This is a genomic window from Bradyrhizobium sp. 6(2017), assembly GCF_011058295.2.
Lineage (GTDB): Bacteria > Pseudomonadota > Alphaproteobacteria > Rhizobiales > Xanthobacteraceae > Bradyrhizobium > Bradyrhizobium septentrionale.
In genome coordinates, this window is record NZ_CP049289.2 from 7839092 (window position 1) to 7896555 (window position 57464).

The window sequence follows — 57464 nt, forward strand, 5'->3', positions numbered from 1 at the left end:
CAGTTCCTGTCGCTGCGCGAGAAGGAATTCGTCGAGGCGGCGCGCGCGCTCGGCGCGAGCCCGGTGCGGCAGGTGGTGCGCCACATCCTGCCCAATGCGCTCGGACCCGTGATCATCGCCGGCACGATCGACGTCGCCGCCGCGATCATCGCGGAATCGACGCTGTCATTCCTCGGCCTCGGCTTCCCGCCTGACACCCCGACCTGGGGCCGCATTCTCTATGACGCCAAGGACTTTCTCGACATCGGCCCGCATTGGGCGCTGTTTCCGGGCGGCGCGATCTTCATCGCGGTGGTCGCCATCAACTTCATCGGCGACGGGCTGCGCGACGCGCTCGACGCGCGCAAGGTGATCTGATGGCGCTGCTCGAGATCAAGGGCCTGAAAACCCATTTCACCACCGACGACGGCATCCTGCAGGCGGTCGACGGCGTCGACATCAGCATCAACCGCGGCGAGACGCTGTGCGTGGTCGGCGAGTCCGGCTGCGGCAAGACCGTCACCGCGATGTCGATCCTCAAGCTGATCGCGATGCCGCCGGGCAAGATCGTCGCAGGCGAGATCATCTTCGAGGGCCGCGACCTCGTGCCGCTGACCAGCCACGAGCTCGACGACATCAGGGCCAAGGAGATCGGCTTCATCTTCCAGGAGCCGATGACTTCGCTGAACCCGGTGCTGACCATCGGCGAGCAGATCTCCGAGAGCCTGCGCCGCCACGAGGCGGTGACCAGGAAGCAGGCGCTGGAACGCACCATCGAGATGCTGAAGCTGGTGCAGATCCCCAACGCCGAAGGCCGCGTGCATCACTATCCGCATCAGTTCTCCGGCGGCATGCGCCAGCGCGTGATGATCGCGATGGCGCTGGCCTGCCGGCCCAAGCTCGTGATCGCGGATGAGCCGACCACCGCGCTCGACGTCACCATCCAGGCGCAGATCCTCGACCTGCTGCAGGACATGAAGGAACGCCTCGGCATGGCGGTGATGCTGATCACGCACGCAATGGGCGTGGTGGCGGAGACCGCGCAGCGTGTCGTCGTGATGTATGCCGGCAAGGTGGTGGAGGAAGCGGGGGTCGACGAATTGTTCGCCGATCCGCGCCATCCCTACACCCAGGGCCTGATCCGCTCGATCCCGCGCATCGATCTCGACGCCGAGCACAAGACCCGGCTGGAGGCGATCGGCGGCTCGGTGCCGATCCTGATCAATCCGCCGCCCGGCTGCCGTTTTGCGCCCCGCTGCAAACACGCCATGAGCATCTGCACCGAGCAGGAGCCGCGCCTGCGCGAGATCGCGCCCGGCCATCGCATGGCCTGCCACCTCGGAGACGCGTCATGAGCGAACCGCTGCTACGCGTCAGCAATCTGAAGAAGCATTTTCCGGTGCTCGGCGGCCTGTTGTCGCGCGAGGTCGGCCAGGTCTATGCGGTCGACGGCGTGTCGTTTTCGATCAACCGCGGCGAGACGCTGGGGCTGGTCGGCGAATCCGGCTGCGGCAAGTCGACCACCGGCCGCTGCGTGCTGCGCCTGATCGAGCCGACCTCGGGCGAGGTCGTGTTCGACGGAAAGAGCGTGATGGGGCTCGGCGGCGGCGATCTGCGCGCCATGCGGCGCAACATGCAGCTGGTGTTCCAGGACCCGTTCGCCTCGCTCAATCCGCGCATGACGGTCGGCACGATCCTCGCCGAGCCCTTGATCATCCATAACCTCGTGAGCTCGGCCAGCGAGCGCGAGGACCGCGTCGCTAGGCTGCTGGTCAAGGTCGGGCTGAAAGCCGACCACATGCGGCGCTATCCGCATGAATTCTCCGGCGGCCAGCGCCAGCGCATCGCGATCGCCCGCGCGCTGACCCTGGAGCCGAAGCTGATCGTGTGCGACGAGCCGGTCTCGGCGCTCGACGTCTCGATCCAGGCGCAGGTGATCAACCTGCTCGAGGATCTGCAGGCCGAGTTGAACCTCACCTATCTGTTCGTCGCGCACGATCTCTCGGTCGTGGAGCACATCTCGGACCGTGTCGCGGTGATGTATCTCGGCCGCATCGTCGAGCTCGCCAAGGCCAGCGATCTCTACCGCAACCCGCAACACCCCTACACCAAGGCGCTGCTCTCGGCGGTGCCGGTGCCGGATCCCAAGGCAAAAAAGTTGCGCATCCGGCTCAAGGGCGATGTGCCGAGCCCGATGAATCCGCCGAAAGGCTGCCACTTCCACACCCGCTGCCCGATCGCCGAAGAGCGCTGCCGGCAGACCGCGCCGCAGCTGCTGGAGGGCAGCAACGGCCACTCCGTGGCGTGCCATCTGGCGTAGCGGGGATTGCTCTGCAGCGCACACTGCTCCCCGACCGTCATCCTGAGGAGCGCGCTCTTGCGTGCGTCTCGAAGGATCGACGGCCATCAGCCGGGCCGTGCATCCTTCGAGACGCCGCTCCGCAGCTCCTCAGGATGACGGGATAAAAAGCAAGCTTGACGATTAACGTCTCCGCTTCTTCGCGGCGTTCGTCTTGGCCTTTGGTTTGGCCTTTGGTTTGGCCTTCGTTTTTGCCTTCGGCCGTGAAGCGGACGCATCCGTCCCCTCCTCCGCCGCACTCGCATCCGCCCGCAGCGTGTCGAGCAGCCAGTCGCGGAAGGCGCGCATGCCCGGCGTCACCTCCCGCGACTTCAGCCAGGTCAGCCAGTAGGAGCCCGCCGGGACCTCTGCCGCGAACGGCCGCAGCAGCCGGCCGGACGCCAGCTCGTTGCCAAACATCGCGATCGGTACCAGCCCGACGCCGACGCCGCGCGCCGCGGCCTCGGCCATCGCAACCGAACTGTCGAAGATCGGCCCCTGGATTTTTGGGCACGGCGCGCCGGCCACCGCAAACCACAGCGGCCATTCCTCGGCGCGGTAGGAGCGCAGCAAAAACTCCTGCGCGAGGTCGGACGGCTTGCGCAGCCGGCTCGCCGCATCGGGGCAGCACACCGGCGACAGCGGCGCGGACAACAGATGGATCGCCTCGGTGCCGTGCCACGAGCCGTCGCCGAAACGCAGCGCAAGATCGAGCCCGTCGCCCGCGATGTCGACGCGGTTGTTGTTGGTGAGCAGGCGCAGGTCGATATAGGGATGCGCGCGCTTGAAGCGGTCGACCCGCTGCAGCAGCCATCCGGTCGCAAAGGTGGTGACGCAGCCGACGGTGACGACCTCGCGCGTGCCCTTGGCCTCGATACGGTCGATCGCAGCTCCAATCCGGTCGAGCGCATCGCTCAACACCGGCAGCAGCGCCAGCCCTTCGTCGGTGAGCACGAGCCCACGCGGCAGGCGGCGGAACAGGCTGGCGCCGAGCAGCTCCTCGAGCTGCTTGACCTGGTGACTGATCGCGGTCTGCGTCACGCGCAGCTCCATCCCCGCCCGGGTGAAGCTCAACAGCCGCGCGGACGCCTCGAAGGCGCGCAATGCGTTCAACGGGAGATGCCGGCGCACGGCGTCATGACCAAGTTTTTCTCATGCCTGGCTGTATAAATGATTGTTTGTCGATCGTCGCGCCGTTCGGCAGTTTCGCGCCGCCAACGGAGAACGAGAATCGACATGCTGACGAGACGGACATTTGGATTGCGCGCGGTGGGCCTTGCGATGTCCTGCACCCTGCCGCGGCCAAGCGCCGCGGCAGAACAGAGCGCCGCGGCAGGACGGAGTGCAGCGGCGGGACCAAGCGGGCCAGGGCTGCGGCTGCAGCAGGAATTTGCACGCGTCGAGCTGGCGACCAGCGGCCGGCTCGGCGTCGCCGCGCTCGACATGGAGACAGGATTGCGCGCGAGCCAGCGCGGCGACGAGCGGTTCCCGATGTGCAGCACCTTCAAGGCGCTGGCCTCGGCCGCGGTGCTGCACCGGGTCGACCGCGGCGAGTCCAGCCTCGATCAGCGCGTGCAAATCGAGGCCAAGGATATCTTGGCCAATTCGCCGGTCACCAAGGAGCATGTCGCGTCGGGCATGACGCTTGCCGAGATCTGCGAGGCTGCCATCACGCGGAGCGACAACACCGCGGGCAACATGATCCTCCGCGAGATCGGCGGGCCCGCCGGCTTGACCAGCTTCTTCCGCACCATCGGCGACAATGTGAGCCGGCTCGACCGCTGGGAGCTGGCGCTGAACGAGGGAGTATCAGGCGATCCGCGCGACACCACGAGCCCCGTGGCGATGCTGAAGAATCTGCAGCGCGTTGTGATCGGCGATGTCCTGCAGGCCACCTCGCGCCAGAGGCTCATCGCCTGGATGGTCGCCAACAAGACCGGCGACGCCCGGCTGCGCGCCGGCGTGCCGCGCGACTGGCGGGTTGGCGACAAGAGCGGCACTGGCGAGCGCGGTACCTATAACGATATCGGCGTGTTCTGGCCGCCCGGCCGCAAGCCGATCGTGGTGACGGTCTACCTGACCGGGGCAAGTGCTCCCATGGACAAGTGCAACGAGGTGATCGCCAACGTCGCGCGCGCCGTTGCGAATGCGAGTACCGGACAGACCGGCTAGAGCGGCAGGACAATGCCGCGCGGCACAACGGCGCTGCGCGGCTCTCGATCGCTGCGCGGCTTGGCAGCAACGAAGGATCATGCGACGCTCAATCCGAATGGCGATGCTGTCAGCAGGCCATACGGAGGACACGTATTGTATCGCCGCATCGCCCTCGCCGCGCTGCTTGTTGCCGGCAGCATCCAGAGCAGCCTCGCGGCGGCCGATCCGGCGCGGTGCCGCGAGCTGATCCGCAAATACGACACCGACAAGGCCCAGCTCAGCGCGGTCGAGATCTCGCTGACCTTGTTTGCGGCCGCCAGTGCCGACTGCATCAATCTCGCCACTGAGCTGCTCGATCACGGCGCCTCGGTCGATGCGCGGGACCGGCTGGGCGCACGGCCGCTGAGCCACGCTGCCCGCTCCGGCCATCTCGACATGGTCGACCTGCTACTGGCGCGCGGCGCGCCGGTCGATGCACGCAACCTCGCGGGATCGACCGCGCTGTATTTTGCCGCCGAGCGCGGCCATGCCGCGATCGTGCAGCGCCTGATCGACCGCGGCGCCGACGTCAATCTCACCGGCCGCAGCGGCGCATCACCGGTCGCGGCCGCCGCCTATGCCGGCAGGGACATGGTGGTGCGTATGCTGCTCGCACACGGCGCCGACGGCCGCAAGGCTGACGACACCGGCAAGCCGCCGGTGGTGTATGCGGCGGCCGGCGGCCAGCTCGGCATCGTCAAGCAGCTGCTCGCGCTCGGTATCGACGTCAACGCGCGCTACGCCAACGATCTCACGCTCTTGATGTGGGCCGCCGGACCCGACGAGACCGTGCCGGAGGCGCAGGCGCTCGAAATTGTTTCGTATCTGCTCGATGCGGGTGCCAGGGTCGACGATCGCGATGCGCGCGGACGCACCGCGCTGATGATCGCCGCCGAAGGCAATCATCCCGCGATTGCCAAGGCGCTGCTCGCCCATGGCGCCGATGCTGCGTTGGCCGACAAGGCCGGCAAGCACGCCGCCGACCTCACCATCCTGTCGGCGCTGCGCGAGGAGCTGACGCCGCGCTAGCAATCGCGAAGGCGACGCGCCCCCTCGCCCGCGCCCACTCACAGCCCCGCCAGATACTCCACCAGCGCGGCGAGGTCGTCGGGTGACGTTGCCAGCATCAGGTCGGACATGCCGGGATTGTTGCCGCGCGCGCGGGTGCGGAAATCGGCGATGGTTTTCGCAAGGTAGTCCCGTCCCATGCCGGCAAGCCGCGGCACCGTGCCGTCGCCCTGGAAGCGGTCGAGATGGCAGGCCGGGCAGCCGACCGAGCGGCTGGCGCTGACCGCCTTCTCCGCGACGTCCTTGGGCGCACTGGGCTGGCCGAGATCGGGCCATGGCTTCTGCGAGAAGTATTCCGCGATCGCCAGCATGTCGTCGCGCTCGAACTGCGTCGCGATCGGCTGCATGATCTCGCTCTTGCGGTCGCCGCGCTTGAAATCGCGGAGCTGGATATAGAGATAGCCGGCCTGCTGGCCCCAGATCGTCGGAATGGTCTTGTCTATGGGTTTGCCGTTCTCGCCATGGCAGCCGGCGCACACCTGCACCTTCTCCGCGATCGTCTCCGCGCGCACCTCGGCCGCCATCAGCAACAGCGCGGCGCTACAAATCATCAATCTGCCGAACATCTGCTCATCCGAAGAAACAGAAGCGGGACCGAACTGGTCCCGCCTCGCCGTCAATGTTTGCGAACGTGATTATGCATCACGCCCGGCTCAGTTGAGCGTGAAGGCGATGATGTTGTTGCCCCGCTTGTAATCGATCTGGGTGTTACCGCCCGCACCGACCACGATATATTGCTTGCCGCCGATCATGTAGCTCGACGGTGGCGCATTGACGCCGGCGCCGGCACGGAAGCTCCACAGCTCCTTGCCGTTGGAGGAATTGTAGGCCGCGAACTTGCCGTTGCCTTCGCCGGTGAACACCAGGCCGCCGGCGGTGGCGAGGATGCCGCCGATCATCGGCTCGGGCGTCTTGACCTGCCACTTGATCTTGCCGGTGTTGTAGTTCACCGCCGTGATGTTGCCCGACTGCTTCTCGCTCGGGATCACCTTGAAGGCGCCGCCCAGCCACAGCTTGCCGTTCGGATAGGCCGAGCTCTCGACGTGGTAGGTCATCGGCTGGTGCAGGTTGATGGCGTAGGCCAGCTCCTGCCCCGGGTCGGTCGCGATCGGCGACCATTCAACGCCGCCATTGGCGCCGGGCAGCATGCGCGCGCCTTCCTTGGTCGGCAGCACCCACATGTTCTCTTGCGGCACCATCGCCTCGGAGAAGCGGATCAGGCTGCAGTCCTTGCGATCGTGCACATAGATGTGCCCGGTCTTGCCGGCATGGATGACGCCGGGAATGGTCTTGCCGTCCTTGTCCTTGACGTTGACCAGCACCGTCGGGCTGACCGCGTCGAGATCCCAGACGTCATGGGCGATGTACTGGAAGTGGCAGACATACTTGCCGGTGTCGAGATCGAGCGAGACCAGCGAGTTGGTGTAGAGGTTGTCGCCGGGCCGGTTCGAGCCGTCGAGGTCGGGTGACGGATTTCCGACGACGAAGTAGATCCGATTGGTCGCGAGATCGACCGATGGGTTCTGCCACACGCCGCCGCCGAGCTTGGCATAGGGATCGCCGATCTTGGCGAGCATGTCCTTCTCGGCCTGGATATTGCGATGCATGTCGCGGCCGGTGGCGTCCTTGGTCGCCCAGACACCGACGGAGTTTTCGGGAATGGTGTTGAAATTCCAGAGCTGCTTGCCGGTCTTGGCGTCATAGGCGCGCACGAAACCACGGATGCCGTACTCGCCGCCATTGGTGCCGATCAGCACCTTGTCCTTCACCACGGTCGGCGCCATCGTCTCGCTGTAGCCGAGCTCGGGATCGGCGATGTTGGTGGTCCAGACCACCTCGCCGGTCTTGGCATTCAGCGCCATCAGCTTGGAATCGAGCGTCGCCAGATAGACCCGGTCGCCGAGCACCTGGACGCCGCGATTGTTGGGGCCGCAGCAATAGACGGTGATCGGGCCCATCTTGTGGGCATAGTGCCAGAGCTGCTGGCCGGTCTTGGCGTCGAGCGCATAGACATGGCTGAACGACGTCGTGACATACATCACGCCGTCGACGACGATCGGCGATGTCTCAAGCGACTCCTTGACGTCGGTCTGGAAAATCCAGGCGACGTGCAGGTTCTTCACATTGTCGCGGCTGATCTGCTTGCCCGGATAGAAGCGCGTCTGGGCGTAATTGCCGTTGGTGAGCAGGAAGTCTTTTGCGTTCTTGTCGGCAGCATTGAGCTGCTCCTGGGTCACCGGGGGGACATTGGCGTTCCCCAGGACCGACTGCTTCTCCTGCTTGACTTCCTGTCCGATGGCGGCGGTGGACAACACGCCAACGCCGACCGCTGCGGCGAATGCCGCCAGCCCTTTCACAGTCATGATTTCCCCCGTTATTTCTTGGTTGCACTATCAGGGATGGAGTTTGCTACTTCCCCTTCGAGGCCTGGCCGCCGTCACGAGCGCGCACCGCTGATGGCCTGGTTGCGCTGCAATAGATGATGAAAAAACAACGACAGGTATCGATGGACGGGTTTCATGTTAGCGCTGTCGTTCATAAAGACAATCGATGCGCTCAATGCGAAGCAGCAACAGCATAGGTTCGCGCTGCCGAACCGCAGCGATCGCGCGTCGGCATCAATCCAAGTGATATCGGTAACTTCCGGCGCCTTCAGGGTTGGCTGGACGAATTCGCCTTCGCAGCCGCAGCACGCAAAATGAGACTGCGCGTCAAGCGACGGCACCGCGCAAGTCCTGGCGCCCGGCCGAGGTCGTTGACCTCAGCCGGTGAGATTACTCCCAGGACCAGGTCGAGAAATCGTTCTCGAATTGCGGCACTTCCTTCCACACGCCCTTCAGCTTCTTGCTGGCGATCGAGATGAATTGCGGCTGGAACAGGAAGCCGGCCACCGCGTCGGTCGCCAGCATGCGCTGCGCGTCGCCGAGCAGTTTGGCGCGGTCGGCCTCCGCCGGCGTCGCCATGATCTGCTGGTAGAGCGCGTTGAACGCCTCGGACTTGTAGCCGAGATAGTAGTCGGGCTCGGTCAGCTTCACGAGATCGAACGGCTCGACATGCGCGACGATGGTGAGGTCGTAATTGTGCGGACCGGTGAAGACCTGCGACAGCCACTGCGCCCATTCCACGTTCTCGATCTTGGCGACAATGCCGACCTTGGCGAGCTGCGCCGCCAGGATCTCGCCGCCCTGCCGCGCGTAAGACGGCGGCGGCAGTTTCAGGCTGAGCTCGAGCGGCGTCTTGACGCCGGCCTCGGCCAGCAGCTTCTTGGCCATCTCCGGATCGTAGGGATTGATGCCGGTGGTATCGACATAGCCGAGCGATCCCGGCACATAGAAGCTGCCGATCGGCGTTCCGAAACCATCGACCGCGCCGTCGATCATCGCCTTGCGGTCGATCGCGGCCAGGATGGCGCGGCGGACACGGACGTCGTCGAACGGCTTCTTGCGCTCGTTGATGCCGACGATGGTTTTTGCCCTGCTACCGCCGATCAGGACGTTGAAGCGCGGATCGGCCTTGAACTGCGCCAGGCTGCGCGCCGCCGCAACCCGCGGAAACGCGTCGACATCGCCCGACAGCAGCGCCGCGACCTGGGCAGCGGGATCGCCGATGAAGCGGATCGTCACCTTGGCGAGCTTGATGGCGGCGGCGTTGCGATACTCCGGCCATTTCACCAGCGTGATCGACGAGCCCTTGGTCCAGCTGCCGAGTGTGTAGGGCCCGGTGCCGACCGGTTGCGTCGCATCGGTCGGCGCGCTCTTCGGCTCGACGATCGAGCCCGACGCCTGGCCGAGCAGGAACGGCAGGTTCGGCTCGGAGTATTTCAGCGCGACCACGATCGTCTCCGCATCAGGTGCCGTCACCGACGTGAAGGCCTGGTACAGGCTCCTGTCCTTATTGGTCGAGGTCGGCGCCGCGGCGCGCTCGTAGGTGAACTTCACCGCCGCGGAATCGAACGGCTCGCCATTGTGGAATTTGACGCCCTTGCGCAGCTTGAAGGTGTAGGTCTTAAGATCGGGCGACGCCTGCCAGCTCTCCGCGAGCAGTGGCGACACCGAGCCGTCCTCGTTGATCTTGGTCAGCGTCTCATAGATGTTGTAGAGCGTAACTTCAGCGATTGCCGCGGCGGCCGCGTTGGTCGGATCGAGCCCCGGCGGCTCCAGCGTCATGCCCATCACGACGCTGTCCTTCTTGCCTTGCGCGAGGCTCGGCAGCGGCGCGGCGGTGAGCGCGGCGGCCGCCGCGATGACGCACAATTTCCTCAACATTGGTCTGCTCCCCGAACGTGCTCTTCCATCAGCCTAGGCTAACCCGCACAAAGGACTAACCGGCCTCCGCGACCACAGGCGGCAGTGAAATCACGGCTTCGGCGTGATGGCAGGCAGCCAGGTGGGCCTCTCCCACCGTGCGTAGCGCAGGCGCGGTCTCGCGACAATGCTGGTCCGCCATGGGACAGCGCGGCGCGTAGGAGCACCCGGTCGCAGCCGATGCCTGTGAGCCGATCGCCTGCGCGCCGCGGCGGCGCCTGATACCACCGGCCCGGGCGCGCGGAACCGCATCGAGCAGCGCACGCGTATAGGGATGGGCGCTGTGGGCGAACAAATCGGCGGACCGCCCCTGCTCGACGATCCTCCCCTGATACATCACCGCGATCTCGTCGCAGAGCAGATCGACCACCGCGAGGTCGTGGCTGATCAGGATGTAGCTGAGACCGAATTCGTCCTGCAGGTCTTGCATCAGATTGAGCACCTGCGCCTGCACGGAGACGTCGAGCGCGGAGACCGGCTCATCGGCCACGATCAGCTTCGGCTGGGTGATCAGCGCGCGCGCGATCGCGATGCGCTGGCGCTGGCCGCCGGAGAACTCGTGCGGGAACTTGTCCATGTCGGCATCGCGCAGCCCGACCTGCCGCAGCACCGCGGCGACGCGCTCGCGCAAGCCAGCGCGATCGATGCGCCCGAGCGCGGTCAACGGCTCGGCAACGATCCGCGCAACGGTCTGTCGCGGATCGAGCGAGCCATAGGGATCCTGGAACACCATCTGGAAATCGCGGCGGGCGCGGCGCAGCTCATCCGGCGGCATCTGGTTGAGATCACGGCCCATCAGCAACACCGAGCCCGATGTTGGCCGCTCCAGCGCCATCACCAGCCGCGCAAAGGTCGATTTGCCCGAACCGGACTCGCCAACGACGCCGAGGCTCCTGCCCGGCATGACCTGCGCCGTGACGCCGTTGAGCGCGCGCACCTGCGCCGCCGGCTTGAACAGGCTTTCACGCGGCAGGGTGTAACGTTGCGCGAGATCCGTCACCTCGAGCAGCGGCGTCGCAAGCGCGGGTGATGCCTGTTCCAGCACCGTCATGCGCCAACGCCCCCGGCGGCCATCGAGACATCGGTCCTGATGCAGCGCACGCCATGCGCCGCGCCAACATCCACCACAGCCGGCAGCGCCGCGCGGCAGCGCTCCTCGGCGATCGTGCAACGATCGGCGAAGGCGCATCCGGCCGGCAAGTCCGCCAATTCAGGCACGGTGCCGGCAATGGTCTTCAGCCGCGTCCCCTTGCGCGCACCGAGCCGCGGGCGGGCGCGGAACAGGCCCTGGGTGTAGGGATGGCCCATCCGCGTGAATACGGCGCTGGTTTCGCCGCTTTCGACGACGGTGCCGCCATACATCACCATCATGCGCTCGACATTCTCGGCGATCACGCCGAGATCGTGCGAGATCAGGATCATCGACATGCCGCGCTCCGCGACGAGATCGGCGATCAAATCGAGGATCTGGCCCTGGATGGTGACGTCGAGCGCGGTGGTCGGCTCATCTGCGATCAGCACATCGGGCTGGCAGGCCAGCGCCATCGCGATTGTGATGCGCTGGCGCTGGCCGCCGGAGAACTGGTGCGGATAGGCATCGACGCGCTTTGCCGCATCGGGCAGCCCGACGCGGTCGAGCAAGGCGATCGCTTCGCCGCGCGCTGCAGCCGCCGAGATTCCGGTGTGACGCCGCAATGGCTCGGCGACCTGATGCCCGATCGTGTGCATCGGATTGAGCGCGGTCATCGGCTCCTGGAAGATCATGCTGATGCGGTTGCCGCGCAGCTTGCAATAGGCCGCATCCGGCAAACCAATGAGCTCCGAACCGTCGAGCCGGATGCTGCCGCTGATCACGGCGCTGTCGGGCAACAGGCCCATCAGCGCCAGCGCCGTCACCGACTTGCCGCAACCGGATTCGCCGACCAGCCCCAGTGTCTCGCCGCGGCGAAGCGCAAAGCAGACGCCGCGCACCGCCTGCGCCGGACCGCGGCTGGTGTTGAGCCGGACGCCAAGGTCCTTCACCTCGATCAGCGGCGCGTCATTCATGCTCAACGCTCCCGCGCCAGACGGGGATCGAGCAGATCGCGCAAGCCGTCGCCGAGCAGATTGAGGCCGAGCACCGCGATCGCGATCGCCATGCCCGGATAGACCGCCAGCATCGGCGACTGGAACAGCAGCGTCTGCGCATCGTTGAGCATGCGGCCCCAGGACGGCTGCGGCGGCTGGGTGCCGAGCCCGAGATAGGACAGCGCCGCCTCGGCTAGGATCGCGAGCGCGAACTGGATCGTCGCCTGCACGATCAGGATCGACAGGATGTTCGGCAGCACGTGCTCGATCGTGATGCGGAACGAGCCCTTGCCCGCGGCGCGCGCGGCCAGCACGAATTCGCGGGCCCAGATCGCATTGGCCGAACCGCGGGTGACGCGGACGAAGGTCGGAATCTGGAAGATGCCGATCGCGGTGATCGACGTCACCATGCCCGGACCTGCGACGGAGGCCAACATGATCGCCGACAGCACCGCAGGGAAAGCGAAGGTGAAGTCGCTCATCCGCATGATGAGCTCCTCGGTCCAGCCCTTGCGCGCCGCGGCGATTAGGCCGAGGCAGACGCCAAAGCTCAGGCCGATGCCGACCGCAATGACGCCGACCATGATGGTGGAGCGCGCTCCGACCAGCAGCAGCGAGACGATGTCGCGGCCGAACACATCAGTGCCGAGCCAGTGCGCCGCTGACGGCGGCCGCAGTTTCGAGGCGACGTCGATGTCATAGGCGGACCACGGCGTCCAGACCAGCGACAGCAGCGCCGCGCCGAGCACGAGCAGGCTCAACACCGTGCCGAGCACAAAGCTGCGATGATGCAATGCGCGGCGCCAGAATCCGGTCGCCGGCCTCGCGCCCGCGGAAACGGCCGGCGTACCGGCGGAAGCGGTCAGCGGCGCGCTCACAGGTTGGCAACCTTGATGCGCGGGTCGATGAAGGCATAGAGCATATCGACCACGAAATTGACGATGACGACCATCGCCGCCAGCAGCATCACGCAGTTGCGCACCACGATCAGGTCGCGGTTGGCGATCGACTGGAAGATCAGCCGTCCCAGGCCGGGCAGATAGAACACGTTCTCGATCACGATGGTGCCGGCCAAGAGATTGGCGAATTGCAGCCCCATCACCGTCATCACCGGGATCATGGCGTTGCGCAGCACGTGGCGCCACAGCACCTCGCGCTTGCCGAGCCCCTTGGCGCGCGCGGTGCGGACGAAATCCTCGCGCAGCACCTCCAGCACCGCCGAGCGTGTGACGCGGGCGAGGATCGCGGCTTGCACCACGGCGAGCGAGATCGCGGGCAGCAGCAGCGACTTGACGCCCGGCCAGATGCCGTCGTCCCAGCCGGCAAATCCGCCGGCTGAGAGCAATTGCAGCTTCACCGAGAACAGCAGGATCAAGAGGATCGCGAACCAGAAATTCGGCAGCGCGATGCCGATTTGGGTCAGCGACATCACGCCGACATCGCCGAGCTTGTTGTGGTTGGCCGCGGTGTAGATGCCGGCGGCGAGCGCCAGCACCACCGTGATCGACATCGACATAATCGCAAGCGGGATGGTCAGCACCAGCCGTTCCGCGATCAGGGAAGCCACCGGCGTGCCATAGACATAGCTGTTGCCGAGATCGCCGACCGCCATGCCCTTGAGCCAGAGCAGATAGCGAACCGTGATCGGCTGGTTGAGCCCGAGCTTGACGGTGAGCGCGCGCACCGCGTCGGGCGAGGCGTCGGCGCCCATCAGCATCTGGGCGGCATTGCCGGGCAGCGCGTCGAGCACCAGGAAAATGATCAGCGACGCCGCGAGCAGCGTCGCCACTAGGGTCAGGATCCGCCGCAGGAAGAAAACGCTCATGCGCGCCCGGGGTGCAAGGAACAGGCCGCAGGTTTCAACATGTTCGCGAGCGAATGCAAGCCCCTCGCCGCGCCGTTCATGAGGCGATGGCCGGCCAGCGGCCGAGCAGGTCGCTCGCCTGTTCGAACAGCGCCGCGACGCGCAGCAGTTCCGCATCGGCCCGGAAGCGGCCGACCAGATGCAGGCCGATCGGCAGGCCATCGCGGCCGAAGCCGGAGGGGATGCTGACCGCGGGGTGCCCGGTCATGTTGAACAGCATGGTCCAGGGAAACCAGTGCGGCCGCACGCTGTCGAAGCTCTGGCCGTCGATGTCGATGGTGCCGAACAGGTCCTGATCGATCGGCAGCGCCGTTCGGGTCAGCGTCGGCATCGCCAGATAATCGCCGCGCACGAGCAGCGACTGCACGCGGCGGAACAGCGCGGTGCGGTCGAACATCGCCTGCTGGTACTCGACGCCGCTGACCTCAGCGGCGAGCGCGAGCTGTTTCAGGAAGGTCGGGCTGAGGTCATTGGGGTGATCGGCGGCGAGCTTTTCGAAACGGGTACGCCAGACGGTGTGATTGATGGCGCGCCAGATCGGCTCGATGTCGAAGCCGTCGCCGGAAAATTCCTCGAGTTCCGCACCGAGGCTGGCCAGGCGGTCGAGGCTCGCCTTGAAGTCGGCGGCGACATCTGATGTCACCGGGCGGCCCGGCGGCGACAGGCAGAACAGCACCCGCTTGCCCCGGAGATCGCCGCGCGGCGTCGCGAGGTCGAGATAGTCGGGCACCGGCACGCCGATCGACCACGGATCGGACGGGTCTTCGCCCGCCATCGCCTGCATCATCAGCGCGGTGTCGGCCACGGTACGGGTGGTCGGCGTGACATAGGTCTGGTTGCCGAAGGCGTCCTGCACCTGACTGTGCGGGATCACGCCGTTGCTCTGCTTGATCCCGACCACGCCGTTGCAGGCCGCCGGAATCCGGGTCGAGCCGCCGCCGTCGGTCGCAACCGCCAGCGGCGCGATGCCGCTTGCGACCGCCACCGCCGCGCCGCCGCTGGAGCCGCCGCTCGAGCGCTCGGCGCTCCACGCATTGCGGGTGCGGCCGAACAGCGGCGAGTCGGTCAGGCACTTGCTGCCGAATTCGGGCGTCGTGGTCTTGCCGATCAATATTCCGCCCTGCGCACGGAGCCGGGCCACCGCCACGGCGTCATGATCGGGCACATTGTCCCGGTACGGCACCGCACCGAAGGTCGTGCGCACGCCCTTGGTGCTGACGATGTCTTTCACGGTGAAGGGAATGCCGTGCAGCAGGCCGAGCGGCTCGCCCGCCATGAGCTCGCGTTCCGCGACCTTCGCCTGCGCCATCGCCTCGTCGGCGCACAGCGTGATGAAGCAGTTCAGGTCGCCCTGCAGCCGCTCGGCGCGGGCAAGCACGGCCGCCGTGAGCTCGACTGGAGAGACCTCCTTGCGGGCGATGCGCCCACGAAGCTCAACGGCAGGCTGCAGACAGAGATCATCGCTCATCGGAACCAGGCGCTCGCATCAGACGTGGTCGACGGCCGCATCGTGCCGCGCAGCACGCGGCAAGTCCATCACCTCCGGCGCATGGCGGCATGCCACGCGGCCAATCGCGCATGGCCTACCAATAGTCCGCAGGCAATTCCCGGCTCCGCGGCGGATCGGCGCCCGCGCGCGTGCAGGTGAAGGCGGCGCATTTGCAGGCGAACGACAGCGCGCGCGTGAGCTCCGCCGCGTTGATCTCGCGCAGCTGCTGTCGCGCGATCCGGTTCAGCCGATGCAGCGCGGCCAGCAGCGCCGCCTGAAAACTGTCGCCGGCGCCGATCGTATCCACGACCTTCACCACAGGCGACTCGACCTCGATCGACCCAGCCTGGCGATGCCAGGCGCTGGCGCCATTGTTGCCGCGCGTGATGACGACGAGCGATGCGCCGGCCGACAGCAGCGCCTCCGCCCTCTCGGCATAGGCCTCGTCGCCGAACAGATAGGCGAAGTCGACATCGGACATTTTTACGATGTCGGCCTTGTCGCAGAACGCCAGCATGCGCGTGCGATAGGCGTCCTTGTCCTTGACCAGGTTCGGCCGGCAGTTCGGATCGAGCGAGATCGTCACGTTCGGCCTGATATCCTCGATGAAGGCCAGCGTCTCGGCCGCGCCCTTGTCATGCACCAGCGTCGTCGAGCCGGTGTGAAGGCAGGTGACGCCATCAAGCGCGATCGCGTCGCGCCGGTAAGTCCAGTTCCGCGACGCGGTATCCGCGTCATAGAAAGCGTATTGCGTCTCGGTGCCGGTCACGCGCGCAAAGGCCAGCGTTGCCTGGTGATCGCTGCGCGTCGCGCGGCCGAGATCGACGCCCGAGGCCGCGGCGTGATCGGCGATCATCCGGCCGAACGTATCGGTCGAGATGCCGCCGACGAAGCCGGTGGGAACGTCGAGCCGGGCGCTGCCGATCGCGATATTGAGACAGGAGCCGCCGACCGCGGGCGTCAGGGCCTCGCGTCCATCCGCCGTCCGTGACGGCAGGAAATCGATCAGCGCATCTCCGCAACTCAGCAGCATGGTGCAAACACCTTAACTGGGCGCCTCGCCGGGCGCCCGCTTCATCGCCTCGCGGCTGTCGCGATCAAGCTCCCGCAGCATCTTGTGCACGCCGCGCTTCTTGCGGTGGAACTCGGCCAACTCGGGCCTGGTCGGCTCACTCAATCGCCCGAGCGCCGACATGCCGGCCATCGCGGCGTTGATCGAATTATGCGCGCCGCTGGCGACCGCGCCCAGCATCGCAGCGCCCAGCAGCACGGGTTCCTGAGTCTGCGGCAACGCCACCGTGTAGCCGGTGGTGTCGGCCATGATCTGGCGCACCAGCGGGCTGCGGCTGGCGCCGCCGCCGATCACGATGGTCTTGCCACTGACGCCGTGGGCCTGCAGCGCGTCGATGACGTCGGCAAGGCCATAGGCAAGCCCGCACAGGCCGGCGATGAACAGCCGCTCCAGCGCCGACACGTCGGTGTCGAGATCGAGCCCCGCGATCACGGCGCGCGAACCCGGATCGGCATAGGGCGACCGGTTGCCGAGGAATTCCGGCAGGACGTGAACATTGCGCGCGAGCAGCGCCGCCGTGCCGGCGTCGCCCGCACGCGCCAGGATGCGCTTCTCGAGGTACTCGATGACATCGACGCCGTCGTGCTTCGCAGCGGCCAAAACCTCGGCATGCGCCGGATGCGATTTAAGCAGGTGATCGATCGCGGCCCCCGCCGCAGATTGACCGCCCTCGTTCAGCCAGAAGCCCGGCACCATCCCTGAGAAATACGGCCCCCAGACACCCGGCACGAAGCAGGGATCGACCGTCGTCGCCATGATGCAGGCCGACGTTCCCATGATGTAGGCGAGCCGCTTGCCGACATCGACCTCGGCGCCGGAGCCATCGCGGCCACCGATCGCGCCGACGCCGCCGGCATGCGCGTCGATCAGCGAGGCGCCGACCGCGGTTCCCGGCAGCAGGCCGAGTTCGCGCGCGGCATCCTCCGACAACCCGCGGCCGAGCGGCGAACCGGGCGGGACGATCTCGGCGCCGATCCGAGCAAAGCGGTCGGCTGCGAGCGCCTCGAGCCCGACCCGCTTGAGGAACGATTCGCTCCAGCCGCCTTCACCGGCGACATAGGTCCATTTGCAGGTGACGGTGCAGGTCGAGCGCGCCTGCGAGCCGGTGGCACGGAACGAGAGGTAGTCGGCGAGATCGAAGAAGTGGCCGGCGGCTTCGAAGGTCGCTGGCAGATGCCGCTTCAGCCAGAGGATCTTTGGGATCTCCATCTCCGGCGAGATGGCGCCGCCGACATAGCGCAGTACGCGGTCACCGGTCGCATTGACGAATTCGGTCTCGTCCATCGCGCGGTGGTCCATCCACACCACGACGTTGCGCGCGGGATCGCCGGACGGACTGACGGTGAGTGGTCGTCCGGCCTTGTCGAGCACGACCAGCGAGCAGGTGGCATCGAAGCCGATACCCTTGACCTGCTCGGCGGAAACCGCAGCCTCGCGCATCGCGTTGCGGACGGAGGCGACGCAGGCCGCCCAGATATCGTCGGACGACTGCTCGACGATATCGCTGGGTTCATGCCAGACCCGGATCGGATGCCGGGCCGACCCCAATAGCTTCCCGGCCTCGTCGAATACCCCCGCCCGGGCGCTGGTGCTCCCGACGTCCACCCCGATATAGGCTTGCCGCATGACCGCTCTATCTTTTGTTGAGCCTGATCGTTCGGCGCAACCCTACCAGCAAGTGTAGCCGCCATCGACAAGAACGATGCTTCCGGTCATCAGGCTCGCGGCGTCGGAGGCGAGGAACAAAACGACGGAAGCGATCTCGTCGACCTGCCCCATCCGCGCCATCGGGGTTCCGCCGATCCAGGCGTCGTACATTCTGGGGCTGTTCTTCACGAACGCGTTCAGCGGGGTCTCGATATAGGTCGGCGCCACCGCGTTGACGCGAACCCCGCGCGCGCCCCACTCGGCCGCCAGCGATTTGGTGAGATGGTGCACCGCGGCCTTGGAGGCATTGTAGAAGCATTGTTCCTGCGGCTTGTTGACGATGAAGCCGGACATCGAGCCGACATTGACAATGGTTCCGGACTTCGCCTTCAGCATGTGGTTGCCGAAGGCGCGGCAGCACCAGAAGGTTCCGTTCAGATTGACGTCGATGACGTTGAGCCAATGCTCGTCAGTCACGGTCTCGGCCGGCGTCTCGCTGCGCGCGATGCCGGCATTGTTGACGAGAATATCGACCTTGCCGTATTTGCGGACCAGCTCGTCGGCGACCGCGGAGACGCGGCCGGAATCCGTCACGTCCATCAGCGCGATATCGGCGTCAAAGCCCTTGGCCTTCAGCGCCGCCTGCGCATCATTGGCGACCTTGGCGTCGCGGTCGCCGATGATGACCTTGGCGCCGGCCTCCGCCAGCGCTTCGGCGCAAGCAAGCCCGATGCCTTGACCGGCGCCGGTGATGATGGCGGTCTTGCCGCCGAGTTTGAATTTCTCGAGATACATTTTCTTCTTCCTTTGCCTGAGGCCCGCGATCATCGCGGGCATGGTGCCCCGGCCAGAGCGAGATCGACGGTGGAGGTTCGTCCATGTGTTACGCGTGGATCGATTTTCCGCTGTCGTCGAACCGATGGATGCGCGCCGGATCCGGGATCAGCGACACGCGATCGCCGGGATGCAGGTCAAGCTCGCCGACATAGCGCGTGGTCAGCATGCCCTGCGGTCCGGCGTCGACGTAGAGGAAGGTGTCGCTGCCGAGATGCTCGGCGACCGAGACCGTGCCGGGCCAGCCGCCTTGCCCGTCGCGCTCGACCTTCAGATGCTCGGGCCGCACGCCGATCGTCGCAGCGCCCTGCTGTTTCGCGGGCTCGCCGGTGACGAAATTCATCTTCGGCGAGCCGATGAAGCCGGCGACGAACAGGTTGGCCGGCTTCTCGTAGAGTTCGAGCGGCGAGCCATATTGCTCAATCTTGCCGCCGTTCAGCACCACGATCTTGTCGGCCATGGTCATGGCCTCGACCTGGTCGTGGGTGACATAGATCGCCGTGGTGCCGAGCTGCTTTTGCAATCGCGTCACCTCGAGCCGCATCTGCACGCGCAGCGCAGCATCAAGGTTCGACAGCGGCTCGTCGAACAGGAACGCCTTCGGCTCGCGCACGATGGCGCGCCCGATCGCAACGCGCTGGCGCTGGCCGCCTGACAGTTCGCGCGGCTTGCGGTCGAGATAGGGCGTAAGGTTGAGGGTCGCCGCGGCGGCCTCGACCTTGCGGTTGATCTCGTCCCTGGCAATGCCGGCCATCTTCAGGCCGAACGCGATGTTGCCGCGCACGCTCATATGCGGATAGAGCGCGTAGGACTGGAACACCATCGACAGCCCGCGCTTGGCCGGCGGCACGTCGACCACGTTACGTCCGTCGATCAGGATGGCGCCGCCGGTGACGTCTTCCAGCCCCGCGATCAGCCGCAGCAGCGTGGTCTTGCCGCAGCCGGACGGACCGACAAAGACGACGAACGAGCCGTCGGCGATCTCGAGGTCCGCGCCCTTGATGATGTGGACCGGCCCGAACGATTTTTGCACACCCTGCAGCGTAATCTGACCCATGGCAAAAGCCTTTCTGCTACTTGACCGCGCCGAAGGTCAGGCCGCGGACGAGCTGCCGCTGACTGAACCAGCCGAGCACGAGAATGGGCGCGATCGCGAGCGTCGACGCCGCCGACAGTTTCGCCCAGAACAATCCTTCCGGGCTCGAATAGGATGCGATGAACACGGTGAGCGGCGCGGCCTCGAGCGTCGACAGATTGAGGGTCCAGAACGCCTCGTTCCACGCCAGGATCAGATTGAGCAGCAAGGTCGAGGCCAGCCCCGGCACCGCCATCGGCGTCAGCACGTAGATCAGCTCGCGCCCGATCGTGGCGCCGTCCATCCGCGCCGCCTCGAGGATATCCTTCGGGATCTCCTTGAAATAGGTGAACAGCATCCAGATCACGATCGGCAGATTGCCGAGGCACAGGATGAAGATCAGGCCAGAGCGGGTGTCGAGCAGGCCGAAGGTCCGGAAGATCAGATAAATCGGCACCAGCACGCCGACCGGCGGCATCATCTTGGTGGAGAGCATCCAGAGCAGCACGTCCTTGGTCCGCTTGGTCGGCGAGAACGCCATCGACCACGCTGCCGGGATCGCGATCAGCATCGCGATCAAGGTCGAGCCGCCGGCGATGATGATCGAGTTGAGCGCGTGATGGATATAGTCGCTGCGCTCCTGCACGGTCGCATAGTTCTCCGTGGTCCAGTGGAAGAACAGGAACGACGGCGGAATCGCGAAGGCCTCCAGCTCGGTCTTGAAGCTCGCCAGCACCATCCAGAGGATCGGGAAGAAGATCAGGAAGCCGACCAGCCAGGCCGCCGCCGTCGAGATCACCTTGTTCCGTGTCGTGACCTTCCGTGCCATGACGTTACGCCTCCAGATTCCGGCCGACGATACGAACGAGGAAGAACGCGACGATATTGGCGAGCACCACCGCGACCAGGCCGCCCGCCGAGGCGCTGCCGACGTCGTACTGGATCAGCGCCTGCGAATAGATCAGGAAGGCGATGTTGGTGGTCTGCAGGCCGGGGCCGCCGCCGGTGGTGACGAAAATCTCCGCGAACACCGTGAGCAGGAAGATGGTCTCGATCAGGATCACCACCGTGATCGGACGCGCCAGATGCGGCAGCGTGATGTAGATGAAGGTCGAGATCGCGCTCGCGCCGTCCATCTCGGCGGCCTCCTTCTGCTCCTCGTCGAGCGATTGCAGCGCGGTGAGCAGAATCAGGGTCGCAAACGGCAGCCATTGCCAGGAGATGATCAGGATCACCGAGAACAGCGGCGCATCATTGAACCAGTCGATCGCAGGCAAGCCGAACAAATGTGCGATCCAGGCGAACAGGCCCGACACCGGATGCATGAGGAGATTCTTCCAGACCAGCGCGCTGACCGTCGGCATCACGAAGAACGGCGCGATCACCATCAGCCGGACGATGGAGAGCCCGACCACCTGCTGGTCGAGCAGCAGCGCCAGCGGCACGCCAAGGATGATCGTGATTGCGAGCACCGAGCCGACCAGCACCAGGGTGTTCTGCAGCGAGGCGAGGAAGGCTGGATCGGTCAGGAAGTAGCGAAAATTCTCCAACCCGACGAATTGTTCGGAGCCGGGATCGAGCAGATTGTAGTGCAGGGTCGCGAAGTAGATCGTGAGTGCCAACGGCACGATCATCCAGATGAACAGCAGCGCCACCGCGGGCGTGAGCAGTGTCCGTGCGAGCAGTTGGGTCTGCTGGGTCGCCATCCCCGCCTCCTTCTGTCGAAAGGAGCGACCATCCCGTTGCGGGACAGGATGGTCGCGAGTGGCCCAGCCCGGGAGGTTTGAGCTGGTCGGGCGGCCAAGGCGCGTGCTGCGCCCTGGCTTTGTCTGGGCGTGTTTTACTTGAGGTAGCCCGCGCGCTTCATTTCGCGCTCGGTCGCGGACTGCGCAGCCGAGAGCGCCGCATCCACTGTGGTCGAGCCGGAGAGCGCCGCCGAGAATTGCTGCCCCACCTGGGTGCCGATGCCCTGGAATTCAGGGATTGCCGCATACTGCACGCCGACATACGGCACCGGCTTCACGGTCGGCTTGTTCGGATCGGCCGAGTCGATCGAGGCCAGCGTCAGCTTGGCGAAGGGGGCGACCTTCAGATAGTCGGGGTTCTTGTACAGCGAGGCGCGCGTGCCAGGCGGCACGTTGGCCCAGCCGTCCTTCGCGGCGACGAGCTTGGTGTAGTCCTTGCCGGTTGCCCAGGCGATGAACTTCTCGGCCGCCTCGACCTTCTTCGAGCCGGCGGGGACCGCGAGGCTCCACGCCCACAGCCAGTTGGCGTTCTTGCCGAGCCCGGTGTTCGGGGCCAGCGCAAAGCCGACCTTGTCGGCGACCCTGGACTCCTTCGGATTGCTCACGAAGGACGCCGCCACCGTGGCATCGATCCACATCGCGCATTTGCCGGCGTTGAACAGCGCGAGGTTCTCGTTGAAGCCGTTGGAGCTGGCGCCGGGAGGGCCGGCCTGCTTCATCAGGTCGACATAGGTCGTCAGCGTCTTCTTCCATTCCGGCGAGTTGAACTGCGGCTCCCACTTCTCGTCGAACCAGCGCGCGCCGAAGGAGTTGGCCATCGCGGTGAGGAACGCCATGTTCTCGCCCCAGCCGGCCTTGCCGCGCAGGCAGATGCCGTAGACGCCGCCCGACTTGTCGGTCAGCTTCTTGGCGGCGTCGACCACGAAGTCCCAGGTCGGGCTCTCCGGCATCTTCAGGCCGGCCTTGTCGAACAGGTCGGTGCGATACATCACCATCGAGCTCTCGCCGTAGAACGGCGCGGCGTAGAGCTTGCCGTCGACCGAGACCGCGTCCTTGATCTTCGGCAGGAGATCGCCGACGTCATAGTCGGCGCCGAGCTTGTCGAGCGGCACCAGCCAGTTCTTCTTGGCCCAGATCGGCACCTCATAGGTGCCGATGGTCAGCACGTCGAACTGGCCGCCCTTGGTGGCGATGTCGGTGGTCACGCGCTGGCGCAGCACGTTCTCCTCGAGCGTCACCCATTTGACAGTGATGTCGGGGTTCTTCGCGGTGAATTCGCTGGAGAGCCCCTGCATGCGGATCATGTCGCCGTTGTTGACGGTCGCCACCGTCAGCGTGGTCTGGGCGATCGAGGGGGCAGAGATCAAAAGAGCAGCCGCGCCCGCAACGGCGCAAAGGACGTTTTTCAAGGTGACCTCCCTTATGTCACGTTGAGCATATGCCCACGTGTTGGGCGTATGTTCATCCTGTCGCCAAATTTTGTCAAGCGTGCGGGTGCGCCGTCCCACGCGATTACGGGTTCCACTACAGCCTGGAATGGAGGTTTTTGCGGAAGCGAAGAGAGCGGCCGACTGGAATTGGATTGAGCTGGAGCAGCGCCCAATGTGCACCTCTCCCGCTTGCGGGGGAGGTCGGATTGCATCTCCGATGCAATCCGGGTGGGGGCTCTCTCCACAATACGACCCGAGGATAGACCCCCACCCCAACCCTCCCCCGCAAGCGGCAGGGCTGTCCGGGGAATGATTCACTATGTCGCGGTGCATGCTCGGCAAGACCGAGGCAAATCGGCCTTTTCTGGTTGTCGAGACACAGAAGGCCGAGCATGCGATTCCGCGATAGCATTTTTGGAAGGCTGCTTGAACCGATCAATCGACGGCAGTTTCAGACGGCTGTGGATCGTCTGGACGGGGATGCCTACGACAAATCGTTCAGGAGTTGGGATCACCTGGTGGCGCTGATCTATGCGCAGCTGAGCAGTCACGACAGCCTGCGCGCCGTGGTGGCCGGCTTCAACGCCAATCCTCAGCACCACTATCATCTGGGCACCGGCAGGTTGTCCCGCTCGACGCTATCGGATGCCAATGCCCGCCGCCCGTCCGGCGTTTTTGCGCAAACCTTTGCCAGACTATCAGCGATGGCAAGCCGGCAGTTGCGGAGCGAAGGCCAGGAGATGGTGCGCCTGATCGACGCCAGTCCGATCCCGCTGGGCAAGCTCTGCACCTGGGCGGCGTGGAACGGCCGCATCCGTGGCATGAAGCTGCATATGGTCTACGATCCCAAGGGCGATGTCCCGGACTGCGTCGAGGTGACGGATGCGAACGTCAATGACATCGAGATCGGTCGCCATGTCCCTATCCAGGTGGGCACAACCTACGTGTTCGATAAGGGATATTGCCGCTTCGACTGGTGGCAGAAGATCAATGACAGCAAGGCTTTTTTCGTCACCCGGGCGAAGACAAGCATGCGTCTCCGCAAGATCAAGCGACGCACTAATCGCAAGCGCAAGGGCGATGGCTTCAAGGTCATCGCCGATGACGAGGTGAAGCTCACCAGCAAAGGCGACTCGCGACTGCCGATACCACTGCGGCGCATCAAGGTCAGGCGGGAGAACGGCGGCGTGATCACGCTTCTCACCAACGATATGACGCGAACGGCCGTCGAGATCGCCGCCCTCTACAAGAGCCGGTGGCAGATCGAACTGCTATTCCGCTGGATCAAGCAGCATCTCGATATCCGCAAGTTTCTCGGCACCAACGACAATGCGATCCGCCTGCAAGTGCTTGCAGCGATGATTGCCTACCTGCTGCTACGCATCGCTGCGCGGGCCAACTGCATCAAAATGCTTCCCCTCAGGCTGGCCGAACTTGTCGGCCAGTTCCTGTTCACCCGCCGATCCCTTGCCACTATCGACAAGCCTCCGCCCAGCAACCCCAGCCCCAGCAAACCCACAGCCTCCGCCAACCAGATGGAGTTCTGCTATGGCTGAGCTTTCCCGGACAGCCCTGCGCAAGCGGGAGAGGGAGTGCACCGACTCGTGGCGCCTAGCGATCCAGCACCGCGCGCGCGGTCGCCTCATCGGTGATCAGGCCGTTGATCACCCGGCCCGCCAGCGCGGCCTTGATTGCCGCCACCTTGGCGGCGCCGACCGCCGCCGCGATCGTGGTTTGCTCCGCAGGAATCTGCGGCGGAATGCTGGTCAGGCGCTTGTTGGTGCCGCCCTTGATGAGGCGCCCCTTGGCGTCATAGGCCCAACCGGTCACCTCGCCGATTGCGCCGAGCCGCATCATCTCCAAGAGTTCCTCACGGGTGACGAAGCCGTCGACATGAACCTGGGCCTTCTGGTCCATCTGGCCGATGCCGATCAGCCGGAGATCGGCCTTGGCGGCGACCGCCCTCACCCGCGCGATCGGGTCGATGCGCACCATGCGGTTGCGCTCATCCTCGCTCGACATCAAAAACGGCAGCGGCATCGGGTAATGGCGCGCGCCGGTGCGATCGGCGAGCCGTCCCACCGTGTCGTAGAAGCTCGCCGAGCCGTCGGCGGAGATGTTGCCGACCAGCGAGACGATCTGGTGATCGGGCCGCTCGATCGGCGAGACCCGCTCAACCGCGGCGCGCACCGCGCGACCGGTGCCGAGCGCCACGATCACAGGCGTCTCCGAGCGCAGCGTCACCTCAAGCAGATTGGCGCTGCGCTCGGCAATTCCTGCATTCGACAGCGGCGCCGCCGGGTCTGATGGCACCACGTCGCAATGCACCAGATCGAACCGCGCCTTCAGCCGGGACGCCAGCTCCATGCAGGCGGCGATTGGGTGTTCGAGGCGAAAGGTGATCAGCCGCTCCGCCAGGCACAGCGACACCAGGCGCTGCGCCGAGGCGCGCGACACCTGCAGCATTTTTGCAATTTCGTCCTGGGTGTGGCCCGCGATGAAATACAGCCAGCCGGCGCGCGCCGCATCGTCGCGGCGAGACTTTTCGTTGTCGGGCGCAGCCATAGTCGTGTGTCAGCCTTCCATCCAGAAATCCGTCATCGCGGCGAAGATTCGATCCGCCCCGGCCTGCCGCAGCAGAGCACTGCCATCCGCCAACCGATAGTGGGCGCCGCCGACAAATCCCCACACTTTCATGCCCGCCGCCTTCGCCGCCGTCACCCCGCTGACGCTGTCCTCGATCACAAGGGTGCGGCGCGGCTCGGCGCCCATCGCGCTTGCCGCATGCAGAAACAGATCCGGCGCCGGCTTGCCATGCTTGACCATCTGGGAAGTGTAAAGCCGCGGCCCAAAGCTAGCCGCAAGATCCGTCAGCTCCAGCGAGAACTTCACCCGCTCAAGATCGCTCGACGAAGCGACACAAGACGGCAGGCGCAAATCGGTGAGCACCGCTGCGACGCCTGCGATCGGTTTGAGCTGGGATCGGAATGTCTCGCGCACCTGCACCGCCAGATCAGGCAGGAAGGCCGCAGGCAATGGCCTTCCCGCGGCCTCGGCATATTCGATCACGGCCGCACTGCTGCGGCCGAGGAAGAGTTCGAGCGCCCGCTCGGTACTCATCGCGATGCCGGCCTGGACCATCGCCTCGGCGAGGCAGCGGCAGCTCAACCCCTCGCTGTCGACGAGCACGCCGTCGCAGTCGAAGATGACGAGATCGGTCTCGGGAAGCCGCAGATCCATCCTCGCATGAGATCATATGCTCACGTCATGAGCAATAGATCACAGTTTCCGCGCGGAATGCCGCGCCTCAAATGGTCGCGGTGCACCACCGGACATGCTGTGCGACAAGGCGAAATGCCGCATGACACACCTCTGATCGCGACCATCGTCGCGGGACTTGGCCTCGCTTTCGTCTTCGGAACCATCGCCCAGCGCTTCCGGGTTCCGCCACTGGTCGGTTATCTGCTCGCGGGCGTCGCCGTTGGCCCCTTCACGCCCGGCTTCGTCGCCGATCAGGCGCTGGCGACCGAGCTCGCGGAGCTCGGTATCATCCTCCTGATGTTCGGCGTCGGCCTGCATTTCTCGCTGAACGACCTGTTGTCGGTGCGCGCGATCGCGGTACCCGGCGCGATTGCCCAGATCGCGGTCGCCACTCTGATGGGCCTCGGCCTGGCGCTGTTGATGGGCTGGACTGTCGGCGCCGGCCTGGTGTTCGGCTTGGCATTGTCGGTGGCCAGCACCGTCGTGCTATTGCGTGCGCTGCAGGAGCGCCGGCTGATGGATACTGAACGCGGCAAGATCGCGGTCGGCTGGCTGATCGTCGAAGATCTCGCCATGGTGCTCGCGCTGGTGCTGTTCCCGGCGGTGGCGAGCTTCCAGGGCGGCGACGGCGCAGCGCTCGTCTCCGATCCGCTCGCCACCCGGTTCGGCCTCGGACTGACCGGCGTGCTGGTGCTGACGCTGGTCAAGATCGCCGTGTTCATCGCCTTGATGCTGGTGGTCGGACGGCGGCTGATCCCGTGGGTGCTGCACTACATCGCGCACACCGGATCGCGCGAGCTGTTTCGGCTGGCCGTGCTTGCGATCGCGCTCTGCATCGCGTTCGGCGCGACCAAGCTGTTCGGCGTTTCGCTGGCGCTCGGCGCTTTCTTCGCCGGGATGATGCTGCGGGAATCGCCGCTCAGCCAGCGCGCCGCCCAGGAAACCCTGCCGCTGCGCGACGCCTTCGCGGTGCTGTTCTTCGTCTCGGTCGGCATGCTGTTCGATCCGCTCAGCATGGTCCGCGAACCGTGGCCCTTGGTCGCGACGCTGTTCGTCATCGTGGTCGGCAAATCGCTCGCCGCGCTCTTGATCGTCGTGCTGTTCCGTCACCCAATGGCGACCGCCCTGATGATCTCGGCGAGCCTCGCCCAGATCGGCGAATTCTCCTTCATCCTGGCGGAGCTCGGCGTTGCGCTCAATCTACTGCCGAAGGCCGGCCGCGACCTGATCCTGGCCGGCGCGATCTTCTCGATCATGCTCAATCCGCTGGTGTTCGCGGTCGTCGATTGGCTGACGTCGCGGCTGGAGAAGCCGCAAGCGGCATCGCCGACCGTTGCGACCTCAGAGGCGATCCCGGTTACCGAGCTGCAGGACCACACCATCCTGGTCGGCTACGGCCGGGTCGGCAGCATCGTCGGCGACGCCCTGCATCAGCGCAACGCGCCGTTCCTCGCGGTCGAGGCGTCCGACGACATGGTCGCCAAACTCAGGCAGCGCGGCATCGAGGCCTTGATGGGCAACGCCGCACGCGCCAGCGTGCTACGCGCGACCAATCCCGTCGGTGCACGATCGCTGGTCATTGCGATTCCCGAAGCGTTCGAAGCCGGACAGATCGTCGAGCAGGTCCGCGCGGCGAATGCCGACATCCAGATCATCGCACGCGCGCATTCCGACGCCGAGGTCGATCATCTGACGGGCCTGGGGGCCGACATCGTGATCATGGGCGAGCGCGAGATCGCCCGCGGCATGATCGAGGAGCTGGAACGGGCGCGGCCGGGTGCCGCCACACCGGATGCGCGGGCGGCCGAGCAGGACTCGGCGGCCTGAGGGCGCAGCGGACGCACTCAGCCGCCAAGAAACGCGGGCGCCAGATCCTCCTGCACGATGATGTTGGCGGCTTCCGTCGTCAGTTCGCTGCCGACGAGATCGAGATTCTTCGCAGCCTCGAACAGCATCGCGCGGACGTCGTCCGGCGTCAGTACACCCTTTGCGATCAGCTTGCGCACCAGCGCCTGCAGGATCAGAACGTCGATCTCGCCATGGGCCAGCGGCGTCGGCTTGTCCGTCATGATCGTCTCCCGTGGCTGTGGTTCGTCGTATGCAGGGCTGCTAGCGAGGCTGTGACGCGATGTCCTTGTGCAATTGCTCGAACGCGCGGCGCAGGCCATGCAGCTGATCGACCAGATGGAGGATGACGTCGATACCCTCGTCATTGACGCCGAAATCGCCCTTCAGATCCTGGATCAGGTGCGCACGCGCCAAATCGGTGTCGGAGAAGCTGATCTCGCTCGCGGCCTCTTCCGGGACCAGCCATTGCTGCTCGATCCAGAACTCCAGGGTCTGCACCTCCAGACCCGCATCGATGAGGAACTGCTGCTTGTTCATGACGCACCTTCCTCGCGCGGATTGAATGCTTTTCTGTCCCACGTCGAAACAAACGCCTCGAGCTCGGGATCGGGTCCTTTCGGCAGCACCACCTTGAGCTTGACGAGCTCATCACCCTGGCCGCCACTGAGCCGGGGCGCGCCCTTGCCACGCAGCCGCATCGTGGTGCCGGTGTTGGATCCCTTCGGCACCGTCATGGTGACGGCGCCGGTCGGCGTCGGAACGCGGACCTTGCCGCCGAGCACGGCCTCCGACAGCGAGATCGGCAATTCCAGCGTGATATCGTCGCCCTCGCGGGTGAAGCGCGGATCGGGGCGGACCTCGACCTCGATCAGCGCATCGCCGGGTCCGCCTTTACCGCTGCCGGGCATGCCCTTGCCGCGCAGGCGAATGACCTGGCCGTCGACGAGCCCCGGCGGGATCGTGACGTCGAGCGTGCCGCCATCCGGAAGCGTCAGCCGCTTGCTCGCACCGGTAATCGATTCCGCGAAGTCGATCGCGAGGCTGTAATGCAAATCGCGGCCACGGCGGTTGGCGCGCGCCTGCTCGCTGCGCCGGAGCAATTCGGCGAAGGCGTCCTCCTGGTCCATATAGTCTGCATAGCCGGAACTGTCGGCGTAGGGATGCGCGCCATCCGCAGTGGCGAAATCCCGGTAGTAACGATGCTGCGGCCGCTCGGCGCCGCTGGCGTCGATCTCGCCGGCATCGAAGCGCTTGCGCTTCTCGGCGTCCGAGAGCAGATCGTTCGCCGCCGCGACTTCCTTGAACTTTTCCTCGGCCGCCTTGTCGCCCGGATTGAGATCCGGATGCAGCTTCTTCGCCAGCTTGCGATAGGCCTTCTGGATATCGGCCGCAGATGCCGCAGGCGCGACGCCAAGAACCTCGTACGGATTTCTCACAACCTGCTCCGCAACACCGTGAGTGCACCTGCAATCATGAGGGCGCAAAAGCAGGCGATTTGCAAGAGCGCTCCGCGTCGCCCAGGAATGGGCGACGCAGCGTGCGTTCACGTCACGGCCGCGCTACGCCGTATGCCCGGGGTCAAGATATTTCGGGAAGTTCTTTTCCTGCTGCGGCGTCATCCTGGCGGGATCCGGCTTGCCCGGCACGCCCCGCGGACCGAGCAAAGCGCGCTGCATGTCGTCCTCGCTCAGGCGCGGCTTGCCGTCGTCAAGCTGTCCGCTGCCACCGTGACTCTGTGCCATGACTGTCCTCCAGTGATGATCACTTGCCCGTCGGCGGAACAATACCGCGCTCCGCCGGAACGAGCCAGCGGAGCGCGTATCTATCTTAGCGTTGCTCCTGCCGCTTCTCCTCTGCGGGATGACCCGCGGCAGGAGCAGCATGCGGCGCAGCCTGAATGTGCGGCTCCGGCCGTGCCGCCGGCTGCGGATGCGCCTCAGGACGCGCGATCGTCTCCGGCCTTGCTGCTGGCTCTGGCCGCGCTTCCGGCCTTGCTGCGGGCTCGGGTCGCGGCTCCTCCTTGCGCACCTCTTCGGGCCGCTTCTCCAGCGCCGGCTTGTTCTCTTGCGCGGCAGGCCGCGCCGCTTCGGGTGCGGGCCGCGGCTCAAGCTTGGGCTCAACCTTGGGCTCAACCTTGGGCTCGGGCGCGGGCGCTGCGCGCTTCTCTTCGACCGCGGGCCTGTTCTCCTGCGCGGGCGGATGCACGGGAAGCCCCTTTTCCGGAACCGGCAGCGCGTGCTGCTCAGCAGGCGCAGGCCGCGGTTCGACCTTCGGCTCGGCAACAGGTGCGGCGCGCTTCTCCTCGACTGCGGGCTTGTTCGCCTGGGCAGGCGGAAGCTCCTTGCCGGGAACCGGGAGCGCATGGGAGTCCGCCGGCGCAGCTGCAGGCCCCGGCCGCCGCGGCTCCTCGGCCGCCGGCCGTGCAGCAGCGGCAGGCACCGCCTCGCCGGCCGGCCGCGCGCGAACCACGCCCGGCCCCTTCAGTTCGCCGGGACGCGCCGTCGCGCCGACAGCGGGCACGCCGTTATTGGTGCGCTTGAACAGGCTCGGATCCTGGCTTGCGGTCTCGACCTGCTTGCGCTGCAACGGCGTCGCTGCGAAGTGCTGCTCCTTGGCGATCGCACGTTCGGCGGGAGTCGGCCGCACCTCGATGCCGCCGCGACCGCCATTGTAGCTGACGTTGTTGATGGTGGTCTGATTGATCGTGACGTTCTTCTCGTAGACGTTGGTGATCCGCGCGCCCTGCAGATTGTTCACGGTGCGATTGTAGAAGAAGTTGCCATGATCCCAGCGGCCGCCTTCGTAGCCTGAACCGCCGTAGCCAAAACCGTAATTGATGCCGCCGTAGAAGCCGACGCGATCACCCCAATAGCCCTGATGGAAAATGAAGCCGCCGCCAAACCCGCCCCAGTAACCGGGCGTCCACAGCAGCCCGACCCGCGGCGGCTGCACCCAGGTGCCCGGCACCCAGTAATAGTCGCCGCGATCCTCGTCCCACGACCAATTGCCCGGCGACCACATGTAGCCGGGCCCAGGCACTGGCGGCTGATCATAGGTCGGCAGCGGCGGCGGCGCGGTCTCGACGGCAGAGACCGGCGCGCATGCCGCATCCTGCGCGACAGCTGGCACGGCGGTCACAGAGAACAGCGCCGTGGCGATCGCTGCACACGACACGGTCGAAGGAAGACGAGTGGTCATTGGGAGCCTCTTCGATGAACGTGAGAACTGGAACAAAAGTTCCAGGCATCGGCGCGAACCGACGCACGTCATCGCTAGCGCTTTGACCTTACACCAGCCTGAAACGGATCGACGCAAACTGGAAACACACTCACGCAGCTATTCATCGGCAGTTCAGAGTGTACAGCGACCCAAGCCACGTGCGATTCAGTGACGTGACGCGCGACGGTCGCCCGCATCATTCGGCCGCGTCATCACTTGCGTCATGCAGAGTGCGACGTCACCAGTTCCGAAACGTCTCAAACATGACTCTGGCATTCGCACGATTGTAACGATCCGGACCCGTCGAGCAGCTCGACGTCACAGCGCGCGGTGATCGGCCGAACCGATAACGGCGTGATGCTACCCTGGCGCGTCGACGCGTCCGTAGCAGTGCCTCCGGATGAGTGCCAGAAGCGCGCATCTGCAGCCGCAGGACCTCGAACGTGGTAGTCTAGGGGCCGCGCTCGACGATTGACACTCCCCTGAAAGGACCACACGATACAGGAAGCGGCAGCATCAGGCCCGCGGTTTTCCGCCGGCGCGATTGTATTCGGCTGCCGCATGATGGATGTCATCGTTCCGCCATCTGTCGCCGGCTGGAATGCGTGGCATACTGGATCTCGATGAGCCTCTGTTTGCCTTGAGGTGCCACGATGAACATAGAGAAGTATACCGACCGCCTTCGCGGCTTCATCCAGTCGGCACAATCGCTCGCCATGCGCGAGGGACATCAGCAGTTCTCGACGCTCTATCTCCTGAAAGTGCTGCTCGACGACAATGAAGGCCTCGCGGCCGGCCTGATCGACCGCGCCGGCGGCAACTCGCGCGCGATCCTCAAGGCAACCGAGGATGCGCTGGCCAAGGTGCCGAAGATCAGCGGCGCAGGCTCGGGACAGATCTACATGGCGCCCGAGACCGCGCGCGCCTTCGCCGCCGCGGAACAGGCCGCCGACAAGGCCGGCGACAGTTTTGTCTCAGTCGAACGGCTGTTGCAAGCGCTGGCGACCGACAAGGACAGCGAGGCCGGCAAGCTGCTCGCCAAGGGGGGCGTCAACGCGCAGAACCTCAACGCCGCCATCAACGCGCTGCGCAAGGGGCGCACCGCCGACAGCGCGTCGGCCGAGAATGCCTATGACGCGCTGAAGAAATATTCCCGCGACCTCACCCAGGCCGCGCGCGACGGCAAGCTCGATCCGGTGATCGGCCGCGACGAGGAAATCCGCCGCACCATCCAGGTGCTGTCGCGCCGCACGAAGAACAATCCCGTCCTGATCGGCGAGCCCGGCGTCGGCAAGACCGCGATCGTCGAGGGTCTGGCGCTGCGCATTGTCAATGGCGACGTGCCGGAAAGCCTGCAGGACAAGGCGCTGCTCGCACTCGATCTCGGCGCGCTGATCGCGGGCGCAAAATATCGCGGCGAGTTCGAGGAGCGGCTCAAGGCTGTGCTGCAGGAGGTGACGTCCGCCGAGGGCGGCATCATCCTGTTCATCGACGAGATGCACACCCTGATCGGCGCCGGCAAGGGCGACGGCGCGATGGACGCATCGAACCTCTTGAAGCCCGCGCTCGCCCGCGGCGAATTGCATTGCATCGGCGCAACCACGCTCGACGAATACCGCAAGCATGTCGAAAAGGACGCCGCGCTGGCCCGGCGTTTCCAGCCGGTGTTCGTCTCCGAGCCGACGGTCGAGGACACCATCTCGATCCTGCGCGGCCTGAAGGATAAATACGAGCAGCATCACGGCGTGCGGATCGCGGATTCGGCGCTGGTCGCCGCCGCCACGCTGTCGAACCGCTACATCACCGACCGTTTCCTGCCCGACAAGGCCATCGACCTGATGGACGAGGCCGCGGCGCGGCTGAAGATGCAGGTCGATTCCAAGCCGGAGGAGCTCGACTCGCTCGACCGCGAGATCATCCGGCTCAAGATCGAGCAGGAGGCGCTGAAGAAGGAGACCGATCTCGGCTCCAGGAGCCGGCTGCAGACGCTCGAGAAGGATCTCGTGGATCTCGAGAAGAAATCGGCGGACATGACGTCGAAATGGCGGTCGGAAAAGAGCAAGCTCTCGGATGCGCAGAAGATGAAGGGCGAGCTCGAGCAGTTGCGCACCGAGCTTGCCAATGCGCAGCGCCGCGGCGAATTCCAGAAGGCGGGCGAACTGGCCTATGGCCGGATTCCGGAGCTCGAGAAGAAGCTCGCCGCGGTCGAGGCCAGCGAGACTTCGTCGGCGAGCGAGACCGTGACCGCGGACAATATCGCGCAGGTGGTGTCGCGCTGGACCGGCGTGCCGGTCGACAAGATGCTGGAGGGCGAAAAGGACAAGCTGCTGCGCATGGAGGAGATGCTCGGCAAGCGAGTCGTCGGCCAGGCCGAAGCGGTCCGCGCGGTGTCGACCGCAGTGCGTCGCGCCCGCGCGGGGCTGCAGGATCCCAACCGGCCGATCGGCTCGTTCATGTTCCTGGGGCCCACCGGCGTCGGCAAGACCGAGCTCGCGAAGGCGCTCGCCGAATATCTGTTCGACGACGAGACCGCGATGATCCGCCTCGACATGTCCGAATACATGGAGAAGCACTCGGTGTCGCGGCTGATCGGCGCCCCGCCCGGCTATGTCGGCTATGACGAGGGCGGCGCGCTCACGGAAGCGGTGCGGCGGCGGCCCTACCAAGTCGTGCTGTTCGACGAGATCGAAAAGGCGCACCCCGATGTCTTCAACGTACTGCTCCAGGTGCTGGACGACGGCCGCCTCACCGACGGCCAGGGCCGCACCGTCGATTTCCGCAACACGCTGATCATCATGACCTCGAACATCGGCGCCGAGTACCTCGTCAACCAGCCTGAGGGCCAGAGCACGAGCGCGGTGCGCGAGCAGGTGATGAACATGGTGCGGGCGCATTTCCGCCCCGAATTCCTCAACCGGATCGACGAGATCATCCTGTTCCACCGGCTGCAGAAGAGCGACATGGGCCGCATCGTCGAGATCCAGTTTTCGCGGCTGCGCAGGCTGCTGGAGGATCGCAAGATCGAGCTGGAGCTCGAGCCGAAAGCGCGCGACTGGCTGGCGGAGAAAGGCTGGGATCCAGCCTATGGTGCCCGTCCGCTGAAGCGGGTGATCCAGCGCAGCGTGCAGGATCCGCTCGCCGAAATGATCCTCGCCGGCGATGTGCGCGACGGCTCGCAGGTGAAGCTTTCCGCCACCAAGGCCGGCCTCACCTTCAACGGCAAGAGGCCGGAGACCGCAGCGGCGGACGAATACGAACCGGTGTGAGACAAGCCCGGATTGCACAGGCGACGCGCTGTCATCGCCGCGTCGTCTGCCGGCATCATATGCAAAGCTGGCCTTCAACCAGGGAGAGCGCCATGACACAGAACATCAAGGACAACATGGAGGTCATCGGCGCCGATGGCGTGCATGTCGGCACCGTCGATCGCGTCGAAGGCAACCGCATCAAGCTCAAGAAAAGCGAAAGCGACGGCTTCCACAAGGGCCATCACCACTATATCGAGCTCGGCTTCGTCGCCGGTGTCGAAGGCAGCAAGGTGCGGCTGTCGGCCAACGCCGCGATTGCAGTGACCCTCGAGGAGGAGAAGTCCGGCAAGCCCGTCGATTGACGCAGGCACCTCTGCATTCGAGGTATTGTAAAGGTTCCAGTTGCATGCTCCTCTGCCTCTCTCTGAACGTCGATCCGACGTCCAGAACCAGCTGTTTTGTCCTCGTGGACTAGCCGTTTAGTAAGGAGAGATGCGTGCCATCAGCCGTTCCGCAACCGGTCGCTGCGAAGCTGACGCGCGCGGCCATCTTCCTTGCGGTCACGATCAAGCCCAATCCGGAATATGATGCGGTGGTGCGGTCGCTGTGCGCCGATCTGGCCGCGCTGGTGCGCGCCGTGGGCTTCCGCGATCTCGAGGGCCGGCTGTCTTGCGTCATGGGGATCGGCTCTGACGCGTGGGATCGGCTGTTTGGCGCGCCGAAGCCGACAGGCCTGCATCCGTTTCGCGAGATCCATGGCGTCCATCACGCCGTCGCAACGCCGGGCGACCTGCTGTTTCACATCCGCGCCGTGCCGATGGACCTGTGCTTCGAGCTCGCGACCCAGATCATGACGCGGCTCGGCGATGCCGTCGCCACCTCGGACGAAGTTCACGGCTTCAAATATTTCGACGAGCGCGACCTGCTCGGCTTTGTCGACGGCACGGAGAATCCGGAGGACCAGGCCGCCCTGGAGGCCACCATCATCGGCGACGAGGACGCGGACTTCGCCGGCGGCAGCTATGTGATCGTACAAAAATACTTGCACGACATGAAGAAGTGGAACGAGCTACCGGTCGAGATGCAGGAGAAGATCATCGGCCGCACCAAGCTGTCCGATATCGAGCTCGACGATACGGTGAAGCCGAGCTACGCGCACAATGCCCTGACAACGATCGTGGAGAACGGCGAGGAGCTCGATATCCTCCGCGACAACATGCCGTTCGGCAACATCAGCAAGGGCGAGTTCGGCACCTATTTCATCGGCTACGCCAAATCACCGCACCGGATCGAGCAGATGCTGGAGAACATGTTCGTCGGCAAGCCGCCAGGCAATTACGACCGGCTGCTCGATTTCAGCCGCGCCGTCACCGGCACGCTGTTCTTCGTCCCGTCGGCGACCTTCCTGGAGGATGTCGCGAGCGCGCCGCCTGCAGCCGCGCCCGCCGAGCCGTCCCTGGATGATGCCGAAGCTGCCGACGCACCCGCACCAAGAATACCGCCGTCCGACGGCTCGCTCGGGATCGGCTCACTGAAAGGAGAGGCTGGACATGAATAATCTGCATCGGGGACTTGCCCCTATCTCAGACGCGGCATGGGCGCAGATCGAGGAGGAAGCTTTGCGCACGTTGAAGCGCCATCTGGCGGCGCGCCGTGTCGTCGACGTCGATGGTCCGAAGGGCACCGATTTCTCCGCCGTCGGCACCGGCCATCTCAAGAAAATTTCGACGCCCGGCGACGGGGTCGAGGCGACGCAGCGCGATGTCCGTGCGCTGGTCGAGCTGCGCGTGCCGTTCGAGCTCTCGCGCCAGGCGATTGACGACGTCGAGCGCGGCTCCAATGATTCCGACTGGGATCCGCTCAAGACGGCTGCGCGCAAGATGGCCTTCGCGGAGGATCGTGCGGTGTTCGATGGTTACGCCGCCGCCGGCATCCAGGGCATCCGCCAGGGCAGCAGCAACCCGGTGCTGACGCTGCCGGCGAGCGTCAAGAATTACCCCAACGTAGTCGCGCAGGCGGTCAGCCAGTTGCGGCTCGCCGGCGTCAACGGCCCCTATACGCTCTTGCTCGGCACCGAGCCCTATACCGCGATCGGCGGCGCGACCGATGACGGCTACCCGGTGCTGCAGCACATCCAGCGCCTGGTCGACGGCAAGATCATCTGGGCGCCGGCGATCGAGGGTGGCGTGCTGCTCACCACCCGCGGCGGCGATTTCCAGCTCTCGATCGGCCAGGACCTTTCGATCGGCTATCTCAGCCACTCGGCAACCACGGTCCAGCTGTATTTCCAGGAGACCATCACCTTCCTGATGCTGACCGGCGAAGCGTCGGTGGTGCTTGCGCCGGAGGCGAAGAAACCCGCCTAGTCTTACCGGCGTTGACTCATCCGGGAAGTCTCCGGCCGTTGCCGGGGCTTCCGCTAACGTGAAATGGAAAGGAGGCGCGCAATGGACTACGATCTCTACATCAACCCGATGAAGGCGTCGGTTGGTCTCTACGTCCGCAAGGGCGCAGGTCTCCCCGACCTTGCCGACGCCAAGGACTGGGTGTTCGACGGCACCTCGGCGCAAGCCAATCTGCCGCCGCAGCTCGTGAAAGAGATCGAGGCCAACGGCCACGCCTTTCGCGACATGGATTGAGCGCGTTCGCCGGCGTTACTTCTCGCCGACCTTCACCGGGGCGGTCTCGGGCATCAGGCTCATCGCGACGATGCCGACCGCCGCCGCGAGCAGCAGATACCAGGAGGGCGCCAGCGGATCTCCTGTCGCGTGCAGCAACCACGTGACCACGAGTTGCGCGGTGCCGCCGAACGTCGCGATCGCAACAGCATAGATGGTCGCGAACACGCCGCCGCGGATGTTCTGCGGCAAGGCTTCGGTGAAGGCGGCATAGAACGCGGTGAACGGCAGCGATCCGATGAACGACAGGATGCCGAAGCCGAACAGCAGCGACCAGGCGCCGGGATCGTGGACGATCCACAGGAAGGCCGGATAGGTCAGCACCAGCACGACGAGCTGCGGCCAGATCATGATCGGCTTGCGTCCGAGCCGGTCGGCGAGCCAGCCGCCCAGCAACGCACCGATGATCTGCAGTCCATTGCTGACCAGCGATACGGTGAACGCCAGCGACGGCGAGACATGCAGCGTGTTCTTGGCGTAGGTCGTCATGTATTGCGTCACGTAGGTCGAGATGGTGCCGCTGGCCAGGATCATCACCGCCAGCACGATCACGCGGAGATGCCGACGTGCCTGCGCAACATGGCTCGGACTTTCGGCGCTCCCGACAGCATGCTCGCCGTGAGCAACGGTTTCCGGCAGCGTGCGGCGCATCCATATGCCGAACGGCAGGCAGACCGCCCCGAGCAGGAATGCGACCCGCCATCCGTAGGCCTGCAGCATGTCGGGCGCCATGGTGCTGCTCAGGATGACGCCGACCAGCGCGCCGATCGTGGCCGCGATCTCCTGGCTGGCCGGTTGCCATGCCACCACCAGACCGCGATCCCTGGGTGCTGCGATCTCGATCAGATAGGCCGTGGTCGGCCCGACCTCGCCGCCGAGTGCAAATCCCTGCACCATGCGCGCCAGGATCACGATGATCGGGGCCACGATGCCGATTGCGGCATAGGAGGGCGTCAGCGCGATGGTCAGGATCGCGCCGCCCATCAAGGCGAAGCTCAGCAACATTGCCGGCCGCCGGCCGACCCGGTCGGAGAAGATGCCGAGCACGATGCCGCCGATCGGGCGCGTCAGAAACCCGGCGCCGAAGGTTGCAAGCGACAGCATCAGGCTGCCGTATTCACTGTGCGCGGGGAAGAAAGTGCGCCCGATCTCGGTCGCAAAGAAGCTGTAGGTGATGAAGTCGTAGAACTCCAGCATGTTGCCGATGGTCGCGGCAAACGCTGCGCGCTTGACATCGAACCCGTCCCTGCTCGCAATGTCCTGCAACACTCTCGGTTCCTTGTCTGCCTGTCCCGCGCGAGTATTATTCCTCGGACCATGCAAGGCAAGACGCGGCGCACAGCGCGATCTGCATGCGACGCAAGCGACAAGAAGGACAGACTCGATGCCCGCCGACAAACTCTTCATCAATGCCAGGCTCGGTGACGGTGCTGGCAGCGACATGCTGGTTCGCGACGGCCGCATCGTTGCGATCGAAGCGAGGGCCGAGCGCCCGGCCGGGGTCGAGATCGTCGATCTCGGCAACGCGCTTGTCGTGCCCGGCTTCGTCGAGGGTCACATCCATCTCGATACCAGCTTCTATGGCGACACCTGGCGGCCGCACCGTCCCTGCACCAATGGCTTCAATGTCCATGAACGGGTGGCGTTTCAGGCAGAGAACCTTGCCGCCGCCGCACCGATGTACGTTCGCGCGCGGAACCAGCTCGACCTTTGCATCGGACATGGCACGACGCAGATGCGCAGTCACGTCATGGTCGACGGTTCGGTGGGGCTGAAATCGCTCGAGACCATCCTGAGGGTGCGCGAGGAATACCGGGATCTGATCGACATCCAGCTCGTGGCGTTTCCGCAGAGCGGGATTCTCGGCAGTCCCGGCACGCCGCAATTGCTCGACGAGGCGATCAGGCTCGGCGCCAATGTGGTCGGTGGGCTCGATCCCGCAAGCTTCGATCGGGATGTCGAGGGGCATCTCGATGTCGTCTTCGGCGTCGCGCACAAGCACGGCGTCGATGTCGATATCCATCTTCATGATGGCGGCATGCTCGGCGCCTTCGAGGTCGAGCAGATCGCGGCGCGGACGCGTGCGCTCGGCATGGAGGGCCGCGTCGCCGTCAGCCACGCCTACGGGCTCGGCGACATTCCTGCGGACGCGCTGAAGAAGACTGCCGACATCCTGGCCCGCTCCGGCGTGGCGATCATGACGAATGCGCCGGGCAGCCGGCCGTTCCCGCCGGTCGCCACGCTCAGGAACGCCGGCGTCACGGTGTTCAGCGGCAACGACAATATCAGGGACAGCTGGTGGCCCTATGGCGACGGCGACATGCTGGGCCGCGCGATGATGATCGGATACCGCTCGGGCTTCTACACCGATGACGAGCTCGCGATCGCGTTCGACATGGTCACCGCGGCCGGCGCCAAGGCTCTGCGGCTGGAAGGTTACGGCCTGCGTGTGGGGGACAAGGCCGATTTCGTGACCTTGAATGCTGCGCATATCCAGGAGGCCGTGGTCGCGCGGCCCTCCGGGCGCTCGGTGTACAAGGGCGGCGTACTCACCGCGCGCGACAATCGCGTCGTCAAGGACGTCGACCGATCCTGAGGCGAAGGCCGCCGCGCGGCGGGCGGACTAGCGGACCGACGGAATGATTGCGCGGAGAATATCGCGGTTCCAGCGTTGCCGGGCGCCATCGAATGCCGCGAAATCGTGATCGAACTGCCAATAGGCCCACGCCCAGCCGAAGCTTTCGGCGCGTCTCGCCACGAACGACAGGTATTTCCCGCGGCTCTCCGCCGGCGCGCGCTCGTAGACGCCGAACTCGCCGAGATAGATCGGACGCATCTCCTTCTCCGACCAGGACCGGACCTTGTCGAAATCCGCGGCTGCCTTCGCCTCGTCTTCGGCGGAGCCCCAGTTGAGCGGGGCAATCTTCGAGAAGGTTGCCGACCACGGCGCGCCCTGATGGGTAAATCGTATCGGCGCATAATAGTGGAACGTGACGATGAGGTTTCTGTCGCCGGCCGGCAGCGCCAATTCGTCAACCGGCAGTTCGTCGATGTTCAGGACGGCGACAACGACAATGCGCGTCGGATTCGTGCCCCTGATGATGGCAAGACAATCGCCGAGCAGCGCATTCCATTCGGCCGAGGTCATGTTGCCGCCGGGTTCGTTCAGGATCTCGAACACCAACCTCGGGTATTTTCCCGCATAGCGCGCCGCGATCTGGCGCCAGAACGCCTTGAGCTTCACCGTGCATTCCGGTACGTCGCGCTGGCAGAGGTCGGTGTCGTGCTCGTCGAGGATCGGGATCAGCTTCCGCGCCAGCACGTCCTCGATCATGCCATCGAGGCGCCCCAAGACGGCTTCATCCAGGATGTTTCCGGACTCCATGTGCCTGAAGCCGAAGAAGTTGATCCTGACATGCGAGAAGCCGGCCTGGCGGATCGTATTGAGGTTTTCCAGGCGGAAAGGCGCGTTCTGGTGTCCTTTCCAGATGCCGTCATAGCCGAGAATATTGATGCCGCGCCCCAGTGCCGCGACGTCCGGGGACGCGCCCTGCCCCGCGGCATTCGCCGGCGACATCAGCACCGCAGACAGCGCCGCCGCCACCAGCGCGCTGAAGGTTCCCTGCAAAAGCGATCGGAACGCCGTCATGGTTGCTCCAGCTCGCGCGCACGCGATGACGGCACCGGCCGGCAGACGGCAAGGAAGAACGCAATCAGCAGCACCGATGTGAACATCGTCGAACGAAGGAACACCGTCTCCGTGAAGTTGGTCTGGCAGTTGAGAAACACGAACCCGATGATCAGTGCACAATGCAGACGATCGATCGTGCGCTCCGCGATCAGGCAAAGCATCTTGTAGGAGAACAGAAAGACGCTTGCCGTGAACAGGAAATAGCCCAGGAATCCCGTCTCGATCAGAATGGCGATATAGCCATTGTGATAGTTGTCGAGCACCCAGCCGTGGTTCTGGTTGAAATAATCGTAGATCGCCGGATTGGTCCAGAATCCGTTGATGCCAAATCCGAACAGCGGTGCGTCATCGAAATGACCGATGGCGTACTGCCAGATGAAGGTTCTCTCGGTGAAATCGATCGTCGTGTCGAAGACGTGGATCGAGTCGTATCCGGTCGTGTAGAAATACAGGATCAGCAGCACGGCCGCGACGCACATCACGCATGGCAGGATCGCGTAGACCTGCATGCACCTGACGGACCATAGCGACGTCAGCACCAGCGCACAGGCAACCAGCGCCAGGGCGCCGGCGCCGCGCGACTCCGAGAGAATGACGCAGGTCGAGGCGAGCGCGAAGGTAACGAGGAAGGGCAACCATCCCTGTCCGGTTATCTTTCGATAGCAGGCGAAGAACATCAGATAGGCACCGGCAAAGCCCAGGGTCTGCTTCGATTCGAAGACGCCCTGCCATTGCCCCATGTGCATCCAGCTGTCATCGACCCCGATGTCAGGGAAAACCAAGGCACAGAGCGCAGAGGCCGCGATCAGCACGAACAGGCCGCGGGTCGTCGCTTTCACGATGTCGTCGATGTCGACGCGGGTGATCATGCAGAACGCGCCAAGCGTCGTGATCGCGAGCGCCGCGGCCTTCATCAGGGCGGCACCGCCCAGATTGGTCCAGAACACGGAAATGGTGGCGAACGCGTAGAATGCGATGACTGCAAGCATGTCGAGATTGAAGGCCAGCCGCAGGCAGGGACGGATGAACAGGCTGGCATAGATCAGCACGCCCCACATCAGCAGCGCGATGGCCTGCTGCACCAGCGTCAGCTCGGTCGGCAGCAGCGCGGCGTGGAACGTCCCCATCGACATGATCACGTTGATGGTGATCGACCAGTTGACGACGGTTCTTGCGAAATTTTCCGCCTCGACGCTGGGCGCCTGCCAGGTCGAGCTATCGAGCGCTCGTCCGTCCATATCGATTGTACTCCGCTCACTGAATGAGCTCGGCACTCCGGTGGATCGGGCCGGAGTGCATATTGCACGCGGTAGGCTTCAGTCTTTGCTTGACGAGGATCGGGTCCGGTTGAACAGCAGATAGAGGGCATGCGGATTGGTCGTCAAATAGCGCCAGAACAGCCGGCGCGGCTCGAGCCAGAGCCGCCAGGCCCATTCGAGTCCCACGATCTGCATCCACCTCGGCGCGCGCGGCCGCGAGCCCGACAGGAAATTGAACAATCCGCCTGACGTCTTGATGACGCCGACGTTGCCAAGCTGCGGCATAAATTCATCGACGAAAGCCTGCTCGTAGGGCACGCCGAGCGCGACCCAGAGGAAGTCCGGCGCCAGCGCGTTGATCTCGTCGACCTTGGCCCGCAGCGCGTCGCCGCGCAGATAGCCGTGCGAATGGCCGACGATCTTGAGGGCCGGATAGGCCCGGCGGACATTGGCGATTGCCGCCTTGTTCTCGGCATCGTCGGCGCCAAGCAAATAGAAGGTGAGCCCAAGCTCTTCCGCCTTGCACGCGACGTCGTGGAACAGGTCGGTGGTCGCGACGCGCTCGGGCAGCGGGTTCGATGACCGCAGCTTGGACACCATGACGAGCGGTTGCCCGTCGGCATTGATCAGGTCGGCGGTGCGGAACAACCGATCGGTCATCGGCTCGGTCGAGCAGCGCGACAGCACCTCGCCATTGGCCGAGGTCAGATACAGCGGCCGACTGACCCGCCGCTGCGGGTGCACCATCTCGACCATGAAACCCGCCGTCTGCTCGCGATCGAGCACGGCGAGCCGCAGCCCGCCAATGGTTGCCCGGAGAACGCCGGCGGTCGCAGCTCTGCCGACAGGATTGATGCGACGCTCCCGCATTCCGCCTGGCAGCGATGATCCGGCCGGTAGATCCGCCGATGCAGCCGGCTGCGGGTCACCCGAAGTGTTGCAAATCCGGACAACTGGAGCAGCCGTGTCTGAATTGAGACGCAGCGTCCGCTCGCGATCGACGCGCGCGGGCGAAATTGCATCCGAAATGCGGGCGTTTTGGTTGTCAGTCAACATTTCACCAAGGGCTCCAGTGCTTACCTGCCCATAATTGCAATATCCGGTCCAGTCGCGCGCCAGCCGCGCGATGCGCGATGATCTCGGGCCGTAACGAGATTGTTAACGATACCGACAGGTGAGGCGTCACAAGCGATCCGTTCACCGCTGTGACCTTAGATCAGCAACAATGCGCAAAGGTCGACGCAGTACATTAATACAAATCGTATTCTACCGGTGCCCGACCTCATCAGCCTTTGCTATAAGGGTATCCACGCCGGCTCGATCGGCACTTTGAAAACCCGTTTGTTTGGTTTCGCATGAATAAGAACGATGACGCGTTCGATGTCTGCATCGACGACGCATTCGACTTCCTGTCCGAAGAATACGCGACGTTGTTTGAAGGATCGGATGCGACCGCCTTCCAGCATCCGCTGTGGCTGGACAGCCTCTATCGAAAGCTCGCGCCCGCCGCGGCTGCGAAGCCGCTGGTCGTCGTCATCAGGCATCGCGCAAGCAAGGCGCTGGCGGCTGTGCTGCCGCTGCTGCGCGTGCGCCGCGGGCCGATGCGCACGATCGAATTCGCGGACCTCCGTGTGTCAGACTACCTGTCGCCGGTCTGCAGCATCGCGACATTTGCCGACCTGCTGCGGGACGAGCGGGCCTGCGAGAGGCTTCGAGACCTGGTCCGGCCATTCGATCTGCTGCGCATACCGAAGCTGCTCGATGCCAAGATGCCGATCGAGAATCTGCTCGGAGCGCCTCACCGCAGCCTGATGGATACCAACGCCTACGCGACGGTCCTGTCTGCACCGTTCGAGCAATGGCAGATCAACGCGTTGGGGAAGTCCTATCAAAAGGAGCTGGCAAAGAAATGGCGCCAGATCCACAAGAAAGGCACCCTCACCTTCTCATGCTGCGACGACAGCACCTCCGTCGGCGAGGCGATGGAGGTGATGAAGAAGTTTCGCGGTCCGCGGTTCCAGGCGCATGGTGACGGCGACCTGCTGCAGCGTCTGGAATATTTCGATTTCTATTCGAGCGTGGCGCTGCGCGGCGTCGGCTCCTTTGCGCGGCTCTATGCCATGAAGATGGACGGCGAGGTCATTGCCACCGCCCTTGGGCTATCTCATCGCGACAGCCTCCTCGTCGTCATGACGGCGTTCGATATCGAGGGATACAAGAGCCAGTCGATCGGCGCGCTGACCTTCGAACGGGTCGCGCGGGACTGCATCGAGCGCGGCGATCGGGTGCTCGACTTCACCATCGGTGACGAACCCTACAAGATGCAGTTCGGGGGACAGCCCACGCCGATGTCGAGCGTGACCCAGGCCGGCAGTGCGGCCGGCTCGCTTGCGCTGTTTGCGCTGAAACAAGCGCCCTGGATCAAGCAGGCCGCCAAGCGGTTGACCGACTTCAGGCCGATCCGCACCTCGACCGGCACGCGGTAGCGCCGCCAGGAGTTTGCCAAGAGCTAGCCAGGTGTTTTTTGCGGACGCCTCGCGCTTCGGTTCAGGAAAACTCGGTCGTCGTCCCGGACAAGCCAACGGGTCGGCGCGAAGCGCCGCCCGATGACAGGCTCCGCGCGATCCGGGACCCATAACCACCGATGGCTGTCGTTAGAACAAGCTGGGGCCCCGGCCTTCGCGCCACAAATATTTGCGGTTATGGGTACCGGCTTTCGCCGGGACGACACCGAGTGTGCGGCGTCATAGCTCTGGGTTCTTGCTTTGACGCGTTTTCTTCACGCGAACCGGCGCCCACTTCGTCCGAATACGCTCTAACGGAGCGCGCTGCGGACGCGCATCACCCATCCCGGATGAATCCGGTCCACCCGATGCGTGATCGCGCGGCGCAGGAAGTGTAGCTTCCGCTGCATCGTCCAGCGTGCATCGGTGTTCAATGTCAAGTCCTGCCGGTAGCGCGCCAGTTGCAGCGAAAGCTGGTCTGCGGCGAGCTTGTCCGGATCGGAATAGAACTGCGCAATCTTCTCCGTGCCCATGCCGTCGGTCTCGAGCCAGCGTGGCACATATTCGGTGCAGAGGCGTTCGACATCCACCAGCAGACGGCTGACGCCGGTTCCGGCGGCCGGACAATTGGTCTGGTAGGCATCGCCGATCAGCACGACGCCCGGCTGCAGATGGCCCTCGGTCGCGGTCAGGTCCATGACCCAGTTCTGCACCGGGCCGACGACCTCGAAGTCGCCGAGATAGGTCTTCAATCCCGGCATCAGGCGAAACAACGTCCGCCTGGTGTCGCGGCGCAGCTCGCGCATGATCGGATCGGCCGGATCGCGGAACATGAACAGGTTCGCCCGCATGCCGCCCGACATCGGAAACAGGCTGAGATAGTCGACGCCGTCAGCCGCCTTCTTGCCATAGCAGGTCAGCGCATTGAAATCGAACGGCGCGTTGTCCGGCCGTGCGATCGTGAAGCCGAACGAAACCGAGTGACGCGCAGCGATCACCTGCCGGCGCATGCCGAGACTGTAGCCAAGCGCACCGGCCATGCCGGTCGCCAGAATGACCAGGCGCGAAACGATGCGTTTGCCGGAGGCCAGCGTCAACTGCTGACGGTCGTCGCTGCAACTGACATTGGTCACCTGGTCGAGCAGGAAGCTCGACGTATCAGGCGACAGGTCGCGGGCCATGTTGACGAGGTTGGCATAGGAAATTCCGTAGGACCGGCCGACGCCGATATCGATCAGCCTGCCGTCCCTGATGTTGAGCACCCTGTCATAGGGCGCGGCGACGGCCTCGACATCGTCGATGAAGCCGAGGCGGCGCAGAATGTCGATCTGCCGTCCCGCGATCTTTTCGACGCGGAATTCGTCAGGAGGAATCGCGCGCTTGTCGATCAGAACGACCCGGTAGCCGGCCCGGGCAAGCACGGCTCGCGCAAGCGAGCCCGCCAAACCGGCGCCCACGATCGCGACATCCGCTTCGATGACCTCGGCCCCGCAGGTCGCGATCGGCCTGGTCGTGCTTTCCTCGGCAATCATGTTTGTCCGCTCCAACGGCTAATTGACCGCAGAACTGCAATTTCCCTGCCTGCCGTGCGGCCTTCCCGAACGAACACGACGAGTTCCATGATTGAGGTTAATGAAAACGTGCCGACTGCGATCGGCAGGCTCTCGGCACATGGCTTGCACCAAAGACCGTCATGAAACCGAACATTTGGAGGCTCACCAGCAGGATGGCAGGTCTATCGCGTGGCCATGGAGCCTCGACGGACGCCCTTGGCACGCAGACGCGGCCTCACCCGGCGCGGTCCTCGCCTTTCGACCGAGCTTCGGAGAAACACCCGATCTGCACCGTTTGGAGACAGCGCCCGGCGCCGTTCCAGAATGGAGCAAGGCGACGGGTTGACCTGGTTCACAACCGCGAGGCGCGCGGAGGCCAGCCGGAAGGAACGGAATCTTAGCAAGACAACATTAACACTCGCGGCTTGACCGATTGCTACGGTCGACAGCCTGACTGGATATTGAGATATCTCTGGTGATTGACTCTGTTCTCCAACTGCTGCGGCGCGATGTGACGCGCGGCGTTGCCGGGACCATCCTGCTCAAGGTTGGTAGCGGCGGGTTGGCATTCGCGCTGTTCTCGCTGGCCGCGCGGACCATGACGGCCGACGCGTTTGGAGATTTTGCGACCTGGCTTTCTGTCGCCCAGATCGCATCGGTCGTGGGCCTGGTCGGCCAGGAACTGCTGCTCGTTCGCTTCCTCAACGAATACCAGGTGCGCGGCCAGGCCGACCTCACCAAAGGCGTCCTGCTGTCGAGCCTGAAGTACTCCGCGGTCGGCATGCTGATTTCGATCGCCGCGATCGCGGCGGCGGCGGTCATTCGCGGCGAGTGGTGGCTGCTGGTCCTGTCGGTGTCGGCGTTTGCGGCCGTCAATGCCGGGCTGATGCTCGGCAGCCAGATCGCGCGATCCCTGGTCAGCATTCTGATGGGGGAAGGCAACCGCGAGTTCTTCTGGCGGGTTGCCGTTGTTTTGTTCCTGGTGGCGGTGCTGCTCGGCCACCGGCAGCTCACCCCGGCGGAGCTGTTCACCGCGATGTCGGCCGCGATGGCGCTGGGCCTCGCCGTGCAGATCGTGTCCGTCGTGCGCGCGCTGCCGAACCTGCGCGCGGTCACCGCCCGCCTTGAGACCGCACGCTGGAACCGGAGCGCATTCCGCTTCTGGCTCTCATCCATTCTTGAAGCGGCCAACCAGTATTTCGACGTCATCCTGGTTTACTGGATGCTCGATCCGGCCACGGCTGGCGTCTATTTCGCCGCATCGCGTCTGGCGAACATCTTCGCCATGCTCTCGGCTGCGCTCTACACGTTCGGCGCGCGCCGGCTCCCCTCGCTGTATTTCAGCAAGAATCACGGCGAACTCGAACATACGCTGAAGCTGATGGCCGAGGTGACCGCGCTTTGCGTGCTCAGCGGGCTCGTCATCGTCTGGGTCGGCGCCCCCTATTTGCTCGGCCTGTTCGGGCCGCATTTCGCCGCGCAGCAGTGGGTGCTGATCGTGCTCGCAATCGGAACGGCGTTCCAGGCGGCGGGCGGACCGTCCGCCGCGGTTCTGCAGCTGACCGGCCATGAGCGTGACTATGTTCCGGTCGTCGCCGCCAACGTGGCGTTTCGGCTGGTGGGATTTGTCGTGCTGATCCCCTGGCTCGGCGTGCTCGGCGCTGCGATTGCGGCCACCGTGTCGCTGGTGCTTACCGCCATCGCCCTCAACGTGCTGTGCCGCCGCCGGACCGGCGTCGATCCGTCAATCCTGGTGCTGACGCATCTGGCGTCGTCGAAGAGTGGCGCCTACGCAGTCCGCGTCGCCGATAGCAAGGACTAAGCGTTTACGAGCGAAGTGGACGCCGGTTCGTGTGAAGAGAACGCGTCAAAAGAAAGTTAGAGCATCGGTTCTGATTCAATCAGAACCGATGTTCTAAGCCTCTTCAACTTGCCAATCCCAGGGCTTCGCCCTGACGGCCGCGAACCGCGGCATTGCCGGCCACGCGGTTGACGACAAGCGCTGTCGGCACCGAACCGGACCTCGACAGATCAGCTCTCGCCTTGGCGATGGAAGCCGCGTTGGCGGCACCCTCGCGAACCACCAGGATCACCAGATCGGCATGCGCCGCCAGCGCCACCGCAGCCGGCTGCATCGCAAGCGACGACGCGTCGACGATGATCAGGCCGAAATCGCCGCGAATATCGTCCGGCGGATATGGCGGCGCCTTGCTGCTGGCGCCCAGCAGCTCGACGACGGACGGCAGATCGGCCTTGATGATCCCCGAACCTTGCGGCGGCGTGGCCTCGGCCCGCCTGGATTCCATCTCGATCAGGACGCTGAGCGTCCCGTTCTTGACGGCGGATCGGTTCAGCGACCGCGCGACGGTGCTGCCGCCCGCACCGGCCTCGACCGACAGCAGCAGCGCCACCTTGCCGTGATCTCCCGGAAGCTGCTCGATGTTCTCGACCAGCAGTTGAAGATGCGGGATGAGATCGGGCTCGGCCGTCGTTGCAATCGGGGTCTGCCAGACGCTCCTGACGGCATCTGGCGACACCATGTTGGGAATGCGGGCCAGCACCGGCAATCCCGGCGGCAGCGCAGGCTGCGGCGCGGGCGGCGCTTCGGCGCGACGCGGCACGGGAACGGCCTTGATCGGAAACGGCTTCAGACCGGGAATGGCGACAATCGCCGTCGACGTCAGCAGCGAAACGATCGCGAGTGCGACGAGCAGCAGAGGCAGCGGCGGAAGCGTCGAACGCACCGGCGGCGTCGCCGGCGATGCAACCTTGGTCTGCGAGCTCTGCAAACCGCGCTGCTCGTCGGTCGTCCTGTAGCGCGAGAGGAACTGCTCGTAGATGTTCTTGTTGGCGTCGGCGTCGCGCTGCAATTCCTGCAGCTTAACGAGCGCCTGACCGTCGACCAGGATCTGCTGCTCGGCCGCCTTCAGCTGGTCTTCCAGCGCCTTCTGCTGGTCGCGCTGCGCCTCGTATTCCGACTTTGCGGTGTCGATGTTCTTCTTCCGCTCGATCTCGATCTGCCGGTTGAGGTCGCTCAACTGGCTGAGCGACATCACCAGGTCGGGATGGCGATCGCCGAGCACGGCACGCTTCTGCGCGATCTGGTCGTTGAGGGCGGACCGCTGGGCACGCAGCACGCTCAGCAGATCCTGCTTGACCGGGCCGTCGACATTGGCCTTCAGGTCGCGTTGCGACTGCTCATAGCGCGCCTTGGCCTCTTCGGCGCGGGCGCGCGCGGCGGCGACCTGCTGCGTCAGATCGGTGACCCGCAATTGCTGCGTGGTCGATTCCTTGCCGGCGTTAACGATCCGGTGCTCGAGCTTGAATTTGGCGACGGCATCTTCCGACAACCGCAGGCGGTCGTTCAACGCCTTGAGCCGGCTCTTCAGCCAGTCGGCCGCTTCGTCGGTCGCCACGCTGCGGGTTCCGCGCTGGCTGGCGACGAACGCCTCGGCCACCGCATTGGCGTAGTACGCCGCGCGCCGCGGGTCGTTGGACGTGAACTTGATGGCGATCACATAGGTTAATCCGCGCCTGGAGATATCGAGCCGGCTGCGAAACCGGTCGAGCAGGCGGGTGGGATCGGTCCTGCCGCCAGAGATGTCGCTGTCCTCGGCGATCTTGAGCTGGTCGATCAGCGGCCCGAGAAATCCGTCCGATTTGGCGATCTCGACATAGCTCTGCAGCGCTGCGGCATCTTGCCCGATCCCCGGCAGCACGTCCTGATCGGCTGTAACGCGCTGCTCGCGCGGGTCGACCACGACAAGCGCAGTCGCCGCGTAGCGCGCCGGGATCAACATCAGCAAGATGACACCGACCGCGAAGATCACCGCGGCGAGCATCAGAATGCGTTGACCGTTCTCGCGAAAAAAGCCGACCACGCCGGCAAGGCTAAGCACGCCCTTGGTGATTTCTGTGGAGGATTGGCCGGCCGGCACGCCGGCATTTTCCCACGACGCTGCGGGTTCCGTGGCTTCGGAACGTCTCGGGCCTACGCGGCTACCGAACTTCATGGGTTCAAACTCGAATTCCACTGACAGTACTGCGCCAACGTAAATATCTATGGTTAATCTGCGGTTACCCCTCCTTACGCGGCCGTAACCAATTAGTTAACGAGCCAGTTGTACCCTATGTGTGAGACAATCGTTTTTGATTGCGCTTTTGATTGCTGGCAATGTCCGATCGCACTAAATGAGCAGTAACCTCAACACGCGCTACCCGGTGCACGAGCACGCTTCGCGTGATAGGAACGCGCGCAAAAATGAAGGGGGCGAATCCACTCCTTCAACGGGTGAGGAATCCGTGCTCCAATACACGCCAAGCACTGCATTGCGCGAGGCATCGGCCGCGTCACGCGATCGACCGAACGAGAGCAGGAAGAAGCTGCGTGTTGTCCTGGTGCAGACCCAGGCCGAGAACGCCGGCGCGCAGGAGATATCACGGCTGCTCGGTGCCGGCCTCACCGCGCGCGGCTATGACGTCGCCAACCTGTTCTTCTTCCGCAAATCGGATTCCTTCGACGAACCGCCCAATACGTTCTATTGCGCGTCGAGCCGCCCGGGAAACCCGATGGCGCTGCTGCGGATGCTGTGGACGCTCGCCGGTCATCTCAGGGCCATCCGGCCCGATGTCGTCCTGACCTTCCAGCACTTCGGCAACGTGATCGGCGGAGGCGTGTCGCGCCTCATCAGCCGCGCCCCCGTGATCGCCAACCAGGTATCCTCGGCGATGTCGATGAGCATGCCGGTGCGCGCCGCCGACATCATCATGGGCTCTACCGGCTTCTTCCAGTGCATCACGCTGAACTCGCGGGATATGGAGCGTGAATACGCCCGCTATCCTGCGCTCTACCGCGCGCGGATGAAGCACGTGCCGCACGGCTTCGACGACAAGTCGCACAGCCTGCCGAAGGACGTTGCACGACAGCAGTTCAAGCTGCCGCCGGACCGTACCCTGCTCGGCTGCGCGGCAAGGCTGCACCCGCACAAGCGGCTCGATGCGGCAATTCGTCTGCTGGCTGCCGACCCGTCCTGGCACCTTGCGCTGGCCGGCCAGGGCGCCGATGAAGCACGGCTCAAGGCGCTGGCCGATGAGCTTGATGTCTCCGACCGGCTGCACCTCATCGGCGAGATTCCGCCGCGCCAGATGGCCGACTTCCTGGCTTGCCTCGACATCTTCGTCTTTCCGACGCAGGCCGAAACGTTTGGCCTCGCCGCCGTCGAAGCCGCGAGTGCCGGCATTCCCTGCGTCGTCAACGATCTTCCGGTTTTGCGCGAGGTGCTGTCCTGCCAGGGACAGCCTGCGGCGGTGTTCGTTGACGCTGCCAATGAGGCGGAGTTTTCGGCCGCCGTATCGAAGGTCCTCACCGATCGTGTGTTGAGCGACCAGCTGCGGCAAAGCGCCGTGGGCCTGAAGTCGCGCTATTCGTTGGATGCCATGATAGAGGAATACGTCCGCATTCTCGCCAACGCCGTGGGGGCGGACGCGCACTAGGAAGTTGGGCTGGACATGATTATCGAGTTCCGCTGCGATCGCGAGCAGCCGCGGCTCTGGATGTGCCGCGAAAAGCTGCGCGTCAAGGATCAGGATATTCCCGTTCAAATCGCCTGGACCACGACGCCGGAGCCTCGCCCCGCCGGCCTCGACATGCTGTTCGAGCTTGAGCGCATCGTCCTGCGCAAGGGCAAGGCCGGCGGCGCCGACCGGCTGAAGACGATCCCGGAGCGGCCGCGCGCGGGCAACCCCGACGTGGTGGTCGACTTCACCAGCGCCGAGCGCGATCCGGACTGCTCCGCCAGGCTCTATCTCCGTCCGCGGTTCAACGGCTCCGCGGGAGAGCATGCGGCGCTGGCGGCCATCCTCGCCGGCGACCTGCCGGTGATCGAAATCGTCAACGAGCTTGACGGCTCGGTCATCGACCGCGGCCATCCCTCCGCGGAAATCGCAGCCGGCCTGAGTGGCGGGCTCGAAACGGTGATGGCACGGACGCTGTCCATGCTGCCTCCGATTCTGTCGGGAGCTCCGCGGCTGGTGCCGCAATTGGCTGCTCCGGCGAGCGCCGGCGCGCCGCGCAACCCCGCGCCCTTTGTCGTGCGTGGCGTGGCGACTTCGATCGCCAAGGAAATCTATCGGCTGTGCTGCTACGCGCCGCACTGGCATATCGGATGGCGCTACGCCGAGAACGCGGATGTCTGGCGCACCGGCGACCTGTCCGGACCGGCCTGGAACGTGCTCGGCGACCCCGGCAACCACTTCTATGCCGATCCCGTCCCGGTGAAATGGCAGGGCAGGACCTTCGTGTTCTTCGAAGATCTCGACCACCGGGTCGGCAAGGGCATCATCTCGGCGATCGAATTCGACGGCGAGGGACCGGTCGGCACCGTAATGCCCGTGCTCGAAGAGCCGTGGCACCTGTCCTACCCGTTCCTGATCGAGGACAATGGCGAGCTCTGGATGATCCCGGAGAGCACCGCGCATCGGGACGTCCCGCTCTATAAATGCGTCCGCTTTCCGGACAAATGGGAGCGGCACAGCACGCTGCTGTCCGGGCTCGAACTGGCTGATGTGACCATCACGCAGCACAATGGCCTGCACTACATGTTCGGCGCCTGGCGCGATGGCACCGGCGGATATTCCGACACGCTGGCGATCTATTACGCCGACCGGTTGCTCGGCCCCTGGCAGCCGCATGCGGCCAATCCGGTCCTGATGGATCGCGCGACCGCGCGGCCGGCCGGAAACTTCGTGACCATCGACGGAAAACTGTGGCGCCCGGTGCAGGATTGCAGCAGCGGCTACGGCGCTGCGCTGGGACTTTCGGAAGTGCACGAACTGTCGCCGACGACATACAAGCAGGCGGTCCGCCACCTGCTCAAGCCCGGGCCGCTGTGGAGCGGACGGAAGCTGCACACGCTCAACCGGTGCGGCCAGCTCGAGGTGATCGACGGCTCGCGGGTGCAGCCGAAGACCACAGCGTTCCTGGCGAGCCTGCGGTCGAGCGACCGATCATCGCAATGGAACTGGCACAGCGCGCCGGCGAAGCCGGTCGCACGACGGCTGCACTAGCGCGCCGGCCATCGATGCGGCGGCTCAGTTCGGCTCGGCCCTCAGCACGCCGCCGAACTGCTCCCAGGAGCTCCCCGTCCAGCGCTGCAGCTGAAGTTGCGTATAGGCCATGCTGTTGTCGGGCCCGGTGTTGACCGTGATGCCCGGCATCAGCGTCGGCAGCACAAGTCCCTTGATGTTACGTGCCTGCTTCACGATGTTCTCGCGCGACAGGTCGTCGCCGCACTGCTTCAGCACCTGCTCCAGGATCTGGCCCTGCTGGGTCCCGAACAGGTAGTTGCTGTCGCCGATATCGGCACCCGGAAGATACTTCTCGAAGTGCGCGCGATACCATTTGATGCCGGGATCGTCGGCCCATTTCTTGTCATTCGGATCCTTCGCGATGGTCGCGACGACGACGCCCACCGCCTTGTCCGCTCCGGCCGGCACGATGGTCGAAGACACCGAGCTCGACACGTAATTGACGATGGTGAGCGGCGACCAGCCGATCTCGCTCGCCTTCTTGATCGCTTGCGCGGCGAATTTCGGCGTGCCGGCGATCAGGAATGCCTGGGCGCCCGATGCCTTCAACGTCACGACGCGGGAGTCAATCGTGGGCTCGGTGACCTCATAGGGAGATGTCACCACCTTCTTGTCGAACTCACCCTTCAGGGTTTCCTTGAACGCGGCCACGAAGTCACGGCCGAGATCGTCGTTCTGGTAGAGGATCGCGATCTTCGCGTCCGGCGCCGTCTGGGCAATGTACTTGGCGTAGATCTTTCCTTCGGTGTTGTAGCTCGGCAACCCCGTGGTGGTCAGTGGGAACTCGGCGAAGTTGGCAAACTTGGTCACACCGCTCACGACAAAGAGGTGCGGCACCTTCTTCGCGGTCACATATTTGATGGTTGCGCCGATACCGGGCGTCCCCAGCGGGCCAAACAAGAAAGCCACCTCGTCGCTCTCGATCAGCTTCCGGACCTGCTCCACCGCCTTGGGCGGCGAATAGGCATCGTCATAGGTGATGAGATTGATCTTGCGGCCGTTGATGCCGCCGCGATCATTGATGGAGTTGACATAGGCGATGAGGCCCTTGCCTGTATTGCTGAGCGGAGATGCCGGGCCGCTGAACGGGAATGTCGCCCCGATCTTGATCTCCGATTCCGAGATACCGGGCGTTTCGGCGCGGACGGGAGCTACGGCAAAGGCCGCAAGAACCGCAATGGACACAGCAATCTTCCTCAACGACATGCAACTCTCCCCTTGGTTTTTATGAATTAGCCGGCTCTTGCGACCGCAGCGTCGGGCCTACCAGGCCTCGCCGAACGGCCTGATCTCGACATTGAACGACCACGCGCTGCGATCCTGGTGCGCGACGTGCCAGATCTCGTCAGCGATCGCTTTCGGTTTGATGAAGAAGTCGTCCGGCCGTTCCGGCCAGCGCTTCCGCGTCCACTCCAGATCGATCACCGCATCAATGACGACGTAGGCGACGTGAACGCCTTGCGGCCCGAGGTCGCGCGCCATCGCTTCGGCGAGAATCCGCTGCGCCGCCTTGGTCGGCGCGAAGCCTGCGAAGCCGGCCTTGCCGCGCAACGCCGAGGTGTTGCCGGTCGCCACAATGGCGCCCTTGCCGGCACCGATCATCGCCGGGGTGAACCGCCGCGCCAGATACAACAGCCCCATCGTGTTGACCTGGAAGTTGCGATTGAGAATCTGCGGATCGATCTCGCGGAATGTGCCGAACGCGCCGCCGACGGCGTTGTGGATCACGACGCCGGGATTGCCGAGATCGCGCTCCACGGCGGAGGCCACCGCCTCGACCTGCGCGGGGTCGGACACGTCGCATCGATAGGCCTTTGCGCCCGGCAGCTGCTTTTCGAGCGCGGCGAGGCGCTCCTCGTTCCTGGCGAGCAGCGCGACGCGATAGCCGCCTTCGGCGAACCTCCTGGCGAGCGCCGAGCCCGTGCCGGGTCCCACGCCGGAGATCAAACAAACAGGTGCGGTCATACGATCAACCCTCCGCGTTGCGGCCAACAGGTTTCATGCTCAGCCGGCCGCCTTCGACCGCAGCTTCTCGACATAGGGCTTGAGCTCCGGCGCAAAATGCGCGTGCTCGAGCAGGCGGGCAAAGTGGGCGAACATCAGCGGATAGTCATCCTGCACGCCCGGGTGCAGGATTCGTTCCAACCCCTGCTTGCGCAATTGCTCGGCCCGCCCATGCTCGTTCATGAACAGCGCGAGCTCGGCGGCAAGGCAGATGTCGGCAATCGAGATGCCGGTTCCGACCAGCGTCTCGCGCCGTGGCGACAATGCCTGCTCGATCCCCGAGGCATAGATCGCAAACGCGTCCTTGGCGCGCGCGTGAATGGCCGCGTCGACCGTTCCGCCCGACAGAGCGAGCAGATAGATCTGCGTGTCCCGCGCGAACACCAGGCTGACATCGAGGAAGCTGTCGATCCTGGACGCTTCGAAGGCGTCACGCCCATAGAGGGCGAACTTCGCTTCGCCGAGCCGCGCCACCGCGCGCATGATGCTGTTCGATTCGAAGATCCCGACCTTGCCATCGGCGCCGAATGCGGCGGGCACATTGCCGAACGGCTGTGCCTCCATGAACGCGTCGGTCTTGAACAGCTGTGCGCCGGTCAGCCCGACCCGGCCGGTTCGCGCCAGCGACGACAGCGAGGCGCGTTCGTGCTCCGTCAGCGGATGGGCATCGTAATCCCACAGCCAGTCGCGCAATTCCTTGCCGGAGGCGCCCCGCACCTCGACATCGACGCCGCAGAACCGCGCCGCGATGGTTGCTTTCCAGACGCGCGGGTTCGGCAAGTAAGAGAATATACGCAGGTCAGCCATTGTGGACTGCTCCCGTTGCGACAAGCTTCAGGCGACGAGCTTCAGGATCTTGACGACATCGCCGGGCTCGCGGATCGGCTGCGGGTTGGCCCGGGTGAAGATCGACAGCATCGCGTTCTTGCCGATCAGCTCAAAACGGTCCTCGCCGACGCCGACATCAGCCAGCCGCCGCGGCAGCCCGAGCTCGGCGATAAAGCCGGCGAACGCATCGCTCGCGTCGCGCCCCGGCGCGCCGAGCGCGGCGGCGATCGTCTGCTGGGCGGCTTCCGTCGCGGGACGGTTGTAGCGCAGCACGCTCGGCATCATCACCGCGGTGCAGAAATAATGCGGAACGTCGCAGGTGCCGCCGAGGACATGGCCGATGGCGTGGCTTGCGCCCATCGGCACCCGCGATTGCAATCCGAAAGCGGACAGCCACGAGCCCAGCTGGCAATTCAGCCGCGCCGCCTCATCGTTGGGGTTATCCTTGGTGCGCAGCAGACCATCGTGCAGATAGCGCAGCCCCTGCTGGCACACCGCATCGACGAGCACGTTGGGACGGCTGGAGCAGATCGCCTCGATGCCGTGGTCCATCGCCCGGGTGCCGGAACCGAGCCAGAGTTTCTCCGGCGTGTATTTCGTGATCGCGGGATCGAGGATGATGCTGCGCGGCATCATCATCGGGTGGTTGAATATCTGCTTCAGCTTGCGGCTGGTGTCGGTGACCAGCGCGCCGGAATTGTACTCGCCCCCCGACAGCGTGCTGGGGATCGCGATCATCCGGACCTTCGGGTTGCGGAACGACCCGAAGCGGCGCTCCGGCGTGGTCTCGAAGCCGTCGAGCCCGGCAGCTTCGAAGATCTCGTGCTCCATGCACATCAGCACGATCTTCGCCGCATCGACCACCGAGCCGCCGCCGATGGCGACGACGAGATCCGCTTTGGCTTCGCTCGCCTGTCGCGCGATCTGCGTCACCACGTCCCGCGTCGTGTGCTGCGGTACGCCGTCAAAGGTCGCGGCATGGCGATCGCCGAGCGCTTTGCGGATCTTCTCGATCTCGTCGGTCGTGGTGTTCAGCGTCCGGCTGGCGATCAGATAGACGCGCTTGGCGCCGAGCCGTTCGGCCTCCTCGCGCAGCGCCTCGGCCGCCGGCCTGCCGTAGATCACGGATTCCATGCTGGGGTATTGGTGGCTGCCGACGACGTGCATGCTGTTCGCTCCC

51 protein-coding genes (1 of these 51 cut by a window edge) are annotated in these 57464 nt (G+C 64.9%); 17 read left to right on the forward strand and 34 right to left on the reverse strand.

Features of this window, described 5'->3' with window-relative positions; genetic code table 11:
- The 3 genes in view from G6P99_RS37265 to G6P99_RS37275 are tightly spaced (each overlapping or abutting the next) and all read left to right on the forward strand, a layout consistent with a single transcriptional unit that may run on beyond the window.
- Window positions 1-357 carry the 3' portion of an ABC transporter permease gene (locus G6P99_RS37265; protein ID WP_029080358.1) on the forward strand. 561 nt of this gene lie to the left of the window's left edge, so 357 of the gene's 918 nt are visible here — the last part of the coding sequence; its start codon lies beyond the left edge, outside the window; its stop codon occupies window positions 355-357.
- Window positions 354-1334 (forward strand): ABC transporter ATP-binding protein, encoded by a 981-nt coding sequence (locus tag G6P99_RS37270; protein ID WP_156928531.1) that lies wholly within the window; start codon window positions 354-356, stop codon window positions 1332-1334. The genes G6P99_RS37265 and G6P99_RS37270 overlap by 4 nt, the downstream gene beginning before the upstream one ends.
- On the forward strand, window positions 1331-2299 hold the full coding sequence (locus G6P99_RS37275) for an ABC transporter ATP-binding protein (RefSeq protein ID WP_029080360.1): 969 nt from the start codon (window positions 1331-1333) through the stop codon (window positions 2297-2299). The genes G6P99_RS37270 and G6P99_RS37275 overlap by 4 nt, the downstream gene beginning before the upstream one ends.
- Before the next feature lie 162 nt (window positions 2300-2461).
- Here G6P99_RS37275 and G6P99_RS37280 read toward each other — a convergent pair whose 3' ends face one another.
- Complete coding sequence (locus G6P99_RS37280) at window positions 2462-3448, reverse strand: LysR family transcriptional regulator (RefSeq protein WP_165125712.1); 987 nt, start codon at window positions 3446-3448, stop codon at window positions 2462-2464.
- A gap of 105 nt (window positions 3449-3553) precedes the next feature.
- On the opposite strand from G6P99_RS37280, the gene bla reads away from it, so the two are divergent.
- On the forward strand, window positions 3554-4489 hold the full coding sequence (gene bla / locus G6P99_RS37285; protein WP_246709731.1) for a class A beta-lactamase: 936 nt from the start codon (window positions 3554-3556) through the stop codon (window positions 4487-4489).
- Window positions 4490-4624: 135 nt separating this feature from the next.
- On the forward strand, window positions 4625-5539 hold the full coding sequence (locus G6P99_RS37290; protein WP_165125714.1) for an ankyrin repeat domain-containing protein: 915 nt from the start codon (window positions 4625-4627) through the stop codon (window positions 5537-5539).
- Between the two features lie 38 nt (window positions 5540-5577).
- Here the strand turns inward: G6P99_RS37290 and G6P99_RS37295 are convergent, their stop codons facing one another.
- The 16 genes from G6P99_RS37295 to G6P99_RS37370 all read right to left on the reverse strand — a co-directional run bounded on the left by G6P99_RS37295 (window position 5578) and on the right by G6P99_RS37370 (window position 23084).
- Entirely contained in the window at window positions 5578-6144 is a 567-nt protein-coding gene (locus G6P99_RS37295) for a c-type cytochrome (protein ID WP_245284632.1), read from the reverse strand.
- An 87-nt stretch (window positions 6145-6231) separates the two neighbouring features.
- Window positions 6232-7941 (reverse strand): pyrroloquinoline quinone-dependent dehydrogenase, encoded by a 1710-nt coding sequence (locus G6P99_RS37300; protein ID WP_084518417.1) that lies wholly within the window; start codon window positions 7939-7941, stop codon window positions 6232-6234.
- 74 nt (window positions 7942-8015) lie between these two features.
- Entirely contained in the window at window positions 8016-8303 is a 288-nt protein-coding gene (locus G6P99_RS37305; protein ID WP_156928526.1) for a hypothetical protein, read from the reverse strand.
- Window positions 8304-8352: 49 nt separating this feature from the next.
- Window positions 8353-9843, reverse strand: coding sequence for an ABC transporter substrate-binding protein (locus tag G6P99_RS37310; protein WP_029080365.1), 1491 nt, complete (start codon window positions 9841-9843; stop codon window positions 8353-8355).
- Between the two features lie 55 nt (window positions 9844-9898).
- A complete protein-coding gene (locus G6P99_RS37315; protein WP_051346158.1) occupies window positions 9899-10933 on the reverse strand; it encodes an ABC transporter ATP-binding protein in 1035 nt (344 codons plus the stop codon).
- Window positions 10930-11928 carry an ABC transporter ATP-binding protein gene (locus tag G6P99_RS37320; protein WP_035976680.1) on the reverse strand — a complete coding sequence of 333 codons (999 nt, stop codon included), beginning with the start codon at window positions 11926-11928 and terminating at the stop codon, window positions 10930-10932. The genes G6P99_RS37315 and G6P99_RS37320 overlap by 4 nt, the downstream gene beginning before the upstream one ends.
- A gap of 2 nt (window positions 11929-11930) precedes the next feature.
- Complete coding sequence (locus G6P99_RS37325) at window positions 11931-12827, reverse strand: ABC transporter permease (RefSeq protein ID WP_029080368.1); 897 nt, start codon at window positions 12825-12827, stop codon at window positions 11931-11933.
- Window positions 12824-13774, reverse strand: coding sequence for an ABC transporter permease (locus tag G6P99_RS37330; RefSeq protein ID WP_029080369.1), 951 nt, complete (start codon window positions 13772-13774; stop codon window positions 12824-12826). The genes G6P99_RS37325 and G6P99_RS37330 overlap by 4 nt, the downstream gene beginning before the upstream one ends.
- Window positions 13775-13850: 76 nt before the next feature.
- Window positions 13851-15281 carry an amidase gene (locus G6P99_RS37335; protein WP_029080370.1) on the reverse strand — a complete coding sequence of 477 codons (1431 nt, stop codon included), beginning with the start codon at window positions 15279-15281 and terminating at the stop codon, window positions 13851-13853.
- 115 nt (window positions 15282-15396) lie between these two features.
- Window positions 15397-16335, reverse strand: coding sequence for a carbohydrate kinase family protein (locus G6P99_RS37340; RefSeq protein ID WP_165125716.1), 939 nt, complete (start codon window positions 16333-16335; stop codon window positions 15397-15399).
- Between the two features lie 12 nt (window positions 16336-16347).
- A complete protein-coding gene (locus G6P99_RS37345; protein WP_029080372.1) occupies window positions 16348-18000 on the reverse strand; it encodes an FGGY-family carbohydrate kinase in 1653 nt (550 codons plus the stop codon).
- A 42-nt stretch (window positions 18001-18042) separates the two neighbouring features.
- Entirely contained in the window at window positions 18043-18816 is a 774-nt protein-coding gene (locus G6P99_RS37350; RefSeq protein ID WP_165125718.1) for an SDR family NAD(P)-dependent oxidoreductase, read from the reverse strand.
- A gap of 88 nt (window positions 18817-18904) precedes the next feature.
- Entirely contained in the window at window positions 18905-19912 is a 1008-nt protein-coding gene (locus tag G6P99_RS37355; RefSeq protein WP_029080374.1) for an ABC transporter ATP-binding protein, read from the reverse strand.
- A gap of 16 nt (window positions 19913-19928) precedes the next feature.
- The gene (locus tag G6P99_RS37360; protein ID WP_029080375.1) at window positions 19929-20759 is read right to left on the reverse strand and encodes a carbohydrate ABC transporter permease; all 831 of its coding nucleotides are present in this window, start codon (window positions 20757-20759) and stop codon (window positions 19929-19931) included.
- A gap of 4 nt (window positions 20760-20763) precedes the next feature.
- Window positions 20764-21636 carry a carbohydrate ABC transporter permease gene (locus tag G6P99_RS37365; protein WP_029080376.1) on the reverse strand — a complete coding sequence of 291 codons (873 nt, stop codon included), beginning with the start codon at window positions 21634-21636 and terminating at the stop codon, window positions 20764-20766.
- Window positions 21637-21770: 134 nt separating this feature from the next.
- Entirely contained in the window at window positions 21771-23084 is a 1314-nt protein-coding gene (locus tag G6P99_RS37370) for an ABC transporter substrate-binding protein (RefSeq protein ID WP_029080377.1), read from the reverse strand.
- Between the two features lie 413 nt (window positions 23085-23497).
- On the opposite strand from G6P99_RS37370, the gene G6P99_RS37375 reads away from it, so the two are divergent.
- Entirely contained in the window at window positions 23498-24661 is a 1164-nt protein-coding gene (locus tag G6P99_RS37375; protein WP_165125720.1) for an IS4 family transposase, read from the forward strand.
- A 55-nt stretch (window positions 24662-24716) separates the two neighbouring features.
- On the opposite strand, the gene G6P99_RS37380 is transcribed toward G6P99_RS37375, so the two are convergent.
- Together G6P99_RS37380 and G6P99_RS37385 are read right to left on the reverse strand one after the other, a co-directional pair.
- Window positions 24717-25670 (reverse strand): sugar-binding transcriptional regulator, encoded by a 954-nt coding sequence (locus G6P99_RS37380; RefSeq protein WP_029080378.1) that lies wholly within the window; start codon window positions 25668-25670, stop codon window positions 24717-24719.
- 9 nt (window positions 25671-25679) lie between these two features.
- A complete protein-coding gene (locus G6P99_RS37385; protein ID WP_165125722.1) occupies window positions 25680-26345 on the reverse strand; it encodes an HAD family hydrolase in 666 nt (221 codons plus the stop codon).
- Window positions 26346-26459: 114 nt separating this feature from the next.
- Here G6P99_RS37385 and ybaL point away from each other — a divergent pair, with 114 nt between their 5' ends.
- Window positions 26460-28193: a YbaL family putative K(+) efflux transporter gene (gene ybaL, locus G6P99_RS37390; protein ID WP_029080380.1), complete on the forward strand. Its 1734-nt coding sequence runs from the start codon at window positions 26460-26462 to the stop codon at window positions 28191-28193.
- Between the two features lie 17 nt (window positions 28194-28210).
- Here the strand turns inward: ybaL and G6P99_RS37395 are convergent, their stop codons facing one another.
- From G6P99_RS37395 to G6P99_RS37415, 5 genes are all read right to left on the reverse strand, one after another.
- Entirely contained in the window at window positions 28211-28435 is a 225-nt protein-coding gene (locus tag G6P99_RS37395; RefSeq protein WP_021081495.1) for a hypothetical protein, read from the reverse strand.
- A 40-nt stretch (window positions 28436-28475) separates the two neighbouring features.
- Window positions 28476-28751 carry a chaperone modulator CbpM gene (locus G6P99_RS37400; RefSeq protein WP_029080381.1) on the reverse strand — a complete coding sequence of 92 codons (276 nt, stop codon included), beginning with the start codon at window positions 28749-28751 and terminating at the stop codon, window positions 28476-28478.
- Window positions 28748-29650 (reverse strand): DnaJ C-terminal domain-containing protein, encoded by a 903-nt coding sequence (locus G6P99_RS37405; RefSeq protein ID WP_029080382.1) that lies wholly within the window; start codon window positions 29648-29650, stop codon window positions 28748-28750. Before G6P99_RS37405 ends, G6P99_RS37400 begins: the two co-directional genes overlap by 4 nt.
- Before the next feature lie 123 nt (window positions 29651-29773).
- Entirely contained in the window at window positions 29774-29956 is a 183-nt protein-coding gene (locus tag G6P99_RS37410) for a hypothetical protein (protein WP_029080383.1), read from the reverse strand.
- A gap of 85 nt (window positions 29957-30041) precedes the next feature.
- Complete coding sequence (locus G6P99_RS37415; RefSeq protein ID WP_051346159.1) at window positions 30042-31412, reverse strand: YXWGXW repeat-containing protein; 1371 nt, start codon at window positions 31410-31412, stop codon at window positions 30042-30044.
- A 674-nt stretch (window positions 31413-32086) separates the two neighbouring features.
- On the opposite strand from G6P99_RS37415, the gene clpB reads away from it, so the two are divergent.
- The 5 genes from clpB (at window position 32087) to G6P99_RS37440 (ending at window position 37320) form a co-directional block, all read left to right on the forward strand.
- Window positions 32087-34699: an ATP-dependent chaperone ClpB gene (gene clpB / locus G6P99_RS37420; protein WP_029080384.1), complete on the forward strand. Its 2613-nt coding sequence runs from the start codon at window positions 32087-32089 to the stop codon at window positions 34697-34699.
- A 92-nt stretch (window positions 34700-34791) separates the two neighbouring features.
- The gene (locus G6P99_RS37425; RefSeq protein ID WP_029080385.1) at window positions 34792-35043 is read left to right on the forward strand and encodes a DUF2171 domain-containing protein; all 252 of its coding nucleotides are present in this window, start codon (window positions 34792-34794) and stop codon (window positions 35041-35043) included.
- A gap of 134 nt (window positions 35044-35177) precedes the next feature.
- Window positions 35178-36239 (forward strand): Dyp-type peroxidase, encoded by a 1062-nt coding sequence (locus tag G6P99_RS37430; protein ID WP_029080386.1) that lies wholly within the window; start codon window positions 35178-35180, stop codon window positions 36237-36239.
- On the forward strand, window positions 36232-37047 hold the full coding sequence (locus tag G6P99_RS37435; protein WP_029080387.1) for a family 1 encapsulin nanocompartment shell protein: 816 nt from the start codon (window positions 36232-36234) through the stop codon (window positions 37045-37047). Before G6P99_RS37430 ends, G6P99_RS37435 begins: the two co-directional genes overlap by 8 nt.
- A gap of 81 nt (window positions 37048-37128) precedes the next feature.
- The gene (locus tag G6P99_RS37440) at window positions 37129-37320 is read left to right on the forward strand and encodes a hypothetical protein (protein ID WP_035976681.1); all 192 of its coding nucleotides are present in this window, start codon (window positions 37129-37131) and stop codon (window positions 37318-37320) included.
- A gap of 15 nt (window positions 37321-37335) precedes the next feature.
- Here G6P99_RS37440 and G6P99_RS37445 read toward each other — a convergent pair whose 3' ends face one another.
- On the reverse strand, window positions 37336-38556 hold the full coding sequence (locus G6P99_RS37445) for an MFS transporter (RefSeq protein WP_245284636.1): 1221 nt from the start codon (window positions 38554-38556) through the stop codon (window positions 37336-37338).
- A 187-nt stretch (window positions 38557-38743) separates the two neighbouring features.
- Here G6P99_RS37445 and G6P99_RS37450 point away from each other — a divergent pair, with 187 nt between their 5' ends.
- A complete protein-coding gene (locus tag G6P99_RS37450; protein ID WP_165125725.1) occupies window positions 38744-39955 on the forward strand; it encodes an amidohydrolase family protein in 1212 nt (403 codons plus the stop codon).
- Between the two features lie 27 nt (window positions 39956-39982).
- Here the strand turns inward: G6P99_RS37450 and G6P99_RS37455 are convergent, their stop codons facing one another.
- The 3 genes from G6P99_RS37455 to G6P99_RS37465 form a co-directional block, all read right to left on the reverse strand.
- Window positions 39983-41008 carry a glycoside hydrolase family 5 protein gene (locus G6P99_RS37455; protein ID WP_029080390.1) on the reverse strand — a complete coding sequence of 342 codons (1026 nt, stop codon included), beginning with the start codon at window positions 41006-41008 and terminating at the stop codon, window positions 39983-39985.
- Entirely contained in the window at window positions 41005-42288 is a 1284-nt protein-coding gene (locus G6P99_RS37460; protein WP_165125728.1) for an O-antigen ligase family protein, read from the reverse strand. Before G6P99_RS37460 ends, G6P99_RS37455 begins: the two co-directional genes overlap by 4 nt.
- A gap of 78 nt (window positions 42289-42366) precedes the next feature.
- Window positions 42367-43179: a WecB/TagA/CpsF family glycosyltransferase gene (locus G6P99_RS37465; protein WP_029080392.1), complete on the reverse strand. Its 813-nt coding sequence runs from the start codon at window positions 43177-43179 to the stop codon at window positions 42367-42369.
- A 485-nt stretch (window positions 43180-43664) separates the two neighbouring features.
- On the opposite strand from G6P99_RS37465, the gene G6P99_RS37470 reads away from it, so the two are divergent.
- Window positions 43665-44795, forward strand: a complete 1131-nt coding sequence (locus G6P99_RS37470) for a GNAT family N-acetyltransferase (RefSeq protein ID WP_029080393.1) — start codon at window positions 43665-43667, stop codon at window positions 44793-44795.
- Between the two features lie 329 nt (window positions 44796-45124).
- On the opposite strand, the gene G6P99_RS37475 is transcribed toward G6P99_RS37470, so the two are convergent.
- The gene (locus tag G6P99_RS37475; RefSeq protein ID WP_029080394.1) at window positions 45125-46345 is read right to left on the reverse strand and encodes an FAD-dependent oxidoreductase; all 1221 of its coding nucleotides are present in this window, start codon (window positions 46343-46345) and stop codon (window positions 45125-45127) included.
- 496 nt (window positions 46346-46841) lie between these two features.
- Between G6P99_RS37475 and G6P99_RS37480 the strand changes: the two genes are divergently transcribed.
- Window positions 46842-48188 carry a lipopolysaccharide biosynthesis protein gene (locus tag G6P99_RS37480; protein ID WP_029080395.1) on the forward strand — a complete coding sequence of 449 codons (1347 nt, stop codon included), beginning with the start codon at window positions 46842-46844 and terminating at the stop codon, window positions 48186-48188.
- Window positions 48189-48291: 103 nt separating this feature from the next.
- On the opposite strand, the gene G6P99_RS37485 is transcribed toward G6P99_RS37480, so the two are convergent.
- Window positions 48292-50379 (reverse strand): GumC family protein, encoded by a 2088-nt coding sequence (locus G6P99_RS37485; RefSeq protein WP_029080396.1) that lies wholly within the window; start codon window positions 50377-50379, stop codon window positions 48292-48294.
- Window positions 50380-50668: 289 nt separating this feature from the next.
- Here G6P99_RS37485 and G6P99_RS37490 point away from each other — a divergent pair, with 289 nt between their 5' ends.
- Together G6P99_RS37490 and G6P99_RS37495 are read left to right on the forward strand one after the other, a co-directional pair.
- Entirely contained in the window at window positions 50669-51859 is a 1191-nt protein-coding gene (locus G6P99_RS37490) for a glycosyltransferase family 4 protein (protein ID WP_029080397.1), read from the forward strand.
- A gap of 15 nt (window positions 51860-51874) precedes the next feature.
- On the forward strand, window positions 51875-53431 hold the full coding sequence (locus tag G6P99_RS37495) for a glucosamine inositolphosphorylceramide transferase family protein (RefSeq protein ID WP_035976682.1): 1557 nt from the start codon (window positions 51875-51877) through the stop codon (window positions 53429-53431).
- Window positions 53432-53455: 24 nt separating this feature from the next.
- Here G6P99_RS37495 and G6P99_RS37500 read toward each other — a convergent pair whose 3' ends face one another.
- Genes G6P99_RS37500 through G6P99_RS37515 form a run of 4 tightly spaced genes read right to left on the reverse strand, consistent with a single transcriptional unit; the run spans window position 53456 to window position 57451 of the window.
- Complete coding sequence (locus G6P99_RS37500; RefSeq protein WP_029080398.1) at window positions 53456-54658, reverse strand: ABC transporter substrate-binding protein; 1203 nt, start codon at window positions 54656-54658, stop codon at window positions 53456-53458.
- A gap of 57 nt (window positions 54659-54715) precedes the next feature.
- Window positions 54716-55417: an SDR family NAD(P)-dependent oxidoreductase gene (locus G6P99_RS37505; RefSeq protein ID WP_029080399.1), complete on the reverse strand. Its 702-nt coding sequence runs from the start codon at window positions 55415-55417 to the stop codon at window positions 54716-54718.
- A 39-nt stretch (window positions 55418-55456) separates the two neighbouring features.
- A complete protein-coding gene (locus G6P99_RS37510) occupies window positions 55457-56263 on the reverse strand; it encodes a glutathione S-transferase (protein ID WP_029080400.1) in 807 nt (268 codons plus the stop codon).
- A 27-nt stretch (window positions 56264-56290) separates the two neighbouring features.
- Window positions 56291-57451: an iron-containing alcohol dehydrogenase gene (locus tag G6P99_RS37515; RefSeq protein WP_029080401.1), complete on the reverse strand. Its 1161-nt coding sequence runs from the start codon at window positions 57449-57451 to the stop codon at window positions 56291-56293.
- Between the last annotated feature and the right edge of the window lie 13 nt (window positions 57452-57464).

Excerpts from the sequence above, each read along its gene's own strand:
- G6P99_RS37400 (WP_029080381.1), bottom strand. The coding sequence starts at position 28,751 with ATGAACAAGCAGCAGTTCCTCATCGATGCGGGTCTGGAGGTGCAGACC.
- bla (WP_246709731.1), top strand. The coding sequence starts at position 3,554 with ATGCTGACGAGACGGACATTTGGATTGCGCGCGGTGGGCCTTGCGATG.
- clpB (WP_029080384.1), top strand. The coding sequence starts at position 32,087 with ATGAACATAGAGAAGTATACCGACCGCCTTCGCGGCTTCATCCAGTCG.
- G6P99_RS37440 (WP_035976681.1), top strand. The coding sequence starts at position 37,129 with ATGGACTACGATCTCTACATCAACCCGATGAAGGCGTCGGTTGGTCTC.
- G6P99_RS37380 (WP_029080378.1), bottom strand. The coding sequence starts at position 25,670 with ATGGCTGCGCCCGACAACGAAAAGTCTCGCCGCGACGATGCGGCGCGC.
- G6P99_RS37475 (WP_029080394.1), bottom strand. The coding sequence starts at position 46,345 with ATGATTGCCGAGGAAAGCACGACCAGGCCGATCGCGACCTGCGGGGCC.
- G6P99_RS37470 (WP_029080393.1), top strand. The coding sequence starts at position 43,665 with ATGAATAAGAACGATGACGCGTTCGATGTCTGCATCGACGACGCATTC.
- G6P99_RS37455 (WP_029080390.1), bottom strand. The coding sequence starts at position 41,008 with ATGACGGCGTTCCGATCGCTTTTGCAGGGAACCTTCAGCGCGCTGGTG.
- G6P99_RS37425 (WP_029080385.1), top strand. The coding sequence starts at position 34,792 with ATGACACAGAACATCAAGGACAACATGGAGGTCATCGGCGCCGATGGC.
- G6P99_RS37375 (WP_165125720.1), top strand. The coding sequence starts at position 23,498 with ATGCGATTCCGCGATAGCATTTTTGGAAGGCTGCTTGAACCGATCAAT.
- G6P99_RS37415 (WP_051346159.1), bottom strand. The coding sequence starts at position 31,412 with ATGACCACTCGTCTTCCTTCGACCGTGTCGTGTGCAGCGATCGCCACG.
- G6P99_RS37465 (WP_029080392.1), bottom strand. The coding sequence starts at position 43,179 with ATGCGGGAGCGTCGCATCAATCCTGTCGGCAGAGCTGCGACCGCCGGC.
- G6P99_RS37340 (WP_165125716.1), bottom strand. The coding sequence starts at position 16,335 with ATGCTGCTGAGTTGCGGAGATGCGCTGATCGATTTCCTGCCGTCACGG.
- G6P99_RS37460 (WP_165125728.1), bottom strand. The coding sequence starts at position 42,288 with ATGGACGGACGAGCGCTCGATAGCTCGACCTGGCAGGCGCCCAGCGTC.
- G6P99_RS37510 (WP_029080400.1), bottom strand. The coding sequence starts at position 56,263 with ATGGCTGACCTGCGTATATTCTCTTACTTGCCGAACCCGCGCGTCTGG.
- G6P99_RS37495 (WP_035976682.1), top strand. The coding sequence starts at position 51,875 with ATGATTATCGAGTTCCGCTGCGATCGCGAGCAGCCGCGGCTCTGGATG.
- G6P99_RS37410 (WP_029080383.1), bottom strand. The coding sequence starts at position 29,956 with ATGGCACAGAGTCACGGTGGCAGCGGACAGCTTGACGACGGCAAGCCG.
- G6P99_RS37350 (WP_165125718.1), bottom strand. The coding sequence starts at position 18,816 with ATGTATCTCGAGAAATTCAAACTCGGCGGCAAGACCGCCATCATCACC.
- G6P99_RS37275 (WP_029080360.1), top strand. The coding sequence starts at position 1,331 with ATGAGCGAACCGCTGCTACGCGTCAGCAATCTGAAGAAGCATTTTCCG.
- G6P99_RS37365 (WP_029080376.1), bottom strand. The coding sequence starts at position 21,636 with ATGGCGACCCAGCAGACCCAACTGCTCGCACGGACACTGCTCACGCCC.
- G6P99_RS37385 (WP_165125722.1), bottom strand. The coding sequence starts at position 26,345 with ATGGATCTGCGGCTTCCCGAGACCGATCTCGTCATCTTCGACTGCGAC.
- G6P99_RS37315 (WP_051346158.1), bottom strand. The coding sequence starts at position 10,933 with ATGACGGTGCTGGAACAGGCATCACCCGCGCTTGCGACGCCGCTGCTC.
- G6P99_RS37330 (WP_029080369.1), bottom strand. The coding sequence starts at position 13,774 with ATGAGCGTTTTCTTCCTGCGGCGGATCCTGACCCTAGTGGCGACGCTG.
- G6P99_RS37445 (WP_245284636.1), bottom strand. The coding sequence starts at position 38,556 with ATGCTGGAGTTCTACGACTTCATCACCTACAGCTTCTTTGCGACCGAG.
- ybaL (WP_029080380.1), top strand. The coding sequence starts at position 26,460 with ATGCCGCATGACACACCTCTGATCGCGACCATCGTCGCGGGACTTGGC.
- G6P99_RS37295 (WP_245284632.1), bottom strand. The coding sequence starts at position 6,144 with ATGTTCGGCAGATTGATGATTTGTAGCGCCGCGCTGTTGCTGATGGCG.
- G6P99_RS37310 (WP_029080365.1), bottom strand. The coding sequence starts at position 9,843 with ATGTTGAGGAAATTGTGCGTCATCGCGGCGGCCGCCGCGCTCACCGCC.
- G6P99_RS37450 (WP_165125725.1), top strand. The coding sequence starts at position 38,744 with ATGCCCGCCGACAAACTCTTCATCAATGCCAGGCTCGGTGACGGTGCT.
- G6P99_RS37335 (WP_029080370.1), bottom strand. The coding sequence starts at position 15,281 with ATGAGCGATGATCTCTGTCTGCAGCCTGCCGTTGAGCTTCGTGGGCGC.
- G6P99_RS37515 (WP_029080401.1), bottom strand. The coding sequence starts at position 57,451 with ATGCACGTCGTCGGCAGCCACCAATACCCCAGCATGGAATCCGTGATC.
- G6P99_RS37500 (WP_029080398.1), bottom strand. The coding sequence starts at position 54,658 with ATGTCGTTGAGGAAGATTGCTGTGTCCATTGCGGTTCTTGCGGCCTTT.
- G6P99_RS37320 (WP_035976680.1), bottom strand. The coding sequence starts at position 11,928 with ATGAATGACGCGCCGCTGATCGAGGTGAAGGACCTTGGCGTCCGGCTC.
- G6P99_RS37505 (WP_029080399.1), bottom strand. The coding sequence starts at position 55,417 with ATGACCGCACCTGTTTGTTTGATCTCCGGCGTGGGACCCGGCACGGGC.
- G6P99_RS37355 (WP_029080374.1), bottom strand. The coding sequence starts at position 19,912 with ATGGGTCAGATTACGCTGCAGGGTGTGCAAAAATCGTTCGGGCCGGTC.
- G6P99_RS37485 (WP_029080396.1), bottom strand. The coding sequence starts at position 50,379 with ATGAAGTTCGGTAGCCGCGTAGGCCCGAGACGTTCCGAAGCCACGGAA.
- G6P99_RS37435 (WP_029080387.1), top strand. The coding sequence starts at position 36,232 with ATGAATAATCTGCATCGGGGACTTGCCCCTATCTCAGACGCGGCATGG.
- G6P99_RS37360 (WP_029080375.1), bottom strand. The coding sequence starts at position 20,759 with ATGGCACGGAAGGTCACGACACGGAACAAGGTGATCTCGACGGCGGCG.
- G6P99_RS37345 (WP_029080372.1), bottom strand. The coding sequence starts at position 18,000 with ATGCGGCAAGCCTATATCGGGGTGGACGTCGGGAGCACCAGCGCCCGG.
- G6P99_RS37395 (WP_021081495.1), bottom strand. The coding sequence starts at position 28,435 with ATGACGGACAAGCCGACGCCGCTGGCCCATGGCGAGATCGACGTTCTG.
- G6P99_RS37300 (WP_084518417.1), bottom strand. The coding sequence starts at position 7,941 with ATGACTGTGAAAGGGCTGGCGGCATTCGCCGCAGCGGTCGGCGTTGGC.